53 protein-coding genes, 2 tRNA genes and 3 pseudogenes (2 of these 58 cut by a window edge) are annotated in these 57,296 nt (G+C 67.5%); 21 read left to right on the forward strand and 37 right to left on the reverse strand.

Annotation, left to right across the window (positions count from 1 at the left end; all coding sequences use genetic code 11):
- Positions 1–689 carry the 5' portion of an NAD(P)H-dependent glycerol-3-phosphate dehydrogenase gene (locus tag GBRO_RS15955; RefSeq protein WP_041919940.1) on the reverse strand. It extends 319 nt beyond the left edge of the window, so the window shows 689 of its 1,008 coding nt (coding positions 1–689); it begins with the start codon at positions 687–689; its stop codon lies off the left edge, out of view.
- Positions 690–836: 147 nt separating this feature from the next.
- Here GBRO_RS15955 and cofC point away from each other — a divergent pair, with 147 nt between their 5' ends.
- The 3 genes from cofC to GBRO_RS15970 all read left to right on the forward strand — a co-directional run bounded on the left by cofC (position 837) and on the right by GBRO_RS15970 (position 4,875).
- The gene (cofC, locus tag GBRO_RS15960) at positions 837–1,580 is read left to right on the forward strand and encodes a 2-phospho-L-lactate guanylyltransferase (protein WP_012834931.1); all 744 of its coding nucleotides are present in this window, start codon (positions 837–839) and stop codon (positions 1,578–1,580) included.
- Between the two features lie 82 nt (positions 1,581–1,662).
- On the forward strand, positions 1,663–3,876 hold the full coding sequence (locus GBRO_RS15965) for an RNA degradosome polyphosphate kinase (RefSeq protein ID WP_012834932.1): 2,214 nt from the start codon (positions 1,663–1,665) through the stop codon (positions 3,874–3,876).
- A gap of 90 nt (positions 3,877–3,966) precedes the next feature.
- Complete coding sequence (locus GBRO_RS15970) at positions 3,967–4,875, forward strand: NUDIX hydrolase (protein ID WP_012834933.1); 909 nt, start codon at positions 3,967–3,969, stop codon at positions 4,873–4,875.
- A 121-nt stretch (positions 4,876–4,996) separates the two neighbouring features.
- On the opposite strand, the gene GBRO_RS15975 is transcribed toward GBRO_RS15970, so the two are convergent.
- From GBRO_RS15975 to leuC, 3 genes are all read right to left on the reverse strand, one after another.
- A complete protein-coding gene (locus GBRO_RS15975; protein WP_012834934.1) occupies positions 4,997–5,578 on the reverse strand; it encodes an HU family DNA-binding protein in 582 nt (193 codons plus the stop codon).
- Between the two features lie 177 nt (positions 5,579–5,755).
- Positions 5,756–6,349, reverse strand: coding sequence for a 3-isopropylmalate dehydratase small subunit (leuD, locus tag GBRO_RS15980; RefSeq protein ID WP_012834935.1), 594 nt, complete (start codon positions 6,347–6,349; stop codon positions 5,756–5,758).
- 55 nt (positions 6,350–6,404) lie between these two features.
- Positions 6,405–7,838 (reverse strand): 3-isopropylmalate dehydratase large subunit, encoded by a 1,434-nt coding sequence (gene leuC, locus GBRO_RS15985; protein ID WP_012834936.1) that lies wholly within the window; start codon positions 7,836–7,838, stop codon positions 6,405–6,407.
- A 139-nt stretch (positions 7,839–7,977) separates the two neighbouring features.
- Between leuC and GBRO_RS15990 the strand changes: the two genes are divergently transcribed.
- The gene (locus GBRO_RS15990; protein ID WP_012834937.1) at positions 7,978–8,712 is read left to right on the forward strand and encodes an IclR family transcriptional regulator; all 735 of its coding nucleotides are present in this window, start codon (positions 7,978–7,980) and stop codon (positions 8,710–8,712) included.
- Positions 8,713–8,754: 42 nt separating this feature from the next.
- Positions 8,755–9,255 (forward strand): PPOX class F420-dependent oxidoreductase, encoded by a 501-nt coding sequence (locus GBRO_RS15995; RefSeq protein ID WP_012834938.1) that lies wholly within the window; start codon positions 8,755–8,757, stop codon positions 9,253–9,255.
- A gap of 66 nt (positions 9,256–9,321) precedes the next feature.
- On the opposite strand, the gene GBRO_RS16000 is transcribed toward GBRO_RS15995, so the two are convergent.
- The 5 genes from GBRO_RS16000 to GBRO_RS16020 all read right to left on the reverse strand — a co-directional run bounded on the left by GBRO_RS16000 (position 9,322) and on the right by GBRO_RS16020 (position 12,745).
- Positions 9,322–9,394, reverse strand: a tRNA-Glu gene (locus GBRO_RS16000).
- A gap of 68 nt (positions 9,395–9,462) precedes the next feature.
- A tRNA-Gln gene (locus GBRO_RS16005) sits at positions 9,463–9,534 on the reverse strand.
- A gap of 79 nt (positions 9,535–9,613) precedes the next feature.
- Entirely contained in the window at positions 9,614–11,098 is a 1,485-nt protein-coding gene (gene gltX / locus GBRO_RS16010; protein ID WP_012834939.1) for a glutamate--tRNA ligase, read from the reverse strand.
- A gap of 64 nt (positions 11,099–11,162) precedes the next feature.
- A complete protein-coding gene (locus GBRO_RS16015) occupies positions 11,163–11,975 on the reverse strand; it encodes an alpha/beta fold hydrolase (RefSeq protein ID WP_012834940.1) in 813 nt (270 codons plus the stop codon).
- Positions 11,972–12,745 carry a fumarylacetoacetate hydrolase family protein gene (locus tag GBRO_RS16020; RefSeq protein ID WP_012834941.1) on the reverse strand — a complete coding sequence of 258 codons (774 nt, stop codon included), beginning with the start codon at positions 12,743–12,745 and terminating at the stop codon, positions 11,972–11,974. The genes GBRO_RS16015 and GBRO_RS16020 overlap by 4 nt, the downstream gene beginning before the upstream one ends.
- 129 nt (positions 12,746–12,874) lie before the next feature.
- On the opposite strand from GBRO_RS16020, the gene GBRO_RS16025 reads away from it, so the two are divergent.
- The gene (locus GBRO_RS16025) at positions 12,875–14,092 is read left to right on the forward strand and encodes an MFS transporter (protein ID WP_012834942.1); all 1,218 of its coding nucleotides are present in this window, start codon (positions 12,875–12,877) and stop codon (positions 14,090–14,092) included.
- Between the two features lie 178 nt (positions 14,093–14,270).
- On the opposite strand, the gene GBRO_RS16030 is transcribed toward GBRO_RS16025, so the two are convergent.
- From GBRO_RS16030 to serA, 4 genes are all read right to left on the reverse strand, one after another.
- A complete protein-coding gene (locus GBRO_RS16030) occupies positions 14,271–15,272 on the reverse strand; it encodes a hypothetical protein (protein WP_012834943.1) in 1,002 nt (333 codons plus the stop codon).
- A gap of 2 nt (positions 15,273–15,274) precedes the next feature.
- Positions 15,275–15,622, reverse strand: a complete 348-nt coding sequence (locus GBRO_RS16035; RefSeq protein WP_012834944.1) for a GntR family transcriptional regulator — start codon at positions 15,620–15,622, stop codon at positions 15,275–15,277.
- Positions 15,623–15,807: 185 nt separating this feature from the next.
- Positions 15,808–16,821 carry a 3-isopropylmalate dehydrogenase gene (locus tag GBRO_RS16040; protein ID WP_012834945.1) on the reverse strand — a complete coding sequence of 338 codons (1,014 nt, stop codon included), beginning with the start codon at positions 16,819–16,821 and terminating at the stop codon, positions 15,808–15,810.
- On the reverse strand, positions 16,818–18,413 hold the full coding sequence (gene serA / locus GBRO_RS16045; RefSeq protein WP_012834946.1) for a phosphoglycerate dehydrogenase: 1,596 nt from the start codon (positions 18,411–18,413) through the stop codon (positions 16,818–16,820). The genes GBRO_RS16040 and serA overlap by 4 nt, the downstream gene beginning before the upstream one ends.
- A gap of 325 nt (positions 18,414–18,738) precedes the next feature.
- On the opposite strand from serA, the gene GBRO_RS16050 reads away from it, so the two are divergent.
- Entirely contained in the window at positions 18,739–19,404 is a 666-nt protein-coding gene (locus GBRO_RS16050) for a chymotrypsin family serine protease (RefSeq protein WP_012834947.1), read from the forward strand.
- A 119-nt stretch (positions 19,405–19,523) separates the two neighbouring features.
- Here the strand turns inward: GBRO_RS16050 and GBRO_RS16055 are convergent, their stop codons facing one another.
- The 4 genes from GBRO_RS16055 to GBRO_RS16070 all read right to left on the reverse strand — a co-directional run bounded on the left by GBRO_RS16055 (position 19,524) and on the right by GBRO_RS16070 (position 23,974).
- Entirely contained in the window at positions 19,524–20,240 is a 717-nt protein-coding gene (locus GBRO_RS16055; RefSeq protein ID WP_169309877.1) for a hypothetical protein, read from the reverse strand.
- 178 nt (positions 20,241–20,418) lie between these two features.
- Positions 20,419–21,432 carry a ketol-acid reductoisomerase gene (gene ilvC / locus GBRO_RS16060; RefSeq protein ID WP_012834949.1) on the reverse strand — a complete coding sequence of 338 codons (1,014 nt, stop codon included), beginning with the start codon at positions 21,430–21,432 and terminating at the stop codon, positions 20,419–20,421.
- A 107-nt stretch (positions 21,433–21,539) separates the two neighbouring features.
- Complete coding sequence (gene ilvN / locus GBRO_RS16065) at positions 21,540–22,043, reverse strand: acetolactate synthase small subunit (protein ID WP_012834950.1); 504 nt, start codon at positions 22,041–22,043, stop codon at positions 21,540–21,542.
- Positions 22,040–23,974, reverse strand: a complete 1,935-nt coding sequence (locus tag GBRO_RS16070; protein WP_012834951.1) for an acetolactate synthase large subunit — start codon at positions 23,972–23,974, stop codon at positions 22,040–22,042. The genes ilvN and GBRO_RS16070 overlap by 4 nt, the downstream gene beginning before the upstream one ends.
- Before the next feature lie 309 nt (positions 23,975–24,283).
- Between GBRO_RS16070 and GBRO_RS16075 the strand changes: the two genes are divergently transcribed.
- Together GBRO_RS16075 and ilvD are read left to right on the forward strand one after the other, a co-directional pair.
- Positions 24,284–24,757 carry a PH domain-containing protein gene (locus tag GBRO_RS16075; RefSeq protein WP_041920602.1) on the forward strand — a complete coding sequence of 158 codons (474 nt, stop codon included), beginning with the start codon at positions 24,284–24,286 and terminating at the stop codon, positions 24,755–24,757.
- 260 nt (positions 24,758–25,017) lie between these two features.
- Positions 25,018–26,862: a dihydroxy-acid dehydratase gene (gene ilvD, locus GBRO_RS16080; protein WP_012834953.1), complete on the forward strand. Its 1,845-nt coding sequence runs from the start codon at positions 25,018–25,020 to the stop codon at positions 26,860–26,862.
- 101 nt (positions 26,863–26,963) lie between these two features.
- Here the strand turns inward: ilvD and GBRO_RS16085 are convergent, their stop codons facing one another.
- Entirely contained in the window at positions 26,964–28,181 is a 1,218-nt protein-coding gene (locus GBRO_RS16085; protein WP_012834954.1) for a DoxX family protein, read from the reverse strand.
- A gap of 176 nt (positions 28,182–28,357) precedes the next feature.
- Between GBRO_RS16085 and GBRO_RS16090 the strand changes: the two genes are divergently transcribed.
- Positions 28,358–29,455 carry a PQQ-dependent sugar dehydrogenase gene (locus GBRO_RS16090; RefSeq protein ID WP_012834955.1) on the forward strand — a complete coding sequence of 366 codons (1,098 nt, stop codon included), beginning with the start codon at positions 28,358–28,360 and terminating at the stop codon, positions 29,453–29,455.
- 30 nt (positions 29,456–29,485) lie between these two features.
- On the opposite strand, the gene gatB is transcribed toward GBRO_RS16090, so the two are convergent.
- Positions 29,486–30,991 carry an Asp-tRNA(Asn)/Glu-tRNA(Gln) amidotransferase subunit GatB gene (gatB, locus tag GBRO_RS16095; RefSeq protein WP_012834956.1) on the reverse strand — a complete coding sequence of 502 codons (1,506 nt, stop codon included), beginning with the start codon at positions 30,989–30,991 and terminating at the stop codon, positions 29,486–29,488.
- A 153-nt stretch (positions 30,992–31,144) separates the two neighbouring features.
- Here gatB and GBRO_RS27085 point away from each other — a divergent pair.
- Positions 31,145–31,360: pseudogene (locus GBRO_RS27085) on the forward strand (PspC domain-containing protein); the annotation flags it as partial.
- Between the two features lie 183 nt (positions 31,361–31,543).
- Here the strand turns inward: GBRO_RS27085 and GBRO_RS16105 are convergent.
- From GBRO_RS16105 to GBRO_RS16115, 3 genes are all read right to left on the reverse strand, one after another.
- A complete protein-coding gene (locus GBRO_RS16105) occupies positions 31,544–32,578 on the reverse strand; it encodes a 6-phosphofructokinase (RefSeq protein WP_012834958.1) in 1,035 nt (344 codons plus the stop codon).
- 112 nt (positions 32,579–32,690) lie between these two features.
- A complete protein-coding gene (locus GBRO_RS16110) occupies positions 32,691–33,377 on the reverse strand; it encodes a LuxR C-terminal-related transcriptional regulator (protein WP_012834959.1) in 687 nt (228 codons plus the stop codon).
- A gap of 45 nt (positions 33,378–33,422) precedes the next feature.
- Positions 33,423–34,691: a sensor histidine kinase gene (locus tag GBRO_RS16115; RefSeq protein WP_012834960.1), complete on the reverse strand. Its 1,269-nt coding sequence runs from the start codon at positions 34,689–34,691 to the stop codon at positions 33,423–33,425.
- A gap of 179 nt (positions 34,692–34,870) precedes the next feature.
- Between GBRO_RS16115 and GBRO_RS25785 the strand changes: the two genes are divergently transcribed.
- Both GBRO_RS25785 and GBRO_RS16125 read left to right on the forward strand, forming a co-directional pair.
- Complete coding sequence (locus GBRO_RS25785; protein ID WP_012834961.1) at positions 34,871–35,566, forward strand: hypothetical protein; 696 nt, start codon at positions 34,871–34,873, stop codon at positions 35,564–35,566.
- Positions 35,533–36,735 carry an alpha/beta-hydrolase family protein gene (locus GBRO_RS16125; RefSeq protein ID WP_052298290.1) on the forward strand — a complete coding sequence of 401 codons (1,203 nt, stop codon included), beginning with the start codon at positions 35,533–35,535 and terminating at the stop codon, positions 36,733–36,735. The genes GBRO_RS25785 and GBRO_RS16125 overlap by 34 nt, the downstream gene beginning before the upstream one ends.
- Positions 36,736–36,742: 7 nt before the next feature.
- Here GBRO_RS16125 and gatA read toward each other — a convergent pair whose 3' ends face one another.
- From gatA to GBRO_RS16140, 3 genes are all read right to left on the reverse strand, one after another.
- On the reverse strand, positions 36,743–38,230 hold the full coding sequence (gene gatA / locus GBRO_RS16130; protein WP_012834963.1) for an Asp-tRNA(Asn)/Glu-tRNA(Gln) amidotransferase subunit GatA: 1,488 nt from the start codon (positions 38,228–38,230) through the stop codon (positions 36,743–36,745).
- Complete coding sequence (gene gatC, locus GBRO_RS16135) at positions 38,227–38,538, reverse strand: Asp-tRNA(Asn)/Glu-tRNA(Gln) amidotransferase subunit GatC (RefSeq protein ID WP_012834964.1); 312 nt, start codon at positions 38,536–38,538, stop codon at positions 38,227–38,229. Before gatC ends, gatA begins: the two co-directional genes overlap by 4 nt.
- Positions 38,539–38,631: 93 nt before the next feature.
- The gene (locus tag GBRO_RS16140; RefSeq protein ID WP_196775875.1) at positions 38,632–39,033 is read right to left on the reverse strand and encodes a VOC family protein; all 402 of its coding nucleotides are present in this window, start codon (positions 39,031–39,033) and stop codon (positions 38,632–38,634) included.
- Positions 39,034–39,079: 46 nt separating this feature from the next.
- Between GBRO_RS16140 and GBRO_RS16145 the strand changes: the two genes are divergently transcribed.
- The gene (locus tag GBRO_RS16145) at positions 39,080–39,745 is read left to right on the forward strand and encodes an ACT domain-containing protein (protein WP_012834966.1); all 666 of its coding nucleotides are present in this window, start codon (positions 39,080–39,082) and stop codon (positions 39,743–39,745) included.
- 8 nt (positions 39,746–39,753) lie between these two features.
- Here GBRO_RS16145 and GBRO_RS16150 read toward each other — a convergent pair whose 3' ends face one another.
- A complete protein-coding gene (locus tag GBRO_RS16150) occupies positions 39,754–40,077 on the reverse strand; it encodes a nuclear transport factor 2 family protein (RefSeq protein WP_012834967.1) in 324 nt (107 codons plus the stop codon).
- Positions 40,078–40,118: 41 nt separating this feature from the next.
- A pseudogene (locus GBRO_RS16155) lies at positions 40,119–40,912 on the reverse strand (SDR family oxidoreductase).
- Between the two features lie 107 nt (positions 40,913–41,019).
- Between GBRO_RS16155 and GBRO_RS16160 the strand changes: the two are divergent.
- Positions 41,020–41,919, forward strand: coding sequence for a LysR family transcriptional regulator (locus tag GBRO_RS16160; RefSeq protein WP_012834969.1), 900 nt, complete (start codon positions 41,020–41,022; stop codon positions 41,917–41,919).
- Positions 41,916–42,419, forward strand: a pseudogene (locus GBRO_RS16165) (O-acetyl-ADP-ribose deacetylase); the annotation flags it as partial. The gene GBRO_RS16160 and the pseudogene GBRO_RS16165, both read left to right, overlap by 4 nt.
- A gap of 369 nt (positions 42,420–42,788) precedes the next feature.
- Here the strand turns inward: GBRO_RS16165 and ligA are convergent.
- Positions 42,789–44,864: an NAD-dependent DNA ligase LigA gene (gene ligA / locus GBRO_RS16170; RefSeq protein WP_012834971.1), complete on the reverse strand. Its 2,076-nt coding sequence runs from the start codon at positions 44,862–44,864 to the stop codon at positions 42,789–42,791.
- 103 nt (positions 44,865–44,967) lie between these two features.
- Here ligA and GBRO_RS16175 point away from each other — a divergent pair, with 103 nt between their 5' ends.
- Complete coding sequence (locus GBRO_RS16175) at positions 44,968–45,210, forward strand: hypothetical protein (protein ID WP_012834972.1); 243 nt, start codon at positions 44,968–44,970, stop codon at positions 45,208–45,210.
- Between the two features lie 3 nt (positions 45,211–45,213).
- Positions 45,214–45,600: an MmcQ/YjbR family DNA-binding protein gene (locus GBRO_RS16180; protein ID WP_012834973.1), complete on the forward strand. Its 387-nt coding sequence runs from the start codon at positions 45,214–45,216 to the stop codon at positions 45,598–45,600.
- A 17-nt stretch (positions 45,601–45,617) separates the two neighbouring features.
- On the opposite strand, the gene GBRO_RS16185 is transcribed toward GBRO_RS16180, so the two are convergent.
- The 8 genes from GBRO_RS16185 to GBRO_RS16220 all read right to left on the reverse strand — a co-directional run bounded on the left by GBRO_RS16185 (position 45,618) and on the right by GBRO_RS16220 (position 53,370).
- A complete protein-coding gene (locus GBRO_RS16185; RefSeq protein ID WP_012834974.1) occupies positions 45,618–46,628 on the reverse strand; it encodes a uroporphyrinogen decarboxylase/cobalamine-independent methonine synthase family protein in 1,011 nt (336 codons plus the stop codon).
- Between the two features lie 14 nt (positions 46,629–46,642).
- On the reverse strand, positions 46,643–47,764 hold the full coding sequence (gene mnmA, locus GBRO_RS16190; RefSeq protein WP_012834975.1) for a tRNA 2-thiouridine(34) synthase MnmA: 1,122 nt from the start codon (positions 47,762–47,764) through the stop codon (positions 46,643–46,645).
- On the reverse strand, positions 47,764–48,999 hold the full coding sequence (locus GBRO_RS16195; protein ID WP_083775700.1) for a cysteine desulfurase family protein: 1,236 nt from the start codon (positions 48,997–48,999) through the stop codon (positions 47,764–47,766). Before GBRO_RS16195 ends, mnmA begins: the two co-directional genes overlap by 1 nt.
- Positions 49,000–49,084: 85 nt before the next feature.
- Positions 49,085–49,570 (reverse strand): DUF4334 domain-containing protein, encoded by a 486-nt coding sequence (locus GBRO_RS16200; RefSeq protein WP_012834977.1) that lies wholly within the window; start codon positions 49,568–49,570, stop codon positions 49,085–49,087.
- 93 nt (positions 49,571–49,663) lie between these two features.
- Complete coding sequence (locus GBRO_RS16205; protein ID WP_012834978.1) at positions 49,664–50,560, reverse strand: lysophospholipid acyltransferase family protein; 897 nt, start codon at positions 50,558–50,560, stop codon at positions 49,664–49,666.
- Entirely contained in the window at positions 50,557–51,432 is an 876-nt protein-coding gene (locus tag GBRO_RS16210) for a GNAT family N-acetyltransferase (protein ID WP_012834979.1), read from the reverse strand. Before GBRO_RS16210 ends, GBRO_RS16205 begins: the two co-directional genes overlap by 4 nt.
- A gap of 133 nt (positions 51,433–51,565) precedes the next feature.
- Positions 51,566–52,519 (reverse strand): electron transfer flavoprotein subunit alpha/FixB family protein, encoded by a 954-nt coding sequence (locus GBRO_RS16215; RefSeq protein ID WP_012834980.1) that lies wholly within the window; start codon positions 52,517–52,519, stop codon positions 51,566–51,568.
- Positions 52,520–52,584: 65 nt separating this feature from the next.
- Positions 52,585–53,370: an electron transfer flavoprotein subunit beta/FixA family protein gene (locus GBRO_RS16220; protein WP_012834981.1), complete on the reverse strand. Its 786-nt coding sequence runs from the start codon at positions 53,368–53,370 to the stop codon at positions 52,585–52,587.
- Positions 53,371–53,573: 203 nt separating this feature from the next.
- Between GBRO_RS16220 and GBRO_RS16225 the strand changes: the two genes are divergently transcribed.
- The 3 genes from GBRO_RS16225 to GBRO_RS16235 are packed head-to-tail and all read left to right on the forward strand — an operon-like array spanning position 53,574 to position 57,214.
- Entirely contained in the window at positions 53,574–54,368 is a 795-nt protein-coding gene (locus GBRO_RS16225) for a class I SAM-dependent methyltransferase (RefSeq protein ID WP_012834982.1), read from the forward strand.
- 3 nt (positions 54,369–54,371) lie between these two features.
- Complete coding sequence (locus GBRO_RS16230; protein WP_012834983.1) at positions 54,372–55,940, forward strand: 1,4-alpha-glucan branching protein domain-containing protein; 1,569 nt, start codon at positions 54,372–54,374, stop codon at positions 55,938–55,940.
- On the forward strand, positions 55,937–57,214 hold the full coding sequence (locus tag GBRO_RS16235; RefSeq protein ID WP_012834984.1) for a glycosyltransferase family 4 protein: 1,278 nt from the start codon (positions 55,937–55,939) through the stop codon (positions 57,212–57,214). Before GBRO_RS16230 ends, GBRO_RS16235 begins: the two co-directional genes overlap by 4 nt.
- Positions 57,215–57,247: 33 nt before the next feature.
- Here GBRO_RS16235 and GBRO_RS16240 read toward each other — a convergent pair whose 3' ends face one another.
- Positions 57,248–57,296 carry the 3' end of an acyltransferase gene (locus GBRO_RS16240; protein ID WP_012834985.1) on the reverse strand. The gene runs 701 nt beyond the window's last position, so 49 of the gene's 750 nt are visible here — the last part of the coding sequence; the start codon falls outside the window, past its right edge; the stop codon is at positions 57,248–57,250.

The raw sequence follows: 57,296 nt of genomic DNA on the forward strand, positions 1-57,296 counted from the left end.
GCGCCGACCGCAACCGCGAGCCGGATGGTCTCCGCTAGACCGCGGGTGATGATGGTGGCCAGCGTGTTCTGCCCGAATCCCACGCCGCTGGCCATGCCGCAGGCCAGCGCGATGACGTTCTTGACCGCACCACCGATCTCGCAGCCGACCACATCGGTGTTCGAGTACGGCCGGAAATAGCCGGTGGCGAAACACGACTGGAGTTCCTTGGCACGGTCCTCGTCGGCGCACGCGATCACGGTGGCGGCGGGTTGCCCCTCGGCGATCTCGCGCGCCAGATTGGGTCCGGTCAGTACCGCCACCTGATCGGATCCGAAGCCGGTGACCTCGGCGATGACCTCGCTCATCCGCATCAGACTGGAGGTCTCCACACCCTTCGCGAGGGACACCAGCGTCGCGTCCGGGCGAAGGTGCGGGGTCCAGCGGGCGAGATTGTCCCGCAACGACTGTGACGGCACGGCGCACACCACGATGTCCGCCTCCGCGAGCAGCTCGGCATACGAGTTCGACGCGCGCAGTCCGGCCGGCAGCGTGATCCCGGACAGATAGTCGTTGTTGGTGTGCTCGGTGTTGATCTGGTCGGCCAACTCGGCGCGGCGCGCCCAGATCGTCGTCTCGGTTCCCGCATCTACCAGGACCTTTGCCGTGGCGGTGCCCCAGGAGCCCGCACCCATTACAACCGCACTCACAGCCGCGCCTCTCGCCCTTTGTCGGTGAACCAGTACTCGGTGACCGCAGTACTGGTGATCACACCCTAGTTTCCCGGATCGGATACCGGGGCGGTATCGCCCACCCGGCATGGCGCGCGCCATGCGCCCGTGTTCCATGATGGTGGGATGGAACATCCGGTCGTCCGCGCTCGCAGCGCTGACGAGTCGCCCCTCGTGCCGGGCACCGTCGCCGCGGTCCTCGCGGTCAAGCGTCTGCACGAGGCGAAATCCCGGCTCGCCGCGAGTCTCGGTCAGATTGCCGGGGGCGATGAGCTCGGCACGGCCCACCGGTCGCTGGTGCTGGCCATGCTGCTCGACACGATCGCGGCGTTGCGTGCGGCGGGGGTGGACCGGGTGATCGTGGTCAGCCCCGACGACGAGGTTCTGCAAGCCGCTCGCCGCGGCGGTGTCCACGGGTTGCCCGAGGCTCCGGCCGGGCCGGCCGAGTCACGAATCGCCGGACTGAACCGGGCGTTCGCCGACGGGGCCGAACTGGTCCGCCGGAACTGGCCGCCGTCTCACTGGGTGCTGCTCATCCAGGCCGATCTGCCGGCGGCCACTGGAGCGAGTGTCGGCGAGGTCATCACCGAGGCCGGCAGGCTCGTCGGCGACGGAATCGATCAAGTGATGCTCGCCGACCGCGAGGGTTCCGGCACCGTCCTGTTGCTGCGCCACGCATCGCTCACCGAGGTACCGCGCTTCGGCGTCGGGTCGGCCGCCGCGCATCGTCAGGCCGGGGCCGTCGAACTCGATCCGGAACGGACTCGCTGGCCGGATCTGCGGACCGACGTCGACACCTCCGACGACCTCGCCGCCGCCGCCGAACTCGGCCTCGGCGCGGACACCGCAGCCGTCCTCGCCCACCGGTGAGCGCTCGGGGTGTTCTCTGCGATCCGACCGGGCGATCCGACCGAGAGTGTCACCGATCCCCCGCATGAGTCATGATTGACGGGTGACTCCCGCCGACGACTCCGCTGCCTCTGATTCGGCCCCCGCTACGGCGGAGCCGCGACTGTCCACCCCTATCCCTGGTGCCCCGCCCGCCGCGACGCTGGTCCCCGACGAGTCGGCCGACCTGCCCGAGGACCGCTATCTCAATCGGGAACTGAGCTGGCTCGACTTCAATTCGCGTGTGCTCGCCCTGGCCGAGGACACCTCGATGCAACTCCTCGAACGCGCCAAGTTCCTCGCGATCTTCGCGTCGAACCTCGACGAGTTCTTCATGGTCCGGGTGGCCGGCCTCAAACGTCGCGACGAAACCGGGCTGTCGGTGCGCTCGGCCGACGGACTGTCCCCGCGTGAGCAGCTGCTGCGGATCGCCGGCCGCACCCAGACCATCGCCGACCGGCATGCCCGCGTGTTCATGGACTCGGTTCGTCCGGCGTTGGCGGAGAACAACATTCACGTCGTGTCCTGGTCTGATCTGAGCCCCGAGCAGCAGGACCGGATGGTGGAGTACTTCCACGAGCAGGTCTTCCCGGTCCTCACCCCCCTCGCCGTGGATCCGGCCCACCCCTTCCCCTACATCAGCGGTCTGTCACTCAATCTCGCGGTGACCGTGCGCGATGCGAGCGAGGCGGGTGAGCACTTCGCCCGGGTGAAGGTGCCCGACAACGTGAATCGTTTTGTCCGGGTCGACCAGCTACTGCCCCGGCCGACCGAAGCCGGCAACGAGCAGAATCGCAGCGCGGTCTTCCTGCCCATGGAGAACCTCATTGCGGCCAATCTGGACCATCTGTTCCCCGGCATGGAAATCGTTGAGCACCATGCCTTCCGGATCACCCGGAACGCCGACTTCGAAGTAGAGGAGGACCGCGACGAGGACCTGTTGCAGGCCCTCGAACGCGAACTTGCCCGACGCCGCTTCGGATCTCCGGTCCGGCTCGAGGTGGCCGACGACATGAGCGAGCACATGCTCGAACTGCTGCTGCGTGAGCTCGACGTGAATCCGGCCGATGTGATCCAGGTTCCGGGCCTGCTCGATCTGTCCTCGTTGTTCGAGATCTACGCGCTCGACCGTCCGCACCTCAAGGACCGGCCGTTCGTGCCGGCCACCCATCCCGCCTTCGGTGAGCGGGAGACTCCCAAGAGCGTGTTCTCGACGCTGCGCGAAGGTGATGTCCTGGTGCATCATCCCTATGACTCGTTCTCCACCAGCGTGCAGCGTTTCATCGAGCAGGCAGCCGCCGATCCACAGGTACTCGCGATCAAACAGACCCTGTATCGCACCTCCGGCGACTCCCCGATCGTCAACGCGCTCATCGACGCCGCCGAGGCGGGCAAGCAGGTTGTGGCACTCGTGGAGATCAAGGCGCGCTTCGACGAACAGGCGAACATCAAATGGGCGCGGCAGCTCGAGCAGGCGGGCGTCCACGTGGTCTACGGTCTCGTCGGCCTGAAGACGCACTGCAAGACCTGTCTGGTGGTGCGCCGCGAGGGATCGACGATCAAGCGTTACTGCCACATCGGAACCGGCAACTACAACCCGAAAACCGCGCGCCTGTACGAGGATGTGGGTCTGCTCACCGCCTCGCCCGACATCGGGTCCGACCTGACCGACCTCTTCAACACGCTCACCGGGTACTCGCGTAAGAAGGAGTACCGCAACATCCTCGTTGCGCCGCACGGCATCCGGGCGGGCATCATCAGCCGCATCAACCGCGAGATCGAACTCCACCGTGCGGGAGACACGTCCGCGCGGGTGCAGCTCAAGGCCAATGCGCTCGTCGACGAGCAGGTCATCGACGCGCTCTACCGTGCATCCCAGAGCGGTGTCCCAGTCGAGGTCGTGGTCCGCGGGATCTGTGCGTTGCGTCCGGGTATGGAGGGTGTCAGCGACAACATCGTGGTGCGTTCGATCCTCGGACAGTTCCTCGAGCACTCCCGCATCCTGCATTTCGGTGCGCAGAGCGAGTATTGGATCGGCAGTGCGGACATGATGCACCGCAATCTGGATCGCCGCGTGGAGGTCATGGTGCAGGTACGTGACCAGCGCCTGACCACCGAACTCGGCGAGATATTCGCCTCCGCTCTGGATCCACGGACCCGGTGCTGGGTCCTCAACTCCGACGGCAGCTGGGTGGCCTCGCCGGCCGCCGGTGAGGACGTGCGCGACCATCAGCGAGAGATGATGCGGCGCAACCGTCGCCGCGCCGATGTCGGATAGCGACGGTGACATAGTGATCGGGGACATCGCGATCGGGGACATCGTGATCGGGCACCTTCTCGTAACCTCGGCCCTCTAGAATCGCGCCCGATGTCCAAGCCAGAGAAAACCGTGTGGGCCGCAGGCGGCGTCCTGTGGCGACCGACCGCAGACGGCGTCGAGGTCGGGATCGTCCACCGGCCCCGCTATGACGACTGGACGCTGCCGAAGGGAAAGGGCGAGTCGGGCGAAACGCTCATCGACACCGCGGTACGCGAGATCGCCGAGGAGACCGGGTATTCGGTTCGACTGGGACGCCATCTACGCGACGTGAGCTACGACCTCGACCACGCGCGCAAGCATGTCCGGTACTGGTCGGCCCGGGCCGTCGGTGGTGAATTCGAAGCCAATCACGAGGTCGACGATCTCCGTTGGCTCGACGTGACCAAGGCACCCCAACATCTGAGTTACGCCCTGGACCGCAAGATACTGCGCGAGTTCACCCGGCTCCCAGCCGATCTGCACACGCTGCTGCTCGTCCGGCACGCCAAGGCGGGTCAGCGGTCGCGCTACCGTGGCGACGATCGGCTGCGTCCGCTCGACAAGGTGGGCACCGCGCAGGCCGAGGCGCTCGTGGGGTTGCTGCGCGCCTTCGGGGCACAGGTACTGCATGCCGCCGACCGTGTGCGGTGCCGACAGACCCTGGAACCGCTGGCCGCCGCGCTGCGGACCGACATCGAATCCGAGCCGGCCCTCTCCGAGGAGGCCTACCGCGCGGATCCGTCCGGTGCGCACAAGCGGATTCGGGAGATCGCCGCGGACAGCGGTTCCGTCCACGCGGTGTGCAGCCAGGGCAAGGTCATCCCGCCGCTGATGGACTGGTGGTCCGACCACGACGGGTTCCCTCTGCCCGCGGCACGCAATCGCAAGGGCAGCGTGTGGGTGCTCTCGGTGCACGACGGGACCGTCGTTGCCGCCGATCACATCGCGAGTGCGCTGCCCACGGTTCTCGTTCCCTGACACCGCGAACCGACACAGCCCGAATCACCACGGCGCCAATCACCAGCCCGTATCACCGCACCCCGAACACAGTTCAGCCCCCGGCGGGGGAAGGACGCCGGGGGCTGAACGGGATCGGAACTCAGCGGCGGGTGCGCTTGGCCGGAGCCTTCTTGGCCGCGGTCTTCTTGGCGGGAGCCGCCTTCTTGGCCGGAGCCTTCTTGGCTGCGGTGGCCTTCTTCGCCGCAGCCTTCTTGGCCGCGGTCTTCTTGGCCGGTGCCGCCTTCTTGGCTGCGGTGGTCTTGGCAGGAGCCTTCTTGGCCGCGGTCTTCTTGGCCGGAGCCGCCTTCTTGGCCGCGGTCTTCTTGGCCGGAGCCGCCTTCTTCGCCGGAGCGGAGGTGGCGCCGCTGCCCCGCTTCACCGCGGGACCGGTGGCGGCGAGCTTCTGCTTGCCGGCCACGACGGCCTTGAACTGTGCGCCCGGACGGAACGCCGGAACCGATGTGGCGCGGACCTTCACGGTCTCACCGGTACGCGGGTTGCGTGCCACGCGCGGTGCGCGACGACGCTTCTCGAAGACGCCGAACCCGGTGATCGTCACGCTCTCACCCTTGTTCACCGCCCGCACGATCGTGTCGACGATCAGCTCGACTGCCTCGGTCGCAGTCTTGCGATCCGCGTCGAGCTTCTTGGTCAGCTCATCGATGAGCTCTGCCTTGTTCATTGATTACCTCCGCAAGCTGTTCTGACCACGCTTTTCTGGCCAGCTACCACCACACGGTAAACGTCGAATTCGAAAACGTCCATCTTCCACGCCAATTAGACGGTCGTGTTGCGAAATCTGTAGTGGAATCCACCATCTCCTCGAGACAGTGGCGCGGGGTGTCCGGGCGGCCGCGGCTCAGGCCGGCAACGTCACCGGTTTCCAGGCGGGCCGCTGCGACTCGTACGCAGAAATCGCCTCTACCTGGCGCAATGTCAGCCCGATGTCGTCGAGACCCTCCAGCAGACGCCACCTCGTGTAGTCATCAATTGCCAACGGCACCACGAGGTCTGCGGCCGTGACGGTCTTATCCACAAGGCTCACCGTGACTTCCAGCCCCGGCTGCTCCTCGAGTCGCTTCCAGAGCAGTTCGACGTCGGACTGCTCCACCTGCGCGGCCACCAGACCCGCCTTCCCGGCGTTGCCGCGGAAGATGTCGGCGAAGCGCGAGGAGATGACGACCCGAAAGCCGAAGTCCGACAGCGCCCAGACGGCATGTTCGCGTGACGACCCGGTTCCGAAGTCAGGGCCGGCCACCAGGACCGAGCCGCGCCGCCACGGTTCGTTGTTGAGGATGAAGTCCGGATCGGCACGCCATCCGGCGAAGAGTCCGTCCTCAAAACCGGTGCGCGTCACGCGCTTCAGGTAGACGGCCGGGATGATCTGGTCGGTGTCGACGTTGCTGCGGCGCAGCGGGACGCCGATTCCGGTGTGTTCGGTGAATGGTTGCATCAGTGGACCTTCGGGGTTTCGGTGAGGGACGGGTCAGCGGACGATCTGCGTCGGTTCACAGATCGTCGGGTGAGGACAGGGTGCCGCGGACCGCAGTGGCGGCGGCCACCGCCGGCGAGACGAGGTGCGTTCGCCCACCTTTGCCCTGTCGCCCTTCGAAGTTGCGGTTGGAGGTGGAGGCGCATCGTTCCCCCGGCGACAGCTGGTCGGGGTTCATGCCCAGGCACATCGAGCAACCGGCCTGACGCCACTCGGCGCCCGCGTGCTCGAAGATGTCGCCGAGTCCCTCGTCCTCCGCCTGAGCCCGCACACGCATCGATCCCGGAACGATCAGCATCCGCATGCCCTCGGCCACCTTGCGGCCCTTGAGGATCTCGGCGACGGCGCGCAGATCCTCGATACGACCGTTGGTACAAGAACCGACGAAGACGGTGTCGACCTTGATGTCGCGCAGCGGCATCCCGGGGGTGAGATCCATGTACTCCAACGCCTTCGAGGCGGCGGTGGACGCGTTCTCGTCACCCATGTCCGCCGGGTCGGGCACCACCGCGCCGAGTGGCGCACCCTGGCCGGGGTTGGTTCCCCAGGTGACGAACGGCGTCAGCGCGGACGCATCGATGTGCACCTCGGCGTCGAACTCGGCTCCCGGATCGGTGCGCAGGCTGTCCCAATACTGCACTGCGGCATCCCAATCGGCCCCCGTCGGAGCGTTGGGGCGACCCTTCAGGAAGTCATAGGTGACCTGATCGGGCGCGATCATCCCGGCACGTGCCCCGGCCTCGATCGACATGTTGCAGATGGTCATTCGCGCTTCCATCGAGAGCTTCTCGATGGCCGGACCGCGGTACTCGAGGACATAACCCTGCCCGCCACCGGTCCCGATCTTGGCGATGACGGCCAGGATCAGGTCCTTGCTCGTGACACCGGAGGGCAGTTCGCCGTCGACGGTGATGGCCATCGTCTTGAACGGGCGCAACGAAAGCGTCTGCGTCGCCAGGACGTGTTCGACCTCGGAGGTGCCGATACCCATCGCCAGCGCGCCGAAGGCGCCGTGCGTGGAGGTGTGGCTGTCACCGCACACGACCGTCATGCCCGGCTGGGTGAGACCGAGCTGCGGACCCACCACGTGCACGATGCCCTGCTCGGCATCACCCATGGGGTGCAGCCGGATTCCGAACTCCGCGCAGTTGCGACGCAAGGTCTCGACCTGTGTGCGCGACACCTCGTCGGCGATCGGTGAGAAGATGTCGAGGGTCGGGACGTTGTGGTCCTCGGTGGCAATCGTCAGATCCGGGCGGCGGACCGGCCGGCCCGCGAGGCGCAGGCCCTCGAATGCCTGCGGACTGGTGACCTCGTGCACGAGATGGAGATCGATGTAGATGAGGTCGGGGTTCTGCGCGCCGGAGGCGTCGGCCTCACCGGGCACCACGACGTGGTCCTCCCACACCTTCTCGGCAAGAGTCCGTGGCTTTGCTGTGCTGTTACTCATGGCTGCACTCGTCTGTCTCGTGAATTTCCGGCTTCTCGTCAATCGCGGGGCTGTCCACGATTGCCGGTCGATCTTCCCATCCGGACCCGATCGGCAGCAAAAGTGTGCATCTCAGTATTTGGATTGCTAGTATCGACCTATGGGAAATGATAGCGCATCCGTGGTCAGCAGCGGAATCGGTGTGCTCGACAAATCGGTCGCCGTTCTGCACGCGATCGCAGCCGCGCCACGCAATCTCACCGAGTTGTGTGCCCATACCGGTCTGCCCCGGGCAACCGCGCACCGTCTCGCTGTCGGGCTCGAGACCCACCGGCTGCTCGCACGCGACGCCACCGGACGCTGGCAGCCGGGGCCGGCTCTCGGTGAACTCGCCGCGTCCGCGCACGATCCCGTGACCGAAGCGGCGCTGATGGTGTTGCCGCGTCTGCGCGACATCACCGGAGAATCAGTGCAGGTGTACCGGCGCGAGGGCGCCGAGCGGGTCTGCGTGGCCGCGATGGAACCACCCACCGGGCTGCGCGACACGGTGCCGGTGGGCACCCGCTTCCCGATGAGTGCGGGCTCGGCGGCCAAGGTCCTGCTCGCCTGGACCGATCCGCCGACCCAGCGAGCCCTGTTGCACGACAGCGTGTTCAGCGAACGCGCCCTGCATGAGATCCGTCGTCGGGGCTGGGCGCAGAGCGCAGGCGAACGTGCCGCTGGGGTTGCCAGCGTGTCGGCACCCGTGCGCGACGCCAACGGTGACGTGGTCGCGGCGATCTCGGTGTCGGGCCCCATCGACCGGATGGGCCGGCGCCCCGGCGCGCGGTGGGCCGCCGATCTGCTGGCCGCCGCCGACGCAATCCACAAGCGGCTGCGGAGTTCTCGGGCCTGACCGGGGTGTGCCAGGTCACTGGTCTTTCGATAACGTCACGACATGGGAGTCAATCAGCGCAGCCAGATCGTCATGTCCGAAGCCGAGATCACCGAGTTCGTCGAGCGCAGCCGGACCGCCACGCTCGCCACCACCGGACGCGACGGCGGAATCCACCTGGTCGCCATGTGGTACGGGATCATCGACGGCGAGATCTGGTTCGAGACCAAGGCTAAATCACAGAAGGCGGTCAATCTCCGGCGCAACGCCCGATGCTCGATCCTCATCGAGGACGGTGACACCTATGACACCCTGCGCGGCGTCGCCATCGAGGGCACGGCCGAGATCCTCGACGATCCCGACTCCTGCCTCAAGGTGGGGATCAGCGTGTGGGAGCGCTACACCGCCCCCTACACCGAGGAATCCAAACCGTTCGTCGAGCAGATGATGCACAAACGCGTCGCGGTGCGGGTGGTGCCGTCACGGACCCGCTCGTGGGATCACCGCAAGCTGGGTATCCCGGAGATGCCGGTGGCCGGTTCCACCGCCGAGTACCTCGGCTGAGTTCGGGGTCGACGACCGAACGCGAAGCGCCCTCCCCGATCATCTCGGAGAGGGCGCTTCATGTTGTAGCCCCGACGGGATTCGAACCCGCGCTACCGCCTTGAGAGGGCGGCGTCCTAGGCCGCTAGACGACGGGGCCAAGGAACTTTCGTTCTTGTGAACTGCTGTGCGATGAGACCTTACCCGGTGCTCACCGCGTGTAGTTCGCTGGGGTACCAGGACTCGAACCTAGAATGGCTGAACCAGAATCAGCTGTGTTGCCAATTACACCATACCCCAAGGTTTTGACCTCTTCCTCGCCGGAATCGGCCGAGAGGTAGAGTATCAAACCGTTGCCGGAACTCCACAAACGTGCAGCTCAGAGGCTCTTTTCACTGTGCTCGAGGGCTGCGGTCAACCGCGCCAGCACCTTGTCGCGTCCCAGGATCTCCATCGACTCGAACAGCGGCGGACTCACCTGTGAGCCGGTGACCGCGACGCGTACCGGACCGAAAGCCTTCCGGGGCTTGAGTTCAAGTCCGTCGACGAGCGCGGCATTGAGTGCCTCCTGCAGCGCCGGGGTGGTCCACGACGGCAGTTCGGCGATGGCGTCGACGGTGGCCAGCAACACGGGCACCGCATCGGCCCCGAGGTTCTTGTTCGCCGACTTCTCGTCGATCTCGAACTCCTCGTCGGAGACATAGACGAACTTGATCAGATCCCACGCGTCGCCGAGGACCTGGATGCGGGTCTGCACCAGTTCGGCGAGGGCGGCCAGCGTCGCATCGTCGGCGTTGGCGGGCAGCCTGCCCTGCCCGACGAGATAGGACTTGAGGCGCGTGGTGAAGTCGCCCAGTTCGAGCAGCCGGATGTGTTCGGCGTTGATGGCCTCGGCCTTCTTCTGGTCGAAGCGGGCGGGATTGGAGTTCACGTCGCGCACGTCGAAGGCGGCGACCATCTGATCGAGGCTGAAGACGTCGGTCTCGTGCGAATAGCCCCAGCCGAGCAGCGCGAGGTAGTTCAGCAGCCCCTCGGGAAGGAAGCCACGGTCGCGGTGGTGGAACAAGTTGGACTGCGGATCCCGTTTGGAGAGCTTCTTGTTGCCCTCTCCCATGACGAACGGCAGATGCCCGAAGGCGGGCACCTGCTCGGCGACACCGATCCGGATGAGCGCCTCGTAGAGGGCGATCTGACGCGGCGTCGACGACAACAGGTCCTCGCCACGCAGCACATGGGTGATCTTCATCATCGCGTCATCCACCGGATTGACCAACGTGTACAACGGATCACCCGATGCGCGGGTCAGCGCGAAGTCCGGCACCGTGCCCGCCTTGATCGTCGTCGCACCGCGCACCAGGTCGTCCCAGGTGATGTCGTGATCCGGCATACGAAGGCGCACAACGGGTTTACGCCCCTCGGCCAGGTAGACCTCGCGTTGTTCGGGAGTGAGGTCACGGTCGAAGTTGTCGTAGCCGAGCTTCGGGTCACGCCCGGCGGCGCGGTGGCGGGCCTCCACCTCTTCGGGCGTGGAGAAGGCGTGATACGCCTCGCCGGCGGCGAGAAGTCTCGCCACCACATCGGCGTAAATCTCGCGGCGCTCGGACTGGCGGTAGGGCCCGTAGGGTCCCCCCACCTCCGGACCCTCGTCCCAGTCGAGTCCCAGCCAGCGCAGCGCGTCGAGGATCGCGTCGTAGGACTCCTGGGAGTCGCGGGCGGCATCGGTGTCCTCGATGCGGAAGACGAAAGTGCCCTCGTCGTGGCGCGCCTGGGCGAAGTTGAACAGCGCCGTCCGGACCAAACCCACATGCGGAGTCCCGGTCGGCGATGGACAGAAACGCACGCGTACACCCTGGGTTCCGGTCATGGGAGTCAGCGTATCGAACCCCGGATGTCGAGCCCGCGTGCACGCCCGGCCCGCAGCCGGCGGGTCAGCGGTGGCGGGACAAGAACTCCACGAGCAGCCGGTTGACCTCGGCCGGTTGCTCGAGATACCCGAAGTGACCGGCCTTGGCGACCTCGGCGTACTCGGCGCCGGGAATGGCGTCGGCGACCTCACGCGCGAGCTTCGGCGGCAACGTGCGATCGTCGGCGAATCCGATCACCATCGCCGGTCGGGTGATTCCCCGATAGGCGGGCAGCCGATTCTGCTCGCGATGATGGAGTTCGAGCTGGGCCCGAACTCCCGGCGTCACCTTCTGCGGCGAGAAGCCGATGATGTCGAGCCAGTCACGGGCCGACCGATCGTCGTCGAGGGTGTGCGGCGACAGATTCAGATGTGCCGTGATGGCCGCCTCGTACTCCGGCGGCAGGGTGATCTTGTTGTCGTAGAGCGCCCGCTCTCCGGCGGAGATCGCTTCTTGCAGAGGCGTGTTGCGCCCATAGGTGGCGATCATCACGGCGGCGGCGACCACGTCGGGCCGTGCGAGCGCGAGTTCCTGGGTGATGCGTGCACCGAGCGAGGTCCCCACCACCAGCGCCGGTCCCCCACCGACGTGCTCGATGAGCGCGGCGGTGTCGGCGACCATGTCGTCGAGGGTGAATCCGTCCGCACACTCCGACGACGGGGCGATCCCCCGGTTGTCGAAGGTCACCACCCGGAAGCCGGCCTTGACCAGCGCCGGTTCCTGGTGCGCCTTCCACACCCGGCCCGGACTTCCGGTGCCCATCACCATCACCACGAGTGGCCCATCCCCGGCCACCTCGTAGGAGAGATCGATGCCGTTGACCCTGGCGACCGTCACTGCTTGTCCACCACCGGATTCGACAAGGTGCCCAGCCCTTCCACGGTGACCGAAACCCGTTGTCCGGCAACCATCGGGCCCACCCCTTCCGGGGTTCCGGTCAGGATGACATCACCAGGCAGCAAGGTCATCACGGTCGAGATCCACTCGATGATGGCCCCGATGTCGTGCAGCATCAACGATGTTCGGCTGCGCTGGCGAACCTCACCGTCGAGTTCGGTGACGAGTTGCACGTCGGACGGGTCGAAGGTGGTGTCGATCCACGGACCCAGCGGGCAGAACGAGTCGTACCCCTTGGCCCGGGTCCACTGGCCGTCGGCCTTCTGCTGATCACGCGCGGTGACGTCGTTGGCCACCGTGTACCCGAGGATCACATCCTTGGCGGCCGAAGCCTTCACGTCCTTGCACGGACGGCCGATGACAACCGCGAGCTCACCTTCGAAGTCCACCCGCTCCGAGGACGGCGGCCGGACGATGGGGACCTCGGGGCCGATGATCGAGGTGCTCGGCTTGATGAAGATCACCGGGTTGTCCGGCGCCTCACCACCCATCTCCTTCACATGGTCGGCGTAGTTCTTCCCGATGCAGATGACCTTGCTGGCCAGAATCGGGGCCAGCAGACGCACATCGGCAAGCTTCCACGATCTGCCGGTGAAGGTGGGTGTGCCGAACGGATGCTCGGCGATCTCCTTGGTGACCGCGTCATCATCGGTTCCCTCGATGGAGACGAATGCCACCCCGTCCGGACTCGCGATTCGACCTAAGCGCATGAGGTAGACCCTAGCGCACCAGCGTTTCCCACCTGTCAAGACGCGGGTTGGCCGACGGCGCCGCTCGTTCTACAATGTGAACAATATGTTCCACTATTTGAGACCGCCACGAGTTACCGGTGAGGTGAGATGACCACGATCGAGGCGGTATCGGTTCGACGACGATGGAGCATGCTGGCCTGCTCGCTCCTCGCCGCCCTCACCACGACATGCGTGGTCAGCGGAATCGCGTACCTCATCCCGGCCTTGCACACCCAGGCCGGCCTGACGCTGACCGAGGCGTCGACGCTGGCGGCGATCCCGACCGTCGGACTGATGGTGGCGATCATCGGCTGGGGAATCCTGCTCGACCGATACGGCGAGCGGCGCATCCTGATGATCTCGCTGTCGATCAGTTTGGCCGGGGCGGTGGCGGCTGCCGCCGCGGCGTACGCGAATGCCTCCTACGTCGTACTCGGCGCCTGCCTGCTCGTCGGCGGTATCGGTTCGGGGGCGGCCAACGGTGCGAGCGGCCGGATCGTCGTCGGCTGGTTCCCGGCCGATCAGCGCGGTACGGCGATGGGTATCCGGCAGATGGCGCAGCCCCTGGGTATCGCGGTGTGCGCACTCACCATGCCGGCCACCGCCGCCGCGCACGGAATCGGTCCGGCCCTGACCATCCCGGCGATCGTGACCGCTGCCGGATTGCTCGCCGTGATCGTCGGCGTCGTGGATCCGCCCCGGCGGGCCGCCGCACCTCGCGATACTCCGGTGCAGAAGTGGAATCCGTACCGGCAGAACAGTTTTCTGGCCCGAGTGCATGCCGTCAGCGTGCTGCTGGTGGTGCCGCAGTCGATGTTGTGGACCTTTGTCCCCACCTGGCTGATCGTCACACACCACTGGGCACCCACGACGGCGGGCGTGCTGATCACGGTGAGCCAGGTCGTCGGGGCGCTCGGTCGCATCGCCGCCGGACGGTGGTCGGACGCCTGGGCGTCGCGGATGCGACCGGTCCGGCTGATCGCGGTCGGCGCGGCCGTCGCGATGGCGGCCCTGTCCGTCACCGACTGGCTGGGCAGTTCATGGGCACCGGCCGTCATGGTGGTGGCCACGGTGATCTCGGTCGCCGACAACGGACTCGCGTTCACCGCCATCGCGGAGTTCGCGGGCCCGGACTGGAGTGGGCGCGGCCTCGCCGTGCAGAACACCGGTCAGTATCTCGCCACCGCGGCCACAACGCCCATCTTCGGCGCACTCATTGCCGCCGTGGGCTTTCCGCTCGCTTTCGCGATCACGGCGCTGACTCCCGTCCTGGCCGCACCGCTCGTCCCCGACGACCCGCCGGTACGCGAGGAACCGGTGACCTGACCCCCGCTGACCGTGCTACGGAACACGTTCATCGTGCGCCCGATCGCGGTGATCGTGCACAAGGCGTCCCCCGCGATGCACGACGAGCGTGTTCGGCAGCACGATGAACGAATTCGGGTGCACGGTCGACGGTTTCGGCCGCACGGTCAACGGCATGGGGTGCGACGGGCGGGCCGGGTCACCGAGCAGATCGAGCGGCCACGGTGGCGTTGACGAGCCCTGCCGCGGTCTCGGCGTCATCGACGACGACGACCTCACGACTTCCGGACCGTCGGGTGATCAGCAGCGCCTGCCCCGACCGGAGTACGAATCCCTTTGCCCCACGGGCCTCTCCGGCGAAGCCGAAGCGGTATCCGTAGCCCCCGAAGTCGCGCAGCGCACGCACCGTCACCACGTCCGCATGCTCGATCTCGGTCATGGGCACCGTGATTCGCGGACGGCCGAGGGTGGCACGGATGACCACCGCATGTCGATCCACGGTGGCCCGTGCCGTGGCGAGCGACACCACGAGGATGCCGACAACCGCGAACACTGCCACCGCGATCCACACCGCGGTCAGCAGCGTGATCACCAGGCCGGCGATCAGCGACGCCACCAGCACACCCAGCAATACGGGTGACATGGTGGTCGACTGCGACCACAGGAATCGTTCGGAGGCAGAGATTTTCGCCGTGGGTCGACGACCGCTACGCGTGTCGGCCCACTTCCCCACCGGCGTCCAGCCGGGGACGGCCGCCGCCGTCACCACGCCGATGACCGCACTCGTCACGAGCAGACCGATCGTCGGGCCCAATGGAAACGCGGCGTCGGTGGCGTCGGTGAGCCCGCGTTGACCCGCGGCGACCACCGGAATGGCGCCGCCCACCGTCACGACGACCATGTTCATCGTGCCCAGCACGATCCGGACCAGCGACGCGACGCCCAGGCACAATGCCGACGCGAGACCCGCCGCCATTCCGACGACGCCGGTGACGAGCACGATCACCAGTCCGGCCGTCACGGAGGTCGTACCGTCGACACCGTTGGAATTCCAATGTGACGCAATCAGATCGGGCAGCTCGTCGCGCCACATGGACAACGCCACCACGCCGCACACCGCCACGATCAGGGACGGCACGACACCCACGATCACAATGACGGCGCGCTGCGTGCGACTCGGCCCTTGCGCGATCAGACCCATGGTCAATACCTCCTCATGATCTCGGCGGACAGGTCTGCCGCCGTCATTCCCAGACGTTTGGCCGTCTCGACGACACGGTCGATCGCATCGTCGAGTTCGGCACGCGAATCGGCCCGCGGTGACACCACTGCCCCACGGCCGCGCCGCAATTCGACGATGCCGTCGTCGCGAAGCTGCTGATAGGCCCGTAACACCGTGTGCACGTTCACATCCAGCGAGACGGCGAGATCCCGTGCCGCCGGCAGCCGGTCGCCCGGTTCGACCTCTCCGCGCATGATCACGCCACGGACGGCCGCCGCGATCTGTTCGAAGATCGGCGTCCGATCGGAGGGGTCGATCCGGATCAACACGCTTTCATTCTATTGTTCTAGTTCAAATAGAACAAGTGCGATGTGTCTGACGTCCGTCGGACAACATGCAGACAGAACGAAAAACCGCGTGTCTCGTCGGAAACCGCCTTTGTCAGGCGGCTTTCTGGCGAGACACGCGGTTTCTGCCCGAGGACACGCCGACGACGTCGGCGGGACATGTCAGCTCAGGCGAGACGTTCGCGAATGCGCTTGCCGACCTCGGCGGTACTCAACGTCGATCCGCCGCGCTCGGCAAGGTCGTCGGCGACGGCCTGCTCGACCCGACGGGCGGCGTCGGACTCACCGAGGTGGTCGAGCAGCAGAGCCACCGACAGGATCGCGGCAGTGGGATCGGCTTTTCCCTGTCCGGCGATGTCGGGGGCACTGCCGTGCACCGGCTCGAACATCGACGGGTTGGTCCCGGTGGCGTCGATGTTGCCCGACGCAGCCAGACCGATACCGCCGCTGACCGCGGCTGCGATGTCGGTGATGATGTCGCCGAAGAGGTTGTCGGTGACGATCACATCGAAGCGACCGGGGTCGGTCACCAGGTAGATCGTGGCGGCGTCGACGTGGCAGTAGGCAGTGGTGACATCGGGGAACTCGGTTCCGATCTCCTCGACGGCCCGCGCCCACAGTGAACCGGCGAAGGTCAGCACGTTCGTCTTGTGCACCAGGGTCAGGTGCTTACGACGCTTGGCGGCACGCTCGAAGGCGTTGCGCACCACACGTTCGACACCGAAGCGGGTGTTGACGCTGACCTCGGTGGCGACCTCCTGGGGAGTGCCCACGCGGATGGCGCCGCCGTTCCCGGTGTAAGGCCCCTCGGTACCTTCGCGGACCACGACGAAATCGATGTCGGGGTCACCGGCGAGCGGCGTGGGGACACCCGGCAGTCGTCGCGACGGACGCAGGTTGACGTGGTGGTCCAGCGCGAACCGCATGGTCAGCAGCAGACCGCGCTCGAGCACGCCCGAGGGCACCGACGGATCGCCGATGGCGCCCAGCAGAATCGCGTCGTGTTCGCGCAGCGAGTCGAGGTCGGCGTCGGTCAGCAGCTCACCGTTGCGGTGATACCGGCGTGCACCGAGGTCGAACTCGGTGGTATCCACCTCGGGGACAACGGTCTTGAGCACCTCGAGAGCCTCGCCGATGACCTCGGGCCCGATGCCGTCTCCGGCGATGACGGCCAGCTTCATGACAGATCCACCTGCTCGATGAGGGTTGCGCCGACGGCGTCGGCGATCGCCGCCACCACGTCGTCGTCGATCTTGCGTCCCACGCGGAGCACGATCGTTGCACCGGCACCCTCGGCGTCCTGGGACAGGCCCGCAGCAAGGATGTCGATGCCGGCGTTACCGAGCAGCGTGCCGATCTTGCCCAGCGAGCCCGGCTGGTCGGCGTAACTGACCAGCAGGTTGTGACCCTCGGCCCGGAGGTCGAAGTTGCGGCCGTTGATGTTGACGATCTTCTCCACCAGCTGCGGCTCGGTGAGCGAACCGGCCACGTTGAGCACCGTGCCGTCGGCGAAGACGGCCCGGACGTCGACGACGCTGCGGTGATTGGGACTCTCGGTGGCCGTGGTGACCTCCGAGGTCACGCCGCGCTCGGCGGCCACCGCGGGGGCGTTGACAAAAGTGACCGGATCGTCGAGGACGGCGGAGAACAGTCCGCGCAGCGCCGACAGGCCCAGCACGTCGACGTTGCTCGAGGCGAGCTCGCCGCGTACGTCGACGACCAGCGAGGTCGGCGGCTCCTGGCTGATCGCTCCGACGACGACGCCGAGCTTGCGCGCCATCTCCAGCCACGGGGCGACCTCTTCGTCGACCGCGCCGCCGGTGATGTTGACCGCGTCGGGAACGAAATGTCCGGCCAGCGCGAGTCGCACGCTCTTGGCGACGTCGGTGCCGGCGCGGTCCTGCGCCTCGCTGGTCGATGCGCCGAGGTGCGGCGTGACGACCACCTGCGGCAGCTCGAACAGCGGCGAATCGGTGCACGGTTCGGTGGCGTAGACATCGAGTCCGGCGCCACGTACCTGGCCGGAGTTGATCGCATCGGCGAGTGCCTGCTCGTCGATGAGTCCGCCGCGCGCCGCGTTGACGATGACGACGCCCTTCTTGGTGCGCGCGAGCTGCTCGGCGCCGATGAGTCCGAGGGTTTCGGGTGTCTTGGGCAGGTGGACGGTGATGAAGTCGGCACGCTCGAGCAACTCGTCGAGGCTGACGAGTTCGATGCCGAGCTGGGCCGCGCGCGCCGGCGACACGTACGGGTCGTAGGCGATGACATGGGTCTCGAAGGCGGCGAGACGAGCGGCGACGAGTTGACCGATGCGTCCCAGACCGACCACGCCGACCGTCTTGCCGAAGATCTCGACACCGTTGAAGGCCGACCGCTTCCAGGTGTGCGCACGCAGCGTCGCATCGGCCGCCGGGATCTGGCGTGCCGCCGACATCAGCAGCGCGATGGCGTGCTCGGCGGCGGTGTGGATGTTGGAGGTGGGGGCATTGACCACCATGACGCCACGGGCGGTGGCCGCGGGCACGTCGACATTGTCGAGGCCCACGCCGGCCCGGGCGATGATCTTCAGCTTCTTGCCGGCGTCGAGGACCTCCTCGTCGACGGTCGTCGCGGACCGGACCAGGATGGCGTCGGCGTCGACGACCGCGTCGAGGAGTTTGGGACGATCCGGTCCGTCCACCCACCGCACTTCGACACCGTCGCCGAGCGCCTCCACGGTGGAAGGCGCCAACTTGTCGGCGATGAGGACAACCGGAAGGCCAGCAGAGCTCACTGTGATTTCTCCATAGTGTCGGGACGTGTGGGCGGATCTCGATCTCTCGGACGCCCCCGGCGGCTCGCGCGCTCGCCAGGCAGCGTCCCGACCACACAGCTTAGAGGTCCGCCGTGCGAGCAAAACAGGCGGTCTACCTCATGGTCGGGCTCCCGTCCGGCTACAGCGAGTGGAATGTGACGGGTATTACGGATAGGTTGCAATGCAACCGCGGACCGATTCCGCGGGAGGCGCGGGGTCGCGCGCGGCCGGTACGGTGTGCTTGCGTCGCCTGCCGTGTTCAACGGCAGGCTTTTCGATGCCGACTAGTGAGAGTGGAGTGTGGATGATTAGGAAGCTGACAGCACTGTTGGCGGTACTGGCTGCGACAGTGTTGGCCGGCTGGGGGGCGGGTTCAGCAGTCGCCGCACCGGCAAAGGCCTATCTCGGTGGCGGCTCGGGAATCCTGGTCCTCAAGGGCGGGAACTCAGCGGCCGCATGCACGCTCACCACCATCGGCCGTTCCAAGACCGGCAAGCTCATCGGCATCACCGCGGGCCACTGCGGCAAGCCGGGACAGAAGGTCTACTCCGAGACCTTCCAGGACCGCGGCCAGGTGGGCACCATCAGTTATTCCACGCCCGATCTGGACATGGCGATCATCGACTTCAACCCGGCCAAGGTGGTCCCGCTGCGCACCGTTCGCAGCGTCACCATCCGCAGCATCGACACGCGGCCGATCGGCTTCCCGACCATCGCGTGCAAGGAAGGCCGCACCACCGGCAGCACCTGCGGTATCGCCTGGTTCTCCGACGGTGACGTCCACCTGAGCCAGATGTGCGTCATCGAGGGCGACTCCGGTAGCCCCGTGGTCGTCGGCGACCGCCTCGTCGGCATGGTCAACGCCTACTACTTCGTCGGCTGCGTCGGCCCCGAGACCGGCACCAACATCGGACCGATCCTCAAGCGCATCAGCTCGCTCAACGCCTACAAGGGGTATCACCCGATCTGACGCGCAGCGCCAGTAAGTCAGAACGCAGCGCCCCGGGCATCTCGCCCGGGGCTCTGCGTTTGTGTATCTCGGTCTTGGGCAACTCGGTCACGGCCTGCGGGACGGGTAGTCGCAGCGAGTCACCCGAACAACGACGCCTCACGAATACGGTGCAAAACCCGCCCGTCGGAGAGTTCGTCGCGAAGTCCGGGATGTCGCCGGTAGAAGTCGAGGAGCCGCAAGGTCACCGGGGCACCCAGGCCCGACTCGTCGACGCGAAACTCTGCGGGCCGTTCCGAATATGTGGGAAGGACCGCAAGCCAGGCACCGCCCCGGCGATCGCCTTTCATGGGAACGGCCGCGCACCGGGAGAGCTCACGCCAGTCATACCAACATCGCTTCTCCACCACCTCGAATCCGTCGGCCGTCATTCTCATGAAGGGCTTCTCGCGCAGACTCATGGACAGCGCCCGCCGCAGGAAGACCGGTCCGAGAACGAGTCCGACCCCGGCGAAGTACCACCCTCGAGCGGGCGTGATCGTGAGGATCGAAATCCAGCCGTTGATGAAGCCGACACCGAAGACGAGAGCCCCCGTACCCGTGAGCGCGGAGGACAGGATGTCGAGCTTGACCACCCGTGCGTCTCGCTTGATCTCCAGCGTGTGGGCAGCGAGGCGAACAGCAGAAGGGTCAGACCGCCAGCTGCGGGGCCGCGTCGACAGCATCCATGAGGTTGCCTCACAAGCAAACCCCCAGGCCATCAATACCGCTGCCGCAACCCCCCACACCATGTGCTGAAGGACGGCAACGACGGCGAATCCGGCCATAGCGGCCGACAGGACCCCGTAGATCGCCATCCCGCCCACACTGCCCCGGGAGTGATGCCGCCAAGGCCCGGGGACCCCACCGGTACCGGGCCGATCGAACTGCACGTTGCCACTCATCTTCCGATCAGCACTCTCCCCCATCGCACCCTGATGACAGCGGACCCGCACCGACAATCGGCGCGGGTCCGCAGCGGTAATGCGGTGAAACTCAGGCGGTTTCGGTGATCGGACGATCCACCCAGCTCATCAGGTCGCGCAGCTTCTTGCCGGTGACCTCGATGGGGTGCTCGGCGTTCTGCTTGCGCAGACCCTCGAGCTCCTTGTTGCCGCCCTCGACGTTGGCGACCAGACGCTTGACGAAGGTGCCGTCCTGGATGTCCTTGAGGATGCCGCGCATCCGCTCCTTGGTGTCGGCGTCGATGACCCGCGGACCCGACAGGTAGCCACCGAACTCCGCGGTGTCACTGACCGAGTAGTTCATCCGCGCGATGCCACCCTCGTACATGAGGTCGACGATCAGCTTGAGCTCGTGCAGCACCTCGAAGTAGGCCATCTCGGGGGCGTAGCCCGCCTCCACCATGACCTCGAAGCCGGTCTTGACGAGTTCCTCGGTGCCACCGCAGAGTACGGCCTGCTCGCCGAAGAGGTCGGTCTCGGTCTCTTCTTTGAAGGTGGTCTTGATGATGCCGGCACGGCCACCGCCGATGGCGCTGGCGTAGCTCAGTGCGAGGGCCTGACCCTCGCCCTTCGGGTCCTGGTCGACCGCGATCAGGCAGGGCACGCCCTTGCCGTCGACGAACTGACGGCGCACCAGGTGGCCGGGGCCCTTGGGGGCGACCATCGCGACGGTGATGTTGTCGGCCGGCTTGATCAGGTCGAAGTGGATGTTGAGACCGTGGCCGAAGAAGATGGCGTCGCCGTCTTTGAGGTTCGGCTCGATGTCCTCGGTGAAGATCTTGGCCTGGCTGGTGTCGGGGGCCAGGATCATGATGACGTCGGCCCAGCCTGCGGCCTCGGCGGCGGTCAGGACCTTGAGGCCCTGCTCCTCCGCCTTGGCGCGCGACTTGCTGCCCTCGCGCAGACCGATGACGACATCGACGCCGGAGTCGCGCAGCGACAGCGAATGCGCATGGCCCTGGCTGCCGTAGCCGATCACCGCGACCTTGCGACCCTGAATGATCGACAGGTCGGCGTCGTCGTCGTAGAACAGTTCGATCGCCACAGTAGATTTCCCTTCAATATATGGCGTCCCTCGAGAACTCTTGTGACTCAAGGGAACTCTTTAATTCTATGCTGTCACCAGCGCGAATTCCGTGCTGAGAGCAGCGGTCAGCGGTGTGCCGACATGCTCTTGGGTCCCCGACCCAGCGCCACCGCGCCCGACTGGGCGATCTCGCGGATGCCGTACGGGTCCAGCATCCGCAGCAGCGCTTCGAGCTTCTCTGCGGTTCCCGTCGCCTCGATCGTCAGCGATTCCGGCGACACGTCGATCACCTTGGCGCGGAAGAGGTTCACAACCTCGATGACCTCGGTGCGCACGCTCGCATCGGAACGCACCTTGACCATCATCAGCTCACGAGCGACCGAGTTCGCCGGGTCCTGCTCGACGATCTTGATGACGTTGATCAGCTTGTTGAGCTGCTTGGTCACCTGTTCGAGCGGGAAGTCCTCGACGCTGACCATTATCGTCATCCGCGAGATGCCTTTGAGCTCGGTCGGTCCCACCGCCAGCGACTCGATATTGAAGCCGCGCCGGGAGAACAGGGCCGAGACACGTGCGAGGACACCCGGACGGTCCTCGACCAGCACGCTGAGGGTATGGGTGGTGCTCACTGCTCGTCCTTCTTCTCTTGTGCGGCTGCGTGATCCGCCTTCTCCATGACCTCGTGGATCTCCACCGGGTCCGACGCCGACTCGTCGTCGTCGAACAGCGGCCGGATGTCGCGGGCCGCCATGATTTGATCGTTGCCCGTTCCGGCGGCGACCATCGGCCACACCTGGGCGTCCTTGCCGACGATGAAGTCGATGACGACCGGGCGGTCGTTGATCTCCCGCGCCTTCGCGATCACGTCATCGACGTCGGCCTCGTTCTCGACACGGAATGCCGCGCAGCCCAACGCTTCTGCCAGTTTCACAAAGTCCGGGATCATCCGCGAGTGGGTCGCGAGGTCGGTGTTGGAGTACCGCTCCTCGTAGAACAGGGTCTGCCACTGGCGGACCATCCCCAGGTTTCCGTTGTTGATCAGCGCCACCTTGATGGGAATGCCCTCGATCGCACACGTCGCCAGTTCCTGATTGGTCATCTGGAAGCAGCCGTCGCCGTCGATGGCCCAGACCTCGGCGTCGGGATCGGCCATCTTGGCACCCATCGCCGCCGGCACCGCATAACCCATCGTGCCCAGACCACCCGAGTTCAGCCAGGTGCGCGGCTTCTCGTAGGAGATGAACTGCGCCGCCCACATCTGGTGCTGACCGACACCGGCGCAGTACACCGCGTCGGGTCCAGCCGCCTTGCCGATCTGACTGATGACGAATTCCGGCGACATCGACCCGTCGGTCTGCCGGTCGTAGCTGACCGGGTAGGTCCGGCGGATGCCGTCGAGGTACCGCCACCACGCCGTGAGATCCGGGGCGTCACCACCGGTGGCGCGCTCGTTGCGCAGCGTCTCGGTCAGCTCGGCGATGACCGCCTTGCAATCCCCGACGATGGGCACGTCCGCGTGGCGGTTCTTGCCGATCTCGGCGGGATCGATGTCGGCGTGGATGACCTTGGCATCGGGCGCGAAGGAATCGAGCTGACCGGTCACCCGGTCGTCGAATCGGGCTCCGAGGGTGATCAGCAGATCGCTGCGCTGCAACGCCGCGACGGCGGCCACCGTGCCATGCATGCCGGGCATGCCCAGATGCTGGTCGTGGCTGTCGGGGAACGCGCCCCGCGCCATCAGCGTGGTCACCACCGGGATGCCGGTCAGCTCGGCGAGTTCGCGCAGTTCCTCAGCCGCGTTGGACTTGATGACACCGCCGCCGACGTAGAGCACCGGCGCCTTGGCCGCATTGATCAGGCGCGCCGCCTCGCGCACCTGCTTGCCGTGCGGTTTGGTGACCGGCCGGTAGCCGGGCAGGTCGATCTGCGGCGGCCAGGAGAAGGTGGTCTGGCTCTGCAGGATGTCCTTGGGGATGTCCACCAGGACCGCGCCCGGCCGGCCGCTCTCGGCGATGTGGAAGGCTTCCGCGATCACCTGCGGGATGTCCGCGGCGTTGCTGACCAGGAAGTTGTGCTTGGTCACCGGCATGGTGATGCCGGAGATGTCGGCCTCCTGGAAGGCGTCGGTCCCGATCAGGGCCCGTCCGACCTGTCCGGTGATCGCGACCACCGGCACGGAGTCCATCTGCGCATCGGCCAACGGCGTGACCAGGTTGGTCGCCCCCGGACCCGAGGTCGCCATCATGACCCCGGCGCGACCGGCGACCTGCGCGTAGCCGGTGGCGGCGTGACCGGCACCCTGCTCGTGGCGGACCAGGACGTGCCGGACCTTCTGGGAATCGAGCAGCGGGTCATAGACCGGCAGGACCGCGCCGCCGGGAATGCCGAAGACGATCTCCACACCGAGTTCCTCGAGGGAACGCACCACCGACTGCGCACCGCTCACCCGTTCGGGCGCGACGGTGTGCTGACCTACCGCACGCAGGTTTCCCGCCGCGGGTGACTGCTGCTTGTGTGCCGGCTCCCGGCCGGCGTCGGTGCGTGCTGTTGGTGCGCTCACTGCACGATCCTCATCTTGGTTGGTGAATCTTCTGTTCTGGTGACAAGAAAAAACCCCCGACAGCTTGGCTGTTCGAGGGTGGCGCGTCGACGCTGAGTGGGGTCTCGTCAGTGACCGGTCAGGCGACGCGCCAGCCGATTACTACTACGAGGGTCCCGTTCTGCATCACGCATTCACGGTATGACCGCGTGTAGTCGCGAGTCAAACTCCGGACCGTCGGGTCCCATATCGTGGGAAACCACAGGTGGTGGGCATCGTCGTCGACCCCTCGTGTCGGGGCCGTGCGGACCGGCCGGGCACAATGAGTATGTGCCGACTGATTCACCTCTCGATCCGCAACCCTCAGCTTCGCGTCCGTCGGGCGACACCACCGCCGATGCCGAGCAGGTGGAACTGCCCGCCGTGTTCCGGTTGAACCGGGTCTCCTACTTCGCGGTCCCGATGGTCGCGATCGTGTCGATCATCCTCGCCGGTACCTCGCTGATCTGGCTGGGCTGGACGCTGATCGTCCCGATCCTCGTGGGCCTCTGGATTCACCGGCTGCGCACCGTGGTCACCGAGGACGGGCTGCAGGCGGTCGGCACCTTCGGCACCCGCGAGGTGGCCTGGGCTGATCTGGCCGGCATGCAGTTCCCGCGCTGGACGGCCGTGCGTGCGGTCCGCACCGACGGCGACCGTGTGCGGCTGCCGGCCATCGGATTCGACGATCTCCCCCGCCTGTCGGTGGCCAGTGGCGGCCGGATACCCGACCCGTTCAAGGCCGCCGCCGACGCGCAGGACTGACACCCCGCACCCCGACCGCCCCGACCCGGGGCGGTCGGTGGTTTTGTTCGGCCCGATGGCCGCGGAGTACGCTCACCTGTGATAGCGCAGCCAGACCCGGCCCCACGGGCGGGTCGCCGCTTCCGGCACACCGGAACCCGGCGAAATTTCTTCGGCGTCCACCGACGTTGTGCATGGGCGTCCGCAGGCATCACCGGATCAGCCATACCGGTATCGCCCGACGCCCACTGCGCCACCGCAGTCGATCAGATCGAGGAAACATGCCAGCCCTGAGGTCACGCACCACCACCGTCGGACGCGAAGCAGCCGGAGCCCGTTCGCTCTGGCGCGCAGCAGGTCTCACCGACGACGACTTCGGCAGGCCGATCGTGGCCATCGCGAACTCTTACACCCAGTTCGTTCCCGGCCACGTCCACCTCAAGGACGTCGGCGAGATCGTCGCCGACGCGGTGCGGGCAGCCGGCGGTGTGCCGCGCGAATTCCACACCATCGCCGTCGACGACGGCATCGCCATGGGTCACGGCGGCATGCTCTACTCGCTGCCCAGCCGCGAGATCATCGCCGACTCTGTCGAATACATGGTCAACGCCCACACCGCGGACGCGCTGGTGTGTATCTCCAACTGCGACAAGATCACCCCCGGCATGCTCAATGCCGCGATGCGCCTGAACATCCCCACCGTCTTCGTCTCCGGCGGACCGATGGAGGCCGGTAAGGCCGTCGTCGTCGGGGACGTGGCACACCCGTCGTCGGACCTGATCACCACCATCTCGGCGTCGGCCAACAGCGCCGTCGACCAGGACGGGCTCGATGAGGTCGAGCGGTCCGCGTGCCCCACCTGCGGTTCGTGTTCGGGCATGTTCACCGCGAACTCGATGAACTGCCTGACCGAGGCACTGGGTCTCGCCTTGCCCGGCAACGGTTCCACGCTGGCCACCCACGAGGCCCGTCGAGCGCTGTTCGAGCGTGCCGGCCGTGTGGTGGTGGACGCGGCCAACCGCTGGTACCGCGACGACGACGCCTCGGTGCTCCCCCGAAACATCGCCTCACCCACCGCTTTCCGCAACGCGATGGCGCTCGACGTCGCGATGGGCGGGTCGACCAACACGGTGCTGCACATCCTCGCCGCCGCGCAGGAGGGTGAGGTCGCCGACTTTGATCTGACCGTCATCGACGAGATCAGCCGCAACGTCCCGTGTCTGTCCAAGGTGTCGCCCAACTCCGATTACCATATGGAGGACGTCCATCGCGCGGGCGGAATCCCGGCGATCCTGGGTGAACTGCGGCGCGCCGGCCTGCTCGACGACACCACCTCCACCGTGCACTCGCCGACCATGGCCGCCTTCCTCGATGACTGGGACATCCGTGGCGGCAAGGCGATCGACGAGGCCGTCGAACTGTTCCACGCCGCCCCCGGCGGGGTGCGCACCACCACCCCGTTCTCCACCGCCAACCGGTGGAGTTCGCTGGACACCGACGCCGCCGGTGGCTGTATTCGCGACCTCGAACACGCCTACACCGTCGAAGGCGGTCTGTGTGTGTTGCGCGGCAACCTGGCCCCCGATGGTGCCGTGCTGAAGACCGCCGGGATCGACGAGGACCTCTGGCACTTCGAAGGTCCGGCGCGGGTGGTCGAAAGCCAGGAGGAGGCCGTGCAGGTCATCCTGTCCAAGACCATCCAGGCCGGTGAGGTGCTGGTGGTGCGCTACGAGGGTCCCGCGGGCGGACCCGGTATGCAGGAGATGCTGCATCCCACCGCCTTCATGAAGGGCACTGGCATGGGCAAGAAATGTGCGCTCATCACCGACGGCCGTTTCTCCGGCGGATCCTCCGGATTGTCGGTGGGCCACATGTCACCCGAGGCGGCGTCGGGCGGGGCCATCGGCCTCGTCGAGGACGGCGATCCGATCCTCATCGACGTCAAGACCCGCACCCTTGCGGTCCAGGTTCCCGACGCCGTGCTCGCCGAACGGCGCGCCAAGATGGAGGCCTCGGAACGTCCGTGGCAGCCCAAGGATCGGGAACGTACCGTCACCACCGCGCTGCGCGCCTACGCCAAACTGGCCACCTCGGCCGACCGGGGCGCGGTGCGGCAGGTCGACTGAGATTCGGAGTCGGTCGGGACGTCATAGTAGAAGGTCACGCCAGAAGCGACCTTCTACTACAACCCCCTTTCTAGAATGACCCCGTTCTGCGATGACCCCGCTCAGCTGCCGGGATTACCCGGTGAATTCAGCGGATTGGTGCCGTTGCACAGCACCCAGATGAGTACGGCGGCCGCGATGCCGACGATCAGCCAGAGGAACGAGCCGAGGAATGGTCGGCGCGCCCAGCCGTACGGGAAGTCCAGGGAGTACAGGCCCGGACCGGTGAGTATGATGACCGCGGCCGCGACCGCAAGCATCAGCTCGTATTCGACGCCGCCGTCGGTCGCGAAGAAGGCGAACCCACCTGCGGTGGTGACCTTGAAGGTGGCGGCGACGAGCATCGTGCCCAGGATCGCCGACGCACCGACCGGGGTGAGAAGGCCGAGGATCACCATCGCGCCGCCCACTGTCTCCGACACCGCACCGAGGATGGCGAGCGGCTTGGCGAGATCGGCGTTGAACCCGATGTCGGGGTTCGGGGCGTTGACGAGCATGTCCTCGAAACCGCTGAGCCGCGGGCCATTCCACAGGCCGAACAACTTCTGCAGTCCGTGCCCGAGTGCGATGGCGCCGACCGCGACACGCAGGAGCAGCAGCCCGAGGTCGAGGGTGCCGCGCCGGGCCTTGGCCTTCGCCTCCTGAAGATCCTCCGCTGCGACGACGGCGGGCACGTCACGATCGTCGATGGCCTCCCCATCACCCGTGCCGCGGATCTCGTCCTCGTGGTGAACCGAGGCGAAGTGTGCCGTATCGACCCGATCGGGCTCGCTTCGATCCGCTTCGGTGTCGAGCGGCTCCGCCGATTCGGTCGGCGGCGCCGGGCGTCGTACCCCCACCGGGTCGGTGGCCCGGGTTCCGTCCGGATCGTTGGCGGCGAACCGCTCCGTCGCAGCCGCTGATCCGGTGACGCCCGCCGTGGCGCCGGTCGCGGGGACCGTCGGATCCGGGCCGCTCGGCTGGCGTGGCACCACCGGTGGTCGTTCGATGACGGCGGTGGGTTCGCTCGGGTCGGCATCCGGCTGTGGCCGGACGCGCCGGGTCTCCACCTCGTCGGGTCCGAGGTCGTCGAGGTCATCCACCCGCGACATCTGCGATGGTGATCTGCGCGCGTGACGCTCGTAGAAATCGTCGCGGTCGGGCTTGGGGGTTCGACGGGGCACAGCAGTTCCGGTCGGCTCGGCCGACGGGGTTCCGGAAGCGGTGGGCACCTCGATCTGACCGGTCGGTTCGTCGTACGGACTGGTCGGAGGCTGTGTCGACTTGTCGCGTTCGCTCACTCTCCCGACTCTAGGGCCTGTTCGGGGTGGGCCGTCCGAGGCCGACGGGTGAGTCGGAGATGAGGCGATCTCAGGTTGCTCCTACCCGCACCACTAGTCTGGACGGCATGCGTGAGGGGCGGCGGACGAGTCGGCGCCGACGGTTGTCCGTCGGTGCCGGACTCGGTCGATGGCGGGTGGTGGTCACCGGTGCGGCGGTGGTGGCTCTCGCCGTGAGCGGATGTGCGGATTTCAGTGCGCAGGATGAGCAGCGGGCGGCCGGGCCGTTCAGCTCCAACGACAACACCTTCACCCCCAAATCGGAGCCGCCGCCGACGTCGACACCGCCGCAGTCGCCACCGAGCGGCCCGTGCATCGACCCCGATCCCGCCGTGATCGCGACCTGCCTGGAATCGACTGCCGGAATCGCGCCCGGCGACGAGAGCGGACAATCCACCGTGGTGGCCGAGCGAACCACCGGCAAGATCATCACCCAACAGCGGTACGGCCCGCATCGTGAGCTCGGCTCGGTGCCGGTGGACTCCTCCGGCGACGGCGGACTCATCGATTTCGCCTTCTCGCCCACCTATTCTCAGGATCGCCTGATCTATGCGCTGATCACCACCCCGTCCGACAACCGCATCGTCCGGCTCGCCCCGGGGGATGTGGCGAAACCGATTTTGGTGGGAATTCCCAAGGGCGCCACCGGAAACATGGGGTCGATGTACTTTCGCTCCCCCACCGAGCTGATCGTGGCCACCGGCAACGCCGGCAATCCCGCCGCGGCGTCGGACCGGTCGTCGCTGGCCGGAAAGATCCTGCTGGTCACCGCGCTCGGGTCGGGCGCCAACCCACCACCGAAAATCCTCGCCTCCGGTATGGGTTCGGCGGTGGCACTGTGCCCCAACCCGGCGACCGGTGCGCTCTACGTCGCCGATCAGACCGCCACCGAGGACCGTCTGCAGGCGATCGAGGACGCCGGGCCCAAGGTGCTGTGGACCTGGCCGGACAAACCCCAGATCGCCGGGTGCGCGGCGGCCGCGGGCAGCATCTACGTCTCGACGACCCGTACCCAGCACATCGAGGCCGTCAACGAACCCACCCGGGAGCGCCCGACTATCACCGCACCCGTGGTGGTACTCGAACGTAGATACGGCGCACTGGGCCGGATGACGGCCCTGCCCAACGGCCTCATCCAGTTCGCGACCCTCAACAAAGAGCGCGGCCGGCCCACTCCCAACGACGACCGCGTGGCGATCATCCAGGGCGGCGCGAGCGGGGACAACCGGGCGTAGCCCGCGACATCCACCCGCCGGACACTCAGATCACGAGCAGGCGGCCAGCACGAGCTCCTTCACACGCGCCGGATCAGCCTGTCCGCGAGTCGCTTTCATGACATCGCCGACGATCTTCCCGGCGGCCGCGACCTTGCCGCCGCGGATCTTCTCGGCGATGTCGGGGTTGGCGGCGAGCGCGTCGTCGACGGCCTTCTGCAGCGCCGAATCGTCACGGACGACCTCGAGCCCCCGGTCGGCGACGATCTGCGCGGGCTCGCCCTCACCGTCAAGGACGGCCGTCGCGACCTGCTGGGCGAGTTTGGTGGTCAGCTTGCCCTCGTCCACGAGGCCGATGATCTCGGCGACCTGCGCCGGCGTGATGGCGAGATCGGCGAGTTCGACGCCCCGCGAATTGGCTTGCTGGGCAAGGAAGGACACCCACCAGCCGCGAGCCGCCTCGGGTGCGGCACCGGCGTCGACGGTGGCGATGATCAGATCGACGGCCCCCACGTTGACCAGGTCGCGCATGACCTCGTCGGAGACCCCCCACTCCTGCTGGATGCGTGCGCGACGCACCCATGGCAGTTCGGGAAGCGTGGTCGCGAGTTCGGCGACCCACGACGAATCCGGTTGCACGGGAGGAAGATCGGGCTCCGGGAAATACCGGTAGTCCTCGGCGGTCTCCTTGCGCCGGCCGGGTGAGGTGGTTCCGTCGGTCTCGTGGAAGTGCCGGGTCTCCTGCACCACCTCGCCGCCGGCCAGCAGGACCGCGGCCTGCCGGCGCATCTCGTAGCGCACCGCGATCTCGACACTCTTCAGCGAGTTCACGTTCTTGGTCTCGGTGCGGGTGCCGAATTCCGTTGCGTCCTTACGCATCAGCGACAGGTTGGCGTCGCAGCGCAGCGATCCCTGGTCCATCCGGACATCGGATACGTCGAGCGCCTTGAGCAGATCACGCAGGGCGGTCACGTAGGCGCGGGCCACCTCGGGAGCGCGGTCCCCGGCGCCGACGATCGGCCGGGTGACGATCTCGACGAGCGGCACACCCGCACGGTTGTAGTCGAGCAGCGAGTGGCTGGCACCGTGGATTCGTCCGGTGGCCCCACCGATGTGCAGCGACTTGCCGGTGTCCTCTTCCATGTGCGCGCGCTCGATCTCGACCCGCCACTGCGTGCCGTCGGCGAGCACCACATCGAGGTGACCGTCGTAGGCGATCGGCTCGTCGTACTGCGAGATCTGGTAGTTCTTCGGCTGATCGGGATAGAAGTAGTTCTTCCGCGCGAAGACGCTCGACGGACGAATCGAGCAGTTCAGGGCGAGTCCGATGCGGATCGCGGACTCGATGGCCTTGGCGTTGGCCACCGGCAGCGAACCCGGCAACCCGATGCACACCGGGCAGACCTGGGTGTTGGGTTCGGCCCCGAAGGCGGTCGGGCATCCGCAGAACATCTTGGTGGCGGTGCATAGCTCGACGTGCACCTCGAGGCCCATCACGGGATCGAACTCCGCGATGACCTCGTCGTAGTCCAGCAATTCGGTGGCGGCGGCAGTCATGGCGTTCAGTTTATGCGGGGCCCGATCCCCGGGGGATCTTCAGGGTGATCACCGATGCCGAGACAGCGTCCCGCTCGTAGCGTCGAAAGAGAGAACAGCACCGCACCAGAGCGGATGCTCGATCCGAGATACCCAACCACGAAAGGCACTCCGATGACCGTCACCCCCACCGAGATCACCACCGCCGGCGCGCCACGCCTCACGCGGTCCCGCGACGACGCGTGGCTGGGCGGCGTGTGCGGCGGGATCGCCGCCCGCTGGAACCTCGACCCGGCGCTGGTCCGCGCCCTGTTCGTGGTGTCGATCCTATTGCCGGGCCCACAGGTGCTGATCTATCTGGCGCTCTGGATCATCATCCCGCGCGAGCCGGTGCACACCGCGACCCCACTCGTCACCGGTTTGGCAGACACCGGCTTGGACGACACCACGCCGCCGGTTGTCGCCGCACCGTCGAATCTGCCGCCGAGCTACCCCGGGGCCACGGAGACACCCCAGACACCGCAGGCTCCGACGGATGACACCGACGGGTCGCCCGAGAAGTAGGCCCCCGGTTCAGCCGAAGATGACCCGGATCTCCTGGTACTGGTCCTGCGGCACCTGCTTGAGCTTGCCCACCGCCTCGTCGAAGGTGATGCGGTTGATCTCGGTGCCGTGCAGGGCGACCATCTGACCCCAGCCACCCTCGGCCACCAGGTCGGCGACCGCCATGCCCATCCGGGTGGCGAGCACCCGATCCCACGCGGTCGGCACACCACCGCGCTGGATGTGTCCGAGAACGGTGGCGCGCGTCTCGATGCCGGTGCGCTCCTCGATCAGCGGGGCCAGCACCTCGCCGATCCCGCCGAGTCGCGGACGGTTGAACCCGTCGAGTCCCTTGACCGAGTACTCCTCTTTCATGTCCGGGAGTTTGAAGCCCTCGGCCACCACCACCATCGGCGCACGACCGCGATTCCTGACGCTGGTGACCCACGCGCAGATCTGGTTGAGACTCTCCGGCTGCTCTGGGATGAGGATCGCGTGCGCACCGCCGGCGATACCCGAATGCAGGGCGATCCAGCCGGCGTGCCGTCCCATCACCTCGAGGACCATGCACCGCTTGTGCGAGTTGCCGGTGGTGCGCAACCGATCGATGGCCTCGGTGGCGATCTCGACCGCGGTGTTGAACCCGAATGTGTAGTCGGTGGCGTCGATGTCGTTGTCGATGGTCTTGGGGACGCCGACGATGTTGATGCCGTCGCCGTGGAGCCGTTTGGCGGCTGACGCGGTGCCGTCTCCGCCGATGGCGATGACGCCGTCGATCTCGAGGTTCTTGAGCACCTTCTTGATGTTCTCCGGTCCACCGTCGGGCTCGGTGTACGGGCCGAAACGGCTGGTGCCGAGGATGGTGCCGCCCTGATTGGACAGACCGCGTACGTGGGTACGGTCCAGCTCCATGATGTCGCCGTAGACCAGGCCGTACCAGCCGTCCTTGAAACCCACGAACTCATGGCCGTAGACGGTCTCGCCTTTGAGTACCGCACCGCGGATCACCGCGTTCAGTCCGGGACAGTCGCCGCCGGACGTGAGAATGCCGAACCTCTTGGCCATTGTGGTGAAACCCTCCTGCCGAGCGGACGCAACAGGTCCAATCTAGGCCATCCCCCGTGTTTAGGCCGGGTGGTTTCGACGCCCGCCGGTTGGCGAGGCGAACATCAACCGCTCACTTGAGTCCGTTTTCGTAGGCGAACACCACGGCCTGCGCCCGATCGCGGAGACCGAGCTTCGCGAGGACGTTGCTCACATGGGTCTTCACCGTCTGCTCGGCGACGAACAACTCAGCGCCGATCTCCGCGTTGGACTTTCCCTCAGCCACCAGATCGAGCACCTCGCGCTCCCGGGGCGTCAGCGACGCGAGCGCCGGATTCGGCTTGCGCCGAGTACGTCTCGAGGTGACCTCGGTGATCAGCCGACGCGTGATGGACGGCGCGAGCAACGCCTCGCCGGCGGCGACCACGCGCACCGCCCGCACCAGTTCGTCGGCGGGTGCGTCTTTGAGCATGAAGCCCGATGCCCCGATCCGGAGTGCCTCGTAGACGTAGTCGTCGATGTCGAAGGTGGTCAGCATCAACACCCTGGTGACCCCGGACGTATCGGAACCCGATGCGCCCGCACCGTTCCCGGGTCCCTGCACGCGTAACACCTGCTCGGCCGCCCACAGGCCGTCGCGTCGCGGCATGCGGACATCCATCAGCACCACGTCGGGACGCGCCCGCGCGCACACCTCGACGGCCTCGGCGCCATCGGAGGCGTCGCCGAGTACCGAGATGTCGGGCTGAGCGGCGAGCAGCGCCGAAAACCCTTGGCGCACCATGGCCTGATCGTCGGCGATGACAACGGTGATCGGCACGTCGGAAAGCCTATCGACCGACGGCGCCGGCCGCGCCTGCGGGCATCAGAGTGGCCCTCGCACCGACGCCACCTCGACCTCGGTCACCTGTGTGCTCGGCGCCCGCGCCGGCAGCACCGCGGTCACCTGGAAACCGCCGGCCGTCCGGGGCACCGCGATCAGGTTGCCCCCGACCGCCCGCATCCGCTCGACCATGCCGGGGATGCCACTGCCGGGGCCGTTCAGCGTCACCACGTCGCGAACCGGCGCCTCGTTGACGACCGAAACCTCGACACGGTCGCCGACCTGATCGAGGCTCACCTCGATCGACGCCCCGGGCGCGTGCCGGGTGGCGTTGGCCAGTGATTCCTGGACTACGCGGTACACCACGAGCGCCGACGCGTCGCCGACCCGGGCGTGATCGAGACGATCGGTCATCGTGACCTCCGCACCGGCCCGACGCGTCGCGGCCACCAGCGATTCGAGTTCCGCCAGACCGGGACTCGGCGCCGACGATGCCTCCGCGTCGAGCCGTAGCACGCCCAGCATCTGCCGTACCTCGTCGAGCGCGGAGCGGGCCGCGTCGGCGATCGCGTCGAATTCCTCGGCCACCGCACCGTCCACACCGTCGATGCGGTAGCGCGCGGTCTGCGCCATCACCACCACCACCGACATCCGGTGCGCGACGATGTCGTGCAGATCGCGTGCGATGCGGGTGCGTTCGGTCAGTATGGCCTTCTGCGATTCGGCCAGTTCCGTCTCCTCGGTGCGCTGCGCGAGGAGACGCCGCGAGCGGACCAGGGCTCGCATCAGCGCCACGACGACAGCCATCACCGAGATACCGAAGACCCACCCCGCGCGGGCCTCGGGTGGTGCGACCGTGAACAGCACGACCGCGGTGGCCAGCCAGATCACCGGCAGCCAGCGCAACGGGCCACGCGCGAGAGCACAGAATGTCACCACCAGCAGGACGATCAGGTGCGGCACCCCGATGCCCCACGGCCAGTCGTTGGCCGCGGGAACCACCACGCCGATCACCTGCGCCGAGACAACCGACACCCCCCACGCCTGCACCGGCGCCGCCCATGCAAAGGCAAGCGGCCACGCCGCGAACGCAGCCACCACGGGCAACGCGAAGGCCGGAAGATCGTGGGTCATCGGGAGCGTCGGCCAGGCAACCGAGTACATCACCAGCGCGACGAACAGGAAGAACCAGTTCCACCGCGACGAAAAGTATTGCCGCACTGCTGGATCACGCGCAGCCGGCAGGTCGGCAAGCAACTCACCCGCCCCGGACCCCGCGGCCCGCAGTAGGTGGCGTGTGCGTCGGAACATCGTCATCACCTCACATCTCACCCTAGTGACGGCACTCTGCTCGGTCCTCATACTTTCGGGGGAAATCGGGGTGACTCCCGGGTATCGCCGACGCCGGCCGGGTTCACCGGATCGCTGATGGGCATGTCGGTCCGGCGGGCGATCCGTGCGGGTGCCTGAGCTTTCTAGCGTCTCTGGGCATGGTCACCCGAGAACGATTGAGAAGAACGATCTTTCCTGCCCTGTCTGACTCCACTGCTGCTGTCACCGTCGCACTGGCTGTCGCTGTCTCCCTCATCCTGTCCGGCGGGCCGGCGCGCGCGACGACGCCGTCGCTCGACTCGCCGACCGCGACAATGCGATACGACGCGGGACCGCAGGCGACCACACCCTACGGGGCGGTGATCGTCGCGCTGACCGGTCCCCGCCCGGCCGATGCCCGCGCGCTCCTGCCCGATTCGTTCCACCACGAGCTCGGCTACCGCCCGCCTGTCGTAGACGGTTATCCGGTCGACCCCACCGGCGACTGCTCGTCACCCGTCCCACTGCCGGATCGCTTCACGATTCTTTGTGCCACACATGATTTCGGCTATGACGTCCTACGCGCCGCTGCGCACCAGGGGACACCACTGGGTCCGTGGGCGCGATTCGCCCTCGACCGCATGCTCATCGAGCGAATGCGCGCGAGTTGCAACGAGCCCGTCGGAACCTGTGTTGCCGCCGCCCAGACGGCGCGAATCGCGTTGGCGTGGAACAGCTGGCGACAACGTGGCGGCCCTCCGATCGCCGGCGAGGGCATCGGTGCCCTGATCTCGACGAGCGCCGAACGCGCCGTCGAGAGCGTCGGTGCCACGGCGCAGAAATGGTGGACGACGATCGGCCGGGGCTTCCGGTGATGCGGCAGATCCCCGTCCCGCATCCGGCGATCACCGTGTCGGCCGTTCTCGGGTACCTCGTCGCACTGTTCCCGGGAACCCTGCCGCGCACCGCCGTGGTCAGCGGAGTGTTCACCACCGCGCTGGTGGTCATCGCGGCTGTCGTCGGATGTCTGGTGGTCGCGACAGGTCACCGTCGCGCCGGGTACGCCGCGCGGCTGCGGTGGGCGGGTGCGGGCGGCGTCGTCGTTCTCGCCGCCGTTGCGCTTGCGGGCCACCGGCAGGTGACGTTGAGTGCGGATCTCGGGGTTCCGGCGCCCGGAATTGCTTGGTACGTGGCCGTTCTCGTCGTACCCGCGATGACGGCGACCGGTGTGGTTCGGATGCCGCGGATGGTCGGCGTCATCGCGGCTGCCGGCGCGCTCGCCCTCGGCCTGATCCCCGCCGGTGCCCATGCCACACCGAGCCGTCCCGGCGATCAGCAGGTTCTGCTGGGTTCCCTCGGTCCGGCGGATTTCGACGCCGAGGCCCGCGATGTCGTCGCCCGTTGGGTCGAGTCAGGCGGAATGGGTCGACGGGCGGTGGTGATCGCGGTACCGACCGGCTCCGGATGGGTCGACACCTCGGCTGTGGGCGGCTTTCGCACGCGGTTCGGCGACGGCGTGACGATCCTGAGCCTGCCCTACAGTGACATGTCGTCGTGGCGGGCCTTCGTCTCCGACCGATCAGCCGCCGGCCGCTCCGCGGTGGCGCTGGCCGAGCAGCTGGCACGCGCAGTGGAACATCAAGCGCGCCAACACCGTCCACAGGTGTTTCTCTACGGCCAGAGCCTGGGCGCGATCGGCGCCGACGAGGCCCGCCGCCACCTCGAGACCCGACATCGCGGCGTGCTCACCGGCACCGTCCTGGTCGCTCCGCCGGAGGGCAGCGTCGCCACGTCGTCGGCGACCCCGCGGTCGGTGGTGGTCAACCGGAGCGATCCCGTGACGCGCTGGTCATTACGGTCGATGTGGCGCGCGCCCTCGGAACCGGACGGAACGGTGCACACCGGTCGCCCGGCCACGAGCGCCCCCTGGGTGCCGTTACTGAGCTTCCTGCAGACCAGTGTCGACCTACTCGGCGCGCTCGACGGACCCGCCGGTACCGGACACCGTTACGGGAGCGATCAGGTGGCGATCCCGGACGGGTGATCGCAGGTCAGCCGATCGGGCCGCGCGCCGCCTCGTAGGATGCGCCGATCCGGTAGAGCCGATCATCGGCGAGGGCGGGCGCCATGATCTGCAGCCCCACCGGCTGTCCGTCATCGGCCGAGAGACCCGACGGGACCGACATGGCGCCGATCCCGGCCAGGTTGACCGGCAGGGTGCACAGGTCGAACAGGTACATGGCGAGCGGGTCATCGACCTTCTCCCCCAACGGGAATGCCGTGGTGGGGGTGGTCGGCGAGACCAGTACGTCGACCTTCTCGAAGGCGGCGGTGAAGTCGCGGGAGATCAGCGTACGCACCTTCTGTGCCTGGCCGTAGTACGCGTCGTAGTAACCCGAGGACAACGCGTAGGTGCCGATCATGATGCGGCGCTTGACTTCTGGGCCGAATCCCTGGTCGCGGGTCATCGCCATGACCTCTTCGGCGCTGTGGTGGCCGTCGTCGCCGACGCGCAACCCGTAGCGCATGGCGTCGAAGCGCGCGAGGTTACTCGACACCTCCGACGGCAGGATCAGGTAGTAGGCGCCCAGCGCGTAGGTGAAGTGCGGGCAGCTGACCTCGATCACCTCGGCGCCGCGATCGGTGAGTACCTGCACCGCGTTGCGGAAGGATTCCAGCACACCGGGCTGATATCCCTCGCCCTGGAGTTCGGTGACCACGCCGATGCGGACCCCGGTGAGATCCTGTTCGGCCCCGGCGCGCGCGGCCGCCACGACGTCGGGCACAGGGGTGTCGATGGAGGTGGAGTCGCGGGCGTCGTGTCCGGCGATCACCTCGTGCAGCAGCGCGGTGTCCAGGACGGTCCGCCCACACGGGCCACCCTGATCCAGCGACGACGCACACGCGACGAGCCCGTAGCGCGACACGGTTCCGTAGGTGGGTTTGACGCCGACGGTGGCGGTCACCGCCGCCGGTTGCCGGATGGAGCCGCCGGTATCGGTACCGATGGCCAGCGGCGCCTGATAGGACGCGAGCGCGGCCGCGCTGCCGCCACCCGAACCACCGGGGACGCGCGAGGTGTCCCACGGGTTGCGGGTCACCTGATAGGCCGAGTTCTCCGTCGACGAGCCCATGGCGAACTCATCCATGTTGGTCTTGCCCAGGATCGGGATACCAGCCGCGCGCAGACGCTCGGTGACCGCCGCGTCGTACGGGGGTACCCAGCCCTCGAGGATCTTGGAACCGCAGGTGGTGGGCGCGTCGACGGTGGTGAAGACGTCCTTGAGCGCGATCGGTACACCGGCGAGGGCCGACGGGGCCTCCCCGGCCGCGATCGCGTCATCGGCGGCCTTGGCGGCCACGAGTGCTTCGGCACCGCTGACATGCAGGAACGCGCCGAGCTGATCGTCGATCTCGGCGATCCGGTCGAGATGGGCCTGCGTCACCTCGACCGAGGACAGTTCACGCGCGGCGATCTTGCCGGCGAGTTCGGCGGCGGACAGCCCGGTGATGTCATTGGCGGAGCGGGGTTCGCTCACTGTTCCTCCCCCAGGATCTGCGGCACGGCGAAACGGTCCTGCTCGACGGCCGGCGCGCCGGACAGCGCCTGCTCGGTCGTCAGTCCGGGGACGACGACGTCGGGGCGCAGCACGTTGGCGAGTTCGGCGGGGTGCGCGGTGCCGGGCACGTCGTCGGCGGCAACCTCCGACACCTGGGCGACGTGGGTGAGGATCGAGTCGAGTTGCTCGGCGTACACGTCGAGTTCGTCGGGGGTCAGATCCAGCCGCGACAGTCGCGCGAGATGCGCGACCTCCTCGCGGGAAATGGACTTCGGTTCACCGGACACCGGATCATCCTTTCTCACCGTCGGCGAAAACTGCCGTCCTTCAGCCTATGGGAACCCCGCGGCGTCGCTCACCTCAGCCACCGGTTGGTGGTGTCAGTCCCTGGTGTAGAACTCCAGCGCGATGTTGTCGGGATCACGAAAATTGAGCGCCCACCCGAACACTCCGTGCACCGGTTCCGAGCGTGTCACCCCGTGTGCGTCGAGCACTGCGAGCCACTGCGTGAGCGCGGCGTGGTCGGCCACCGCGAAGCCCACATGGTCCAGTCCGACGCGCCGTTCGTCGAATTCCCCGTCGATGGCCGAATCACCGTGCGCGACAAAGCTGATCGGTACGCAGTCGGGTCGCGACATCAACGCCCGGTGCAGGCCGCCGTCGTCGGAGCGCATCACCTCGGCGAACCCGAGAACGCGGTGATACCACTCGAGACTCACATCGAGATCCGACACCGTGAGTGTCAAGTGGTGCAGTCCGGACATGGGAGGATGATCACTCACGCCTCGACGGTAACTCGATACGCATCCGTCATCGACGAGTGCGAGAATGTCGCACGTGTCGTACCTGCTGCGGGTGTATCTCCAGGACCGGCCGGGCAGTCTGGGACTGCTCGCCGTGCAACTCGGCTCGGTGGGAGCCGACATCCTGTCCCTCGAGGTCGTCGAACGCGGTGACGGTTACGCGGTCGACGACCTGGTGGTCGATGTCGCTCCCGGCGCTTTGCCCGACAGTCTGATCACGGCCGCCGAGAAGGTGAAGGGTGTCCGCGTGGACTCGATCCGTCCCTATGCGGGCGTGCTCGACACTCACCGCGAACTCGAACTGGTCGACCGGGTCGCCACCGGTGACACCGATCGCCTGCAGATCCTGGTGGACAACGCCCCACGAGTCCTGCGGGTGTCGTGGGCGATGGTGCTGACGAGGGGCGGCAGCGGAGTGCTGCGGTTGTTCGGTTCCTCCGGCGCACCGGAGACCCCCCTGACCCGGGCCGACTGGCTCCCCGTCGAGCACGCCACCCAGCTCGATCCCGACGGCGACTGGGTCCCCGACGCGTGGCGTGAGGCGGATACCCGGATGGCCGCCGCACCCCTGGGATCGGGGACGAAGGCCATCCTGCTCGGCCGGGCCGGTGGGCCCGATTTCCGGCCGTCGGAGATCGCGCGACTGGGTTACCTCGCCGGGATCGTCAGCACGGTGCTGCGGGCCGACTGACGACATCCCTACTCGCGGATCGTCATCCGCGCCACACGGTCGCCGTCGACGGCGTAGATGAAGGTGGACGGACCGTTGAATCCGTCGCCGCCGACATCGGCGATCACTGTGGTGACATCACCTTCGCTCCGAGTCGAGGTGACCTCCAGCGTCAGTTTCTTGCCGATGTACTCGTTGTTGCTCCACTCGGTGATCTCGGCTGGGCCGGTGAATACCCGGCCCCAGTCGTCGACCACGCCGTCCGGCGTGAAACTCGCGAGGAATGCCTCGAGGTCGCCCGCGTTGGTGGCGTCCACCGACGCCTGCACCGGGGACGGAACTTCGTAGACCATGATTTCTCCTTCAGTGCCGTGGGGATCTCGGACGCTTCGCCTCACCGCGTGGTGTAACCACCGTTGGCGAAGAGTGTCTGGCCGGTGATCCACCCGCCGTCGGTGCACAGGAATGTCGCGATCGGTGCGATGTCCTCGATGGCCGTCAGTCGGTTGCCGAGCGCCTGCGACTTGTGGAACTCCACCCGCTCCGGCGTCTCTTGCGGGTAGAAGAACGGGGTGTCCATCGGACCCGGTGCGATGCTGTTGACCCTGATGCCACGATCGGCGAACTCCTTGGACGCGGCGCGGGTGAAGTGCTCCACCGGGCTCTTTCCCCGGCGTATGTCGCATAGCCGTCGGTGTACGCGGCCAGCAGCGAGGTGACGATGGTGATGATCGTGGCATCGTCGTTGCACCGCTTACCCGCCTCCTGCAAGAAGAAGAAGGCCGCCTTGGAGTTGATCGCGAACATGTCGTCGTACTCGTCTTCGGTGGTCTCGACAATCGGCTTGCGCAGCACCTTGCCCACCGTGTTGATCGCGATGTCGACACCGCCGAAGGCGTCCACGGCCTGGTCGAAGAGTGTCGTGACGTTGACCGGAAGCGTGAGATCACCTTGCACGAGAATCGCTTTCGTCCCGAGTTCGGCGATCGCGGCCTGTGTCTTCTCGGCGTCCGCGCGCGAACTGTCGCTGTTGTAGTGCACGGCGACATCGGCGCCGAGACCCGCCAGCCTGGTTGAGATCAGGCCACCGAGGTTCTTGGCGCCGGCAGCGACCACCGCGGTCTTTCCGGCCAGCGGGGTCTCGTGATTGGTCGGGGAGTTCGTCTGTGTGGTGTCTGTCTGAGTCATCGTCATCCTTTCGTCGTCCGGTTGTCCCAAACGTATGGGCAGGTTGATACAAGTTCAAACGAACATAAGTGGATCTTCTACACATCAGCTTTGTCTATGCTGGTCGGGTGAGCACCACCCCGATCCCCGAGCCACCACTCGACACGCGACGACTCCAGCAATTCGTCGCCGTGGCCGAAGAACCGACGCTCAGCGACGCCGCCGCTCGCACGTTCGTGACCCAGCAGGCGCTGTCGGCGGCGATCCGCACCCTCGAACGCGAACTCGGAGTCGAGCTGTTCGATCGATCGCGGCGCCAGCTCGCACTGACCGACGCGGGTCGCAGCCTCTACGCGGGTGCACGGTCGCTCCTGGCCGGCGCCGCCGGTCTGGCTCGTGACGTCCGACAATCAGCGGCCGGTACCCCGGACCCGTTCGTGATCGGCCACTCACCCGCACTGACCGGCGGCGAGGTCTACGACATCATCGGTGCCGGCCTCGACCGCCATGGCGACTGCGCGGTGACCGCACGGCAACTCTTTCCGGCAGCGTTCCGCGACGAGCTCCTCGACGGTTCGGTGGATCTGGTGTTGAGACGCGGCGTGGCGACGCCGCCGGGTCTCGCGTCGGCGATCGTCACCTATCACCGCCTCCGGGTCGCCGTCGGCATCCGCCATCCCCTGGCCGGCAACCGAGGTCTGACGATGCCGCAGATCGCGTCGTACCCGATCATGGTCTGGGCCCCCGAGCATCAGTCGTTCTACACCGACTTCCTCGTAGCGCATTGCCGCCGTAGTGGATTCGAGCCCGAGTTGCGAGTCGACCCGATCCAGGGCACACCACCGTCGACGGCGGTCCTGCGTGACGACGAGGTCTGCGCATTCGTCACCGAACCGGCCGGACCGCTCCACCGCGGGCGCGCGGTGGTCATCGAGCTCGATCCGGCACCACTGGTTCCTGTTCAGGCACTGTGGATTCCGCACACCGAGTCCGTATTTCGAGCCGCTCTGCTACAGATGGATTCATGACCGAGATCATTCTCGTCCAGGGCGACATCACCGCCGAGTCGGTCGATGCCGTCGTCAATGCAGCCAACTCGTCGCTCCTCGGTGGCGGGGGTGTCGACGGCGCGATCCACCGGCGCGGTGGACCGCGAATCCTCGCCGAATGCAAGGAGTTACGGGCGACACGGTTCCCCGAGGGACTACCCGCCGGACAGGCCGTGGCCACCACCGCCGGTGACCTCGACGCCCGGTGGGTCATCCACACCGTCGGGCCCGTGTACGCGAAGTCACCGGACCGGTCGTCAACACTGATCTCCTGCTATCGCGAATCTCTCCGTCTCGCAGACGAACTCGGGGCGACGACGGTTGCCTTCCCGGCGATCTCGACCGGCGTCTACGGGTGGCCCATCGACGACGGCGCCCGCAAAGCGGTCGACACCGTCCGCGATGCGGACACCTCGGTCACCGAGGTGCGATTCGTGTTGTTCGACGCCACCACCTACCGCGCCTTTGAAGAAGCACTCGGCTCAGACCGATCCTCGGATGCGCCAACCATTTCCGCTGCTGACGTGCGACGAGCGCAACGCCCCCGACGCCCACCCCACGCTCCCTGAGGGTGAACTCCGAACTGACGCAGCCAAGTCGGATTCACCGGCGCAGGCCAGGGTGGCCTCGTCGGTATTCCGGCCTGCGACAGCGCTGGTTCGATGCCCGGGCGGTACATCCACGTGTCACCAAAATCGCTGTCTCACCGCCTCTTCGGTGCTGCTGAAAGTGGGGAAAAGAAACTCTTCCTCCTGCATTCAGTTCGTCCTCCGTCTGCAACCGGCGGACGAACTCAATGCAGGAGGAAGAACATCGTCCACGCAGTCAGACCCGGGAAACCCGATCGTTCAGTCGATACCGGGATCACCGGTCTCGAGCAGTCTCTTGAACGCGTCTTCGTCGAGAACGGGCACCCCGAGTTGCTCGGCCTTGGCCGCTTTGCTGCCTGGCGACTCACCGATCACCACATAATCGGTCTTCTTCGACACCGAGCCCGAGGCCTTTCCGCCGCGCTGCAGGATCGCCTCCTTGGCGCCGTCCCGAGAGAAGTCCTCGAGAGAACCGGTGACGACGATAGTCTTGCCCTCCAGGGTCCGCACGATCGAATCGTCACGCTCGTCCTCCATGGAAACCCCGGCGGCACGCCACTTCTCGACGATCTCCCGGTGCCAGTCGACGGCAAACCAGTCGTGGATGCTCTGCGCGAGGGTCATGCCGAGTCCCTCGACCCCGGCGAGTTGCTCCACGTCGGCGTCTTCGATCGCATTCAGCGAACCGAATTCGGTGGCCAGTGCCCGCGCGGCGGTCGGCCCGACGTGACGGATCGACAACCCCACCAGCACCCGCCACAACGGCACCTGCTTCGCGTTCTCCAGGTTCGCCAGCAGCCGTTTACCGTTGGCCGACAACGCGCCTGCCTTGGTGGTGAACAGGTCGGTGCGCGCGAGGTCGTCGGCGGTCAGCGAGAACAGGTCGCCCTCATTGGTGATGACCTTCGCATTCAGCAGCGCGGTCGCCGCCTCATAGCCCAGTGCCTCGATGTCGAAGGAGCCGCGGCCCGCGAGATGGAACAACCGCTCCCGCAACTGCGCGGGACAGGTTTCCTGATTGGGACAACGGATGTCGACGTCGCTGTCCTTCTCCGGCCGAAGGGGCGCACCGCATTCCGGGCATCTGTCCGGCATCACGAACGCGCGTTCGGTGCCGTCGCGAAGGTCGACGACCGGTCCGAGGACCTCGGGGATGACGTCGCCGGCTTTGCGAATGGTCACGGTGTCACCGATCAGCACCCCCTTACGTTTCACCTCGGACTCGTTGTGCAGAGTGGCGCGCGAGACCGTCGAGCCGGCGACGAGGACCGGCGCGAGTACGGCGAACGGGGTGACCCGTCCGGTGCGCCCGACGCCGACCTGGATGTCGAGGAGTTCGGTGGTCGCCTCCTCCGGCGGGTATTTGTAGGCGATGGCCCACCGCGGCGCGCGCGAGGTGGCGCCCAATCGTCGTTGCACGCTGACGTCGTCGGCCTTCACCACGATGCCGTCGATCTCGTGTTCGACGTCGTGGCGGTGTTCGCCCCAGTACCCGATCTTCTCGAGGATCTCATCGGCACCAGGCACCTTGGTCGTGTGCGTGGACACCGGCAGACCCCAGGCGCCCAGTGCCAGGTAGGCATCGTGCAGTGACGCCGGGCGCCAGCCCTCGGTGTGGCCGATGCCGTGGCAGATCATCCGCAATCGGCGCCGGGCGGTGATCTGCGGATTCTTCTGCCGCAACGACCCCGCCGCGGAGTTGCGCGGATTCGCGAACGGCGCCTTGCCGTCGGCGACGAGGGACGCGTTGAGTGCCTCGAAGTCCTCGACCCGGAAGAAGACCTCGCCGCGCACCTCCAGCACGTCGGGGATCGGGTACTCGTCGGAGGCCGTGAGACGTTGTGGCACATCGTCGATGGTCCGGGCGTTGAGGGTGACGTCCTCGCCGGTGCGGCCGTCACCACGGGTGACACCGCGCACCAGCACACCTTTCTCGTAGACCAGGGCCAGCGCCACGCCGTCGATCTTCAGCTCGCACAGGAACTCCACCGATGTCCCCGCGTCGGCGTTCACCCGCTCGACCCAGGTGCGCATCTCGTCGTAGTCGAAGACGTTGTCCAGCGACATCATTCGCTCGAGATGGTCGACCGGGGTGAATGCGGTGGAGAATCCGCCGCCGACGAGTTTGGTGGGCGAATCGGGCGCCGCCAACTCCGGATGAGCGTCCTCGAGGTCCTGCAGGCGGCGCAGCAGGGCGTCGAACTCGCCGTCGGTGATGACCGGCGAATCCTTCACGTAGTAGCGGAATTGGTGCTCGCGGATCTCGTCGGCGAGCGTCGACCACTGTTCGCGGAGGTCGGCGCTGATGTCCTGGTGCTCGGAGCTGTCTGCCACGATGTGAGCCTATCGAAGGGTACCGACCGAAATGGCCGGGCGACTTCCACATTGCACCGCGGTCGACGATGATGGAGACCGCACACACGGAGGATGATCAATCGTGGACGAACCGGAACCGGCCGCAACACACCGCCTGCTGGTGGGCGACCGCGTCGTTCCGCGCGAACGACACCGCGAGCACTGCACCTCCACGTCCTGGCGCGATCCCGATTGGTGGCTGTGCGACCGCGCCACCGGACACGACGGCCCACACGCCTGTGTCTCGCTTTCCGGGTTGGTTCTGGCGACCTGGGCGGACGGTGACTTCGACACGCTGTTGACCGACGCCGACCCGAGGATCTGACGCATGCCCCACCCGATCATGTTCGACGACGACGATCCGTATCTGATCCGGGTACGAGAAATCGCGTTGGCACTTCCGGAGGCGACCGAGGTCGTCGCGCACGGACGTCCGACGTTCCGGTGCGGCAAGATGTTCGCCAACTACGGCGGCGGTGAGAAGGGCACCAAGGTGCGCCACGACCAGTCGATCCTGTTCATCCCCGACGACTCCGAACGTCAAGCGCTCGAGGAGGATTCGAGATTCTTCGTCCCGGCCTACCTGGGTGCCTACGGCTGGCTGGGGCTCCTTCTGGACGACGCGACCGACTGGACCGAGGTTGCCGAGCTACTCGACGCGAGTTACCGGCAGATCGCACCGAAACGCGCCATCGCCGAACTCGACACACGCTGAGGACGCGGCAGCGACGCTCAGAGAGCGTCGGGATCGCTGCCGAGGAGGTGTCCGGCCTGTGCGCAGATGGCCAGGGCACGCTTGGCCCAGGTTTCCGAGGCGCCCGCCAGCCCACACGTCGGGGTGACGATCACGTTCTGCGCCAACACCTTCCGATCGAGACCGATGCGGTCGGTGAGCGTTGCGAGAGCAGCGGCCACGGTGTCGGCGTGGGCGTGGCGATCCTCACCGACGGCCGGGACGATCCCGGCGAGCAGCGTGTCGCCGCGGTCGATCAGCTCGCCGATGCCGTCGAGGTCGGCCGCACTCGGGGCGGTCACGTCCGCCGACAGCGCCACGCCGGGCAGGCGGGACAGGAGATCCCAGCGCGGGGTGCCGCAGTCGTGCAGGACCGCCCGCCGGCCGATCACGTCGATCAACTGCGCGAGTGCTTCGGCCACTTCGACGACAGGAATCGCATCGAGCACGTCGAATCGCGTCAACGGCCGGACTGTTCCGTCGATGACCGAACCGATCATCGGCTCGTCGAGTTGCACGATCACCTGCGCACCCAGTCGCCGGGTCACCTCGGCGGCGAGCTCACGCACCCCTTCCGCGCACGAGGCGATCAGGTCGCGCACCGCTCCGCGATCACGCAGGACCTTGTGTCCGGTGCGCAGCTCCACCGACGCCGCGAGCGTGAACGGACCGGCCACCGCCACCTTGAACGGCTTCCCGGAGCCAACGAAACCCGCTGTCTCCCAGATCTCTTCGGCCATGTCGAGATCCTCGTGCAACAGATCGGCAGCCCGGCGCGTCAGTCGGGAGGGCCGCGCCGACAGGCGGTAACCCTGGGTTGCGGTGTCCATCGGGAGGTCGACGAGGACCGCGGCCATCCTGCCGATCATGTCGGCGCCGAGTCCGCGGGCGGGCAGTTCGACGAGATGGGCGAAGTCGAGTTCGCCGTGCACGATCGCCGCGGCGTCGCGGGCATCGGTGCCGGGCATCGATCCCACTCCGGAGCCGACGCCGCCGGGTAGGCCGGGCACCGGCGTCGCGTCGGTCACCGAGTGCTCGGCGCGACGGCGCCTCGCGCGCTGGTGGCCGCGATGCGACCGCAACCGAGCACCAGATCGCCGCGCTGTGCATCGGGCAGATACAGCACAGCCGCCTGGCCGCGAGCGACCCCGGTCAGCGGTTCGGTGAGCTCGATCTCGATGCCGGGCTCGCCGTCGCGATCCACCGGTGTCGCCCGGGCGGGTGCGAGACCGCCATGCGCGCGGACCTGGACCACGCAGTCGACGGGGCCGTCGGGTGTGTGTCCCGAGGTCCACACCGCCCGGCGCGCCGAGATCGACCAGACCTCGAGGTCGGCGGCCGTCCCGACGGTGACCGTGCCGGAATCGGGGTCGATGTCGGTGACGTACCGCGGTTTGCCGTCGGCGGCTGGCGCATCGATGCCGAGACCCTTGCGCTGTCCGATGGTGAAGCCGTGCACGCCTTCATGATCGGCGAGCCGGTCACCGGTCGCGGCGTCGACCACCGCTCCCGGACGCAGGCCGATCCGGGCACCCAGGAAGGCCCGGGTGTCGCCACTCGGGATGAAGCAGATGTCGTGGGAGTCCGGCTTGTTGGCGACCGACAGTCCGCGGCGGGCGGCCTCGGCGCGGATCTCCGGCTTCGGGGTGTCCCCGACCGGGAACATCGCGCGGCCCAGTTGCTTCCGGGTCAGCACCGCGAGCACATAGGACTGGTCCTTGTCGGCGTCGACCGCGCGGCGTAACTCGCCGTCGGCCAGGCGCGCGTAGTGACCCGTCGCGAGGGCGTCGAAGCCGAGTGCGACGGCCTTCTCCGCCAGCGCGGCGAACTTGACCTTCTCGTTGCAGGTGAGGCACGGGTTGGGGGTCTGGCCGGCGGCGTAGGCAGCGACGAACTCGTCGATCACGTCGTCCTTGAACCGGTCGGCGAAATCCCAGACGTAGAACGGGATACCGAGGACGTCGGCGGCGCGGCGCGCGTCCGAGGCGTCCTCGCGGGAACAACACCCGCGCGACCCGGTGCGCAGCGCACCCGGGGCGGTCGAGAGCGCCAGGTGCACGCCGACGACGTCATGTCCGGCCTCGACGGCGCGTGCGGCCGCGACCGCGGAGTCGACGCCGCCGCTCATGGCTGCCAGTACCCGCATCAGCGCACCTCGTCGGAGATCGAATGAGCCGACCCACTCGGGACCGACACCAGACCCGCAGCGCGCGCCCGGTCGACGACCTCGTCGATCACCTCGGCGACGGCATCGATGTCGGCGTCGGTGGTCGACGGCGCCAGCGAGAAACGCAGCGACGAACGGGCATCGGCCATGTCCAGACCCATGGCCAGCAGTACGTGGCTGGCCTGGGCGACCCCGGCGGTGCACGCCGACCCGGTGGAACACTCGACACCTTTGGCGTCGAGGAGCATCAGCAGCGAATCACCTTCGCATCCGGCGAAGGAGACGTGCACGTTACCGGGCAGCCGGCCCGCTCCCCCGTCGCTGAGTGGAGCCCCGTTGAGCGTGGTGCCGTCGATCTCGAGGAGCCGCTCGGTCAGGCGCGCCTGCAGACGACGCAGGTGATCGGTGTGTGCGTCGAGGTTCGCCACGCACCACCGCAGCGCGGCGGCCATTCCGGCCGCCCCGGCCACGTTCTGGGTGCCGGAGCGCACGTCGCGTTCATGCCCGCCGCCGTGCAGGAGGGGGACGCAGGCGACCTCGCGTCCGAGCAGCAGCACACCGGTGCCCTGGGGGCCGCCGAACTTGTGTGCCGCCATGCTCAGTGCGGCGAGCCCGCTCGTCGCGAAGTCGACGGGGACATGCCCGACGGCCTGCACGGCGTCGGAGTGTACGGGGACCCCGAACTCGGCACCGAGGGCCGCGAGCGCGGTGATCGGCTCGATGCTGCCGACCTCATTGTTGGCCCACATCACCGAAATGAGAGCGGTCTGCTCGGCGTGCTCCTCGAGTTCGGCACGCAGATCGGCAGCCGACACCATGCCGTACTCGTCGACGGGCAGGATCACCAGCTCGGCGCCGGACTCGTCGGCCAGCCACTGGGCAGGATCGAGGACGGCGTGGTGTTCCACCGCGGACACGATGATCCGGCGGCGCCGGTCGTCGTCGGCGCGACGCGCCCAGTAGATTCCCTTGACCGCCAGGTTGTCCGCCTCGGTTCCGCCGCTGGTGAAGATCACCTCCGACGGCCGGGCCCCCACGGAGTCGGCGATGGATTCGCGCGCCTCTTCCAGACGCCGCCGCGCCCAGCGTCCGGAACCGTGGAGCGACGACGGGTTGCCCGTGTGGCCGAAGACGTCGGTCATCGCCTCGATCGCGACCGGCACCATCGTGGTGGAGGCGGCGTGGTCGAGGTAGACGGGGGTGCGGGAGGGCATGGACATCGCTAACCAGGATAGACGCGTGTGCGGTGCCGACAAACTCGTCGCGGACGGCGCCGGCCGGGGCCATGCGGATCGGCGGTCAGGGACGCTCGAGATAGAAGTAGAAGTGGCGGCCGTCGACGACGCCACCCTTGCCGTTCATGATGCCCATCACGGTGGTGTCATCGACCCGCTTGAAGTGGTCGATCACCGGCTGGCCGTCATAGACCATCGACGCCGTCACCTCACCGCGGAACTCGACGGCCCACAGGCTGGCCTCGCCTTTGCCGAGCTTCTGGTTGGAGTACAGCTTTCCGTCCTCGTCACGGCACACCAGGGGTTGTACCTCGTTGCGGGAGACAAAGGTCTTGCCGTACCAGCGCGCCTTGGTGAGCATGCCGTTGATGGCGTGCCCGGTGACGAACTCCCCGCCCTTCCACGCGCCGAGCATCTCCTCGGGACGCAGGGTGTCCAGTCCGGCCCAGACCGCGTCGAGCACGGCGTCGTCGACGAGTCCGTCCACGGCGCGCAGCTCGGCGAACGTGGCGCGCGCCTCGTCCCGGCTCATGGTGGTGGTGCTGGTCATCACATGCCTCCTCGAAGTCGATGCGGTCTAGCCGCCATCGACAAAAATATATGAGGAAACATGCGATGTCACTTTCCCGGGTGGCCGGGCGATTCACGCGGCGAGCGCGACCTCCGGTGACGAGCCGTACCCGGCGACCATGCGCTCACAGCGCAGAGCGAGTTCGCGCCGGTCGCCCTCGCCGGGCAGCTGGGCCTCGTACAAGCGGATCGTCACGGTCAGGCCACGCGTTCGCAGTACCCGGCGCAGCGTGTCGAGCGGCTCGTCGTCGCCGATGAAGCTGGCGGCCGTCGACGTGGCGCCGGCGCAGGTGAACGTCAGCCGGACCGGGATCACGGGTACCCGCGCGTCGATCGCGGCCTGGAAGAACGCCGGCCGGAACGAGCCCATCGTCTGTCCGCAGCGGGTGGTTCCCTCGGGGAACACGGCCACGGTGGCGTCGTGGTGGAGCCGGTCCACAGCGGCGCCGACGGCGTCGGGCAGGCGGCGCAGCGAACCGCGCTCGATGGGGATGATGCCGATCCGGCGGGCGATCGACGACACCACCGGCATGCTCGCGACCTCGGACTTGGCGACGAACTGCGCGGGGTGCACCGAGGCGAGCGCGACAACGTCGAGGAAGGAGATGTGGTTGGCGACCAGCAGGCCGCGGGTCTCGCCGGCGAAGGGGCGCCGGTCGTCGATGCTGATGGTGGTACCGATCGCGGCGAGGATCATCTTCGACGCCCGGCGGAGGAACCGCCGGCGCACGAGGCGGGGCATCGGCACGATCACCAGCGCGCAGGTGGCCAGCAGCGCGATGACGAGAACGAGTCGAATCAGCCTGAGTATCACCACCATTCGCCCCGCGGTGGCGTTCGCTTCGATGCAGCCGGCCGCACACGGACTGATCGGGAACCACGGGTGGTGATCGAGCCCGAGGTTCACCGCCGGCCGCGACGGCACGCAGACCGCGTCCTCGGGGTGCGCAACCGAGACCGGGGTGGTCACGACTTCGCTCCGAGCCGGCGAATGCTGGCGCACAAGCGGTCCAGGTACCGCGCGTTGGCTCCCTGGCGGTCCAGGACGGTGAGGAAGTCGGCGGCGTCGAACTCCGGATCGACGGCCGGCTCGCCGCAGACCCGGGCGCCGAGGCGCAGATAGCCGCGCATGAGGGCCGGGATCGCGGCCGCCTGGGCGGGTTCGACGTCATCGAGGGCCGTCTGGTCGACACGTGGTCGCTCATGCGGATACACCCGCCAGCGGTCCTCGCGATGACGGTCCAGCAGCATGTCGCGGATCGAGCGCAGCGCGCGGCCACGATCGTGCGGGGCCTCCCCCGGCGCGCTCAGCGGTACCGACACACACCCCAGCAGGTAGCGGTGGCCACCCGTCTCCAGGTAGTCGAGCAGTGCCGCCCACATGAGTGCGGTGACCGTTCCCGACCGATGGGCGGTGGCCACGCACGCCCGGCCCATCTCGACGGTCGACGACGCGATCGGGCCCAGCTCGGTCAGATCGAATTCACCCGACCCGTACCAACCACCCGCGGCGATGGCTCGGGCCGGTGGCAGCAGGCGCGCGCAGCCGACGACGCCGTCGGTGTCGTGGCGGACGATGAGGTGTTGGCAGAAGGCGTCGAAGCGGTCGGCGTCCCGGCCGGTGATCGGGTCGCCGATCGTGTCCGAGAAGCCGGGTTCGTCGGCGAACACCCGATAGCGCAGGCGTTGCGCGTCGACGATGTCGTCCGGATCGTCGGATACCACGATGCGGATGTCTCCGGCGGTGAGCACGGTGGTGGGCACGGCCACGCGGGCGGTGCCGACCCGGGAAACGAACTGCATGGTGTTCATGACCCGAACTAAATCGGCACCGTCGGTCATCGCGGCTACCGTGCCGTGTCATGTCGGGGCAGCTTGGGTGAACTCGCCTCGACGGGCATGAACGTCCGGCGAACGGCCCCGCAAAGACCGATGACCCCCGGCCGGGAAGCCGGGGGTCATCGGGGTACGAGCGTCACTTGCGCTTCTTGACCTCTTCGGTCAGCTGCGGGGCGACGTTGAACAGGTCGCCAACCACACCGAAGTCGGAGATCTCGAAGATCGGGGCCTCTTCGTCCTTGTTGACGGCCACGATCGTCTTCGAGGTCTGCATGCCGGCGCGGTGCTGGATCGCGCCGGAGATGCCGAGCGCGACGTAGAGCTGCGGCGAGACGGTCTTGCCGGTCTGACCGACCTGGAACTGGCCCGGGTAGTAGCCCGAGTCGACCGCGGCGCGCGAGGCACCCACGGCCGCACCGAGCGAGTCGGCGAGTTCCTCGACGACCGAGAACTTCTCGGCCGAACCCACACCGCGACCACCCGACACGACGATCGAGGCCTCGGTGAGCTCCGGACGGTCGCCGCCGACGTTCGGCTCGACCTTGGTGATCTTCACGCCACCCTCCTGGGCGGGCACCTCGACGTCGACCCGCTCGCCGGCACCGGCCTGCGGAGCCGCCTCGACGCCACCCGGGCGGACCGAGAAGATCGGGGTGTCGCCCTTGGCCTTGGCGTCGACGGTGAAGGCGCCACCGAAGATCGAGTGGATGCCCACGGCACCCTCCTTGATCTCGATGACGTCGGCGAGCACACCCGAACCGAGGCGCACGCCGAGACGACCGGCGATCTCCTTGCCATCGGCGGTCGCCGCGACGACGATGCCGGCCGGCGAGACGTCCTCGGCGATCGACGCGAGCACGTCGACCTTGGGGGTGATCAGGTAGTTGGCCGCGTCGTCGGATTCGGCGACGTAGATCTTCTCCGCACCGGCCTCCTTGAGGCCGTCGAGGATGCCGTCGGCCGAGCCGGGCTTGCCGACCACGACGGCCGACGGGGTGCCCAGCGCGCGGGCGGCGGTGATGAGTTCGCTGGTGACCTTCTTCAGGGCGCCTTCGGCGTCCTGCTCGGTGAGCACGAGTACTTCTGCCATTGTCCTAAGTCTCCTGAATGTCTAGGGGTTGCCGGGATGTACGTGGAGTCGCTGAAGATGATCTGCTAGATGATCTTCTGGGACACCAGGTACTCGGCGACCTTGGTGCCACCGTCGCCCTCGTCGGTGACGCGCTCGCCCGCGGTCTTCGGCGGCTTCGGAGTGGAGGCGGTGACGGTGGTGCCGGCGTTCTCGAGGCCCACGTCGCTCGGCTCGACGTCGATGTCCGCCAGCGTGAGAACGCTGACTTCCTTCTTCTTCGCGGCCATGATGCCCTTGAAGGACGGGAAGCGCGGTTCGTTTATCTTCTCGTTGACGCTGACGATGGCCGGCAGTTCGGCTTCGATGTGGTAGATGCCGTCGTCGGTCTCCCGCTCGCCGGTGAGCTTCTCGCCCTCCAGCGTCAGCTTGCGCAGATGCGTCAGGTGCGGCAGCTCGAGGTACTCGGCGATCATGGCCGGGATCGCGCCGACGCGACCGTCGGTAGCCTCGTTACCGGCGATGACCAGTTCGACACCCTCGACCGTGCCGAGAGCACGCGCGAGAACGTAGGCCGTCTGCACCGCGTCCGAGCCGTGCATCAGGTCGTCCTTGATGTGGATGGCCTTGTCGGCACCCATCGACAGCGCCTTGCGGATCGCCTCGGTGGCCCGCTCGGGTCCTGCGGCAAGCACCGTGACCTCGCCACCGTCGGCCTCTTTGATCTTGAGGGCCTCTTCCACGGCGCGCTCGTTGATCTCGTCGAGCACGGCGTCGGCGGCCTCGCGGTCCAGGGTGTAGTCACCATCGGAGAGCTTGCGCTCGGACCACGTGTCGGGCACCTGCTTGATCAGAACGACAATGTTTGTCATGGGTCTTCGTCGACCTCCTGCATCGGGTTCGCACACCTTACCGATGGGTAAGGTGCGATCGGTCTCTCCCACTTTAGCGTCTACTATCCTCCCGCTAAACATCGACTACCTCACATAATGCTCACCGGAACGTGCGTTCGGTCGGTCCCGTTGTCCCCCTCGCCCCACAGGTGGCACCGGAGCCATGCCCTAGTGTCGTGTGGATGACCGACCAGGATCGGACCCTCGCGGACCTTCCGGCCGACGTGCAGCTCGCACTCACCGGTGAGCGAACCGTGCCCGGGATCCCCGCGGAGAACTACTGGTTTCGCCGCCACGAGGTGGCCTACCAGCACATACTCGACCGCTGCGCGGGTCGCGACATCCTCGAGGCAGGCTCCGGCGAAGGGTACGGCGCGGCCATGCTCGCCGAGGTAGCGGCTTCGGTGACATGCGTCGACTACGACGAGAGCGCCGTCGAACACACCCGGCGGCGCTACGCCGGGCTCGTGGTGCACCAGGCCAATCTGATCGACCTGCCGCTGGCCGACGCATCGGTGGACACCGTGGTCAACTTCCAGGTGATCGAGCACCTGTGGGATCAGCCCGCGTTCATCACCGAATGCCGGCGCGTCCTGCGGCCCGGCGGCGAGTTGCTCATCTCGACGCCCAATCGGATCACCTTCTCCCCCGGACGCGACACCCCGCTCAACCCCTTCCACACCCGCGAGCTGTCGGCGGCCGAACTCACCGAACTACTCATCGAGGGCGGCTTCGCGGTCACCGCGATGCTCGGCGTCTGGCATGGCGCCCGGCTGCGCGATCTCGACCGGCGATGGGGCGGGTCGATCATCGACGCCCAGATCGAGCGCGCTCTCGCCGGCGTCGACTGGCCCGACGAGCTGACCGCCGACGTCGCCGCGATCACCGCAGCCGACTTCGACGTCGTCGAGGCAACCGGCGACAACCCCGACATCGACACCTCACTCGACCTGTTCGCCATCGCAGTCCGGATCTGACACGTGAGCTTCTCTGACGATTCGGCCGTGCCCGGCCAGTTCACCCTGGTCCTGCACTCCCACCTGCCCTGGCTGGCCAATCACGGCCGCTGGCCGGTCGGTGAGGAGTGGCTGTATCAGTCGTGGGCCGCGTCGTATCTGCCCGTCGTCGAGGTGCTGAATCGCTTGGCCGACGACGGTTTTCACGACCAGCTGTCCCTCGGCATCACCCCGGTGCTGGCCGCCCAGCTCGACGACCCGCACTGCTGCGCCTCGATGCACACGTGGCTGGCCGACTGGCAGCTGCGGGCGTGCGCGGCCACAGCGTCGCCCGATCCGGTCCGGGCCGAGGCCGGCCGGCGCGAATTCGTCGCGGCGGCAACGGCTCTCGACGACTTCGAGACGCGGTGGCGGCACGGCGCGGCCCCGGTGATCCGGGCGCTGGCCGGTGCCGGGGTGATCGAGGTGCTCGGCGGACCGCTGGCCCATCCGTTCGCCCCGCTGCTCGACCCCCGTCTGCGGCGGTTCTCGCTCTCGGAGGGGCTTGCCGACGCCCGGGCACGCTGGGGATTCGACCCGGCGGGCATCTGGGCACCGGAATGCGCGTTCGCCCCCGGGATGGAGGACGAGTACCAGCGGGCCGGGGTGCGGCACTTCATGGTCGACGGCCCGACGCTGCACGGCGACACCGCTCTCGGCCGGCCCGTCGGCGACACCGACGTCGTCGCCTACGGGCGCGACCTCAGCGTCAGCTATCGGGTGTGGTCGCCGAAGTCGGGCTATCCCGGGCACGCCGCCTACCGCGACTTCCACACCTACGACCACGAGACCGGGTTAAAGAGTTCCCGGGTGACCGGACGGTCGGTGCCCGGTGACGCCAAGAAGCCCTACGACCCCGACCGCGTCGACGCCGTCATCGACCGGCACGTCGACGACTTCGTCGATCATGTGCGGCGTCGTCTGCAGGCGGAGTCCGAGCGCATCGGCCGGCCCGCGCTAGTGGTGGCCGCCTTCGACACGGAACTGTTCGGACACTGGTGGTTCGAGGGTCCCCGCTGGCTGGAGCGGGTGCTGCGACGGCTGCCGGAGGCGGGTGTGCGCGTCGGCACCCTCGCGCAGGCAGCGCAGAACGGATTCGTCGGTGACGCGGTCACCCTGCCCGCGTCGTCGTGGGGGTCGGGCAAGGACTGGCGTGTCTGGGATGGCCCGCAGGTGCGGCATCTGGTCGACCTCAACGCGGAGGTCACCGAGACCGCGCTCGACACCGTCACCAAGCTGCTCGAGGGCGGCCGCGGCGAACGTCACCGCGTGGCCGATCAGATCCTGCGGGAAACGCTACTGACGGTGGCCTCGGACTGGCCGTTCATGGTCTCCAAGGACACCGCGGCGCATTACGCTGTGCAGCGGGCACACACACATGCGCACGCCACCCGGGAGATCTGCGACGCGGCGATGCGCGGGCGGGATGCCGACGCGGCCCGGCTGGCCGCGGGATGGCAGCGTGCGGACAACCTGTTCGCGGGACTGGATGCGCGTCGACTTCGGGTCACCGATTCCGGTGGGCGCGCAGGAAGAACGGGGGGCGACGGGTGAAGGTGCTGCTGGTCTCGTGGGAGTATCCGCCGGTGGTGGTCGGCGGCCTCGGCCGCCACGTCCATCATCTCGCCACCGGGCTGGCCGACGCCGGTCACGACGTCGTGGTCCTCACCCGCCGTCCGTCAGGCACCGACGCGGTGAGCCATCCGACCATCGACACCGTCGCCGAAGGTGTCCGCGTGGTGGCGGTCGCCGAGGACCCACCGGAGTTCGAATTCGGCGCCGACATGATGGCGTGGACGCTGGCGATGGGCCATTCGTTCATCCGGGCTGGGCTGAGAATCCTTGCCGGTGAACGTAACTCGCTGTCGTCGACGTGGACGCCGGACGTGGTGCACGCACACGACTGGCTGGTCGCACACCCCGCGATCACCCTTGCCGAGTTCTTCGACTGCCCACTGGTCACCACGATCCACGCCACCGAGGCCGGTCGGCACAGCGGATGGGTGAGTGGACGGACCAACCGGCAGGTGCACTCGGTGGAATGGTGGCTCGCCGCCGAATCCGACGCGATCATCACGTGCTCGGAATCGATGCGTGACGAGGTGTTCCGGTTGTTCGGCTCGGATGCGCAGCTCGCCGACATCCAGGTCATCCACAACGGCATCGACATCCGCACGTGGGCGTTCGCGCCGCGCGCGCCACGGACCGGCGCACCCGAGCTGCTGTTCGCCGGACGTCTCGAATACGAGAAGGGCGTGCAGGATCTGCTGGCCGCGCTGCCCCGCATCCGCCGCACCCATCCGGGCACGACACTCACCGTCGCCGGCACCGGCACCCAGCAGGAGTGGCTTCTGGAGCAGGCCCGACGACACCGCATCAGCAAGGCGGTCACCTTCCTCGGCGCGGTGGGCCACGACGAGCTGGTCACGCTGATGCACCGCTGCGACGCCATCGTGCTGCCCAGCCGCTACGAACCGTTCGGGATCGTCGCGCTGGAGGCCGCGGCGACCGGCGCGCCGCTGGTGGTGTCGACGGCCGGCGGACTGGGTGAGGCCGTCACCGAACCCACCACGGGTCTGACCTTCGCGCCCGCCGACGTCGCCGGACTCGCCACCGCCGTGCGTGCCACCCTCGGCGACCCGGGTGCCGCCGCCGAGCGAGCCCGCCGCGCACGAGCCCGCCTGACCGCCGAGTTCTCCTGGGCCGAGGTCGCCGAACGGACCGCAGGCGTCTACTTGGCCGCCAAACGGCGGGTGCGTCACCCCGTCGGCCGACCCCAGATCGTCGAACGGCCGCTCCCCGAACGGGATCCGTCGTCGGACTCCTGACCTCCGTGGTCAGCGCGCGGCCGGTGGGGACCACTAAGCCTGGTCGCGCAACGCCGCCTTCTTACGTTCGATATCGGCGAGC

Origin of the sequence: Gordonia bronchialis DSM 43247, assembly GCF_000024785.1 — a bacterium.
Classification (GTDB): domain Bacteria; phylum Actinomycetota; class Actinomycetes; order Mycobacteriales; family Mycobacteriaceae; genus Gordonia; species Gordonia bronchialis.

What these genes read in the sequence shown, in the direction of transcription:
- gltX (WP_012834939.1), bottom strand. Translation starts at nt 11,098, where the DNA reads ATGACCGGAACCCAGGGTGTACGCGTGCGTTTCTGTCCATCGCCGACC.
- leuD (WP_012834935.1), bottom strand. Translation starts at nt 6,349, where the DNA reads ATGCAACCATTCACCGAACACACCGGAATCGGCGTCCCGCTGCGCCGC.
- GBRO_RS25785 (WP_012834961.1), top strand. Translation starts at nt 34,871, where the DNA reads ATGGTCACCCGAGAACGATTGAGAAGAACGATCTTTCCTGCCCTGTCT.
- cofC (WP_012834931.1), top strand. Translation starts at nt 837, where the DNA reads ATGGAACATCCGGTCGTCCGCGCTCGCAGCGCTGACGAGTCGCCCCTC.
- GBRO_RS16215 (WP_012834980.1), bottom strand. Translation starts at nt 52,519, where the DNA reads ATGGCAGAAGTACTCGTGCTCACCGAGCAGGACGCCGAAGGCGCCCTG.
- GBRO_RS16050 (WP_012834947.1), top strand. Translation starts at nt 18,739, where the DNA reads ATGATTAGGAAGCTGACAGCACTGTTGGCGGTACTGGCTGCGACAGTG.
- GBRO_RS16025 (WP_012834942.1), top strand. Translation starts at nt 12,875, where the DNA reads ATGACCACGATCGAGGCGGTATCGGTTCGACGACGATGGAGCATGCTG.
- GBRO_RS16200 (WP_012834977.1), bottom strand. Translation starts at nt 49,570, where the DNA reads ATGACCAGCACCACCACCATGAGCCGGGACGAGGCGCGCGCCACGTTC.
- GBRO_RS16225 (WP_012834982.1), top strand. Translation starts at nt 53,574, where the DNA reads ATGACCGACCAGGATCGGACCCTCGCGGACCTTCCGGCCGACGTGCAG.
- GBRO_RS15995 (WP_012834938.1), top strand. Translation starts at nt 8,755, where the DNA reads ATGGGAGTCAATCAGCGCAGCCAGATCGTCATGTCCGAAGCCGAGATC.
- GBRO_RS15970 (WP_012834933.1), top strand. Translation starts at nt 3,967, where the DNA reads ATGTCCAAGCCAGAGAAAACCGTGTGGGCCGCAGGCGGCGTCCTGTGG.
- GBRO_RS16180 (WP_012834973.1), top strand. Translation starts at nt 45,214, where the DNA reads ATGCCCCACCCGATCATGTTCGACGACGACGATCCGTATCTGATCCGG.
- leuC (WP_012834936.1), bottom strand. Translation starts at nt 7,838, where the DNA reads ATGAGTAACAGCACAGCAAAGCCACGGACTCTTGCCGAGAAGGTGTGG.
- GBRO_RS15990 (WP_012834937.1), top strand. Translation starts at nt 7,978, where the DNA reads ATGGGAAATGATAGCGCATCCGTGGTCAGCAGCGGAATCGGTGTGCTC.
- ilvD (WP_012834953.1), top strand. Translation starts at nt 25,018, where the DNA reads ATGCCAGCCCTGAGGTCACGCACCACCACCGTCGGACGCGAAGCAGCC.
- GBRO_RS16020 (WP_012834941.1), bottom strand. Translation starts at nt 12,745, where the DNA reads ATGCGCTTAGGTCGAATCGCGAGTCCGGACGGGGTGGCATTCGTCTCC.
- gatB (WP_012834956.1), bottom strand. Translation starts at nt 30,991, where the DNA reads ATGACTGCCGCCGCCACCGAATTGCTGGACTACGACGAGGTCATCGCG.
- GBRO_RS16195 (WP_083775700.1), bottom strand. Translation starts at nt 48,999, where the DNA reads ATGCCCTCCCGCACCCCCGTCTACCTCGACCACGCCGCCTCCACCACG.
- mnmA (WP_012834975.1), bottom strand. Translation starts at nt 47,764, where the DNA reads ATGCGGGTACTGGCAGCCATGAGCGGCGGCGTCGACTCCGCGGTCGCG.
- GBRO_RS16030 (WP_012834943.1), bottom strand. Translation starts at nt 15,272, where the DNA reads ATGGGTCTGATCGCGCAAGGGCCGAGTCGCACGCAGCGCGCCGTCATT.
- GBRO_RS16105 (WP_012834958.1), bottom strand. Translation starts at nt 32,578, where the DNA reads ATGGCCAAGAGGTTCGGCATTCTCACGTCCGGCGGCGACTGTCCCGGA.
- GBRO_RS16125 (WP_052298290.1), top strand. Translation starts at nt 35,533, where the DNA reads ATGGTGGACGACGATCGGCCGGGGCTTCCGGTGATGCGGCAGATCCCC.
- GBRO_RS16145 (WP_012834966.1), top strand. Translation starts at nt 39,080, where the DNA reads ATGTCGCACGTGTCGTACCTGCTGCGGGTGTATCTCCAGGACCGGCCG.
- GBRO_RS16150 (WP_012834967.1), bottom strand. Translation starts at nt 40,077, where the DNA reads ATGGTCTACGAAGTTCCGTCCCCGGTGCAGGCGTCGGTGGACGCCACC.
- GBRO_RS16210 (WP_012834979.1), bottom strand. Translation starts at nt 51,432, where the DNA reads ATGACCGACGGTGCCGATTTAGTTCGGGTCATGAACACCATGCAGTTC.
- GBRO_RS16040 (WP_012834945.1), bottom strand. Translation starts at nt 16,821, where the DNA reads ATGAAGCTGGCCGTCATCGCCGGAGACGGCATCGGGCCCGAGGTCATC.
- GBRO_RS15975 (WP_012834934.1), bottom strand. Translation starts at nt 5,578, where the DNA reads ATGAACAAGGCAGAGCTCATCGATGAGCTGACCAAGAAGCTCGACGCG.
- GBRO_RS16115 (WP_012834960.1), bottom strand. Translation starts at nt 34,691, where the DNA reads ATGTTCCGACGCACACGCCACCTACTGCGGGCCGCGGGGTCCGGGGCG.
- GBRO_RS16220 (WP_012834981.1), bottom strand. Translation starts at nt 53,370, where the DNA reads ATGACAAACATTGTCGTTCTGATCAAGCAGGTGCCCGACACGTGGTCC.
- GBRO_RS16055 (WP_169309877.1), bottom strand. Translation starts at nt 20,240, where the DNA reads ATGGCGATCTACGGGGTCCTGTCGGCCGCTATGGCCGGATTCGCCGTC.